Consider the following 55,301-nt stretch of genomic DNA (forward strand, 5'->3'; position numbering starts at 1 on the left):
CGCCAGGTCTCGCCGTCGTGTCCGCAGCACTCATGGTCCTAAGCGTTATCATCCTGGCGCTGTCCGGCAATTGGCTTCCGGGTGCGGTTGCCTTCTCGATTTGCCTCGGTCTGGGATCGGGCATCAACAGCATCGCCCAAGGCAGTTTGCCTCTCTATCTGTTCGGCTCGGATGGGTACGGCGCTCTCACCGGCAAGATGGCGGCAGCGAGACTGGTTGCAGGCGCCGCAGCACCCTTCGCCTTTGCGGCGACGATGGAGCAATTCGGCATAGGCGCGTCACTCGTTCTAAGCGCGGCCCTCGGCTCAATCGGCATTGCCGCGTTCGTCGCGGTCGCGATGGCGACGAAGCAGAGCTCCGTCGCCAAATCCTAGAAGGTCAAACTGAACGAAGCGGCGCACGAACGCATCAACAAGTCGATCGTCTCGCCGCGTGAGCACCTCATTGTTTATGTTTAGCTTTGCTCCTCTTGTCGACTTCAGACGCTGATTTCCGGGTAAGCCCGATATCATCAAGTTGATGCTCGTCGAGCATAGATAGTGGTTGGGATCGTCCCGAGATGCCGCTGCGTGCTGCTGGATTGGCAACACGCTCCTGGGTATCTTGCCGCAGAACCCTTATGGCCGCGCCGACAATCAGAGCCGCTCCCAACCACTGTAGCGGGGCGAGACGCTCCCCAAGAAGATGAGTGATCCGACCACCCCAAAGACTGGGATGAGATTGAAGAAGCTTCCGGCTACGCTTGCAGGCATCGACCGGAGTGCGTGCAGGTAGAGCCAATAGGCGAGCGCGTAGTAGAGAAGCCCTGAAAGAACGATCGTCGTCACATCCTGGAGAGGAACAGCGTTCACGTCCGGTAGGCTTAAGGACCGCAATTCGAAGGGCCAGATCGCAAGAACCCATCCAAGCGCCACAGTCTGCTGAACAGCGACCGTGAATAACGGATCAGCTGCAAGATTGCGCGCGAGGATAGTATAGATCGCACAGCAGAGCACGCCGGCCAGGATCAGGGCTGAACCAGGGTTCACCATCGAGGACGAAGCGCCACTCGCTATTCCGTTCACAAGCATAACACCACAGGTCGCGACGGCAACGAGGCTGATAAGCTGACGATCGATCCTCTCCCTAAGGAATGCCCAGGCAAGACCAACGATGAGGATCGGTTCAAATGCCCAAAGCAAGGTGGCGACGCTCGCACTGGTCTCTGCAAGGCCAAACATGCTGAACGTGTATGCCCATCCGGGATTTAGGAGGCCAAGCAGCGCTATGGACGGCAGCATGCGAGTAGGTGGAATTCTTGACCGGCTGAAAACGACTGCCAACCAGAGAGCGATCACGCTCGGGGCAAGTTGAAAAACGAGAATTGTGATAGGCGGAAACGACGAAAGGAGTGTCTTGCTGAGGATGGTACCGATCGCCCAGCACAGGCACGCCCCCACGATCGCTGAACGCGATGAGAGCGAGAACATAGGAATCTCCAAGAAAGGTTCAAACGACGGTAGCGAGACGCTAATAACTAGGCGTCGTCGTCACACCGATCGTAAGAGGGCCTTCTCTGGGGACGTTTGCTCATCTCACCATGGACATCTGTGGTCGTTACGTGTCCCGCAAATTCGAGTGAACCAATCTGCGGGTTCCTTATATCATGCTGCGTGGGGATCGAACAAATCGCTTTGCAGAAGCAATTCGACCGTTTCTGCGCATGCTATGCGCGTCGTATGGAGCGGTTCGACCCAGGCACAATGGCTCTTTGCGAGCGAAGTCCCGGCGCCGCTCCTTTCATGTCAAATTGACCGCAGTGACACGCGCTTCTCCAACTCCGACGCCTGTTCCTTGCGCTCGCTGTAGCGATCAGTCAGGTAGGCGGATGCGTCACGCGTCAGCAGGGTGAACTTCACCAGTTCCTCGCAGACGTCGACGACCCTGTCATAGTAGGACGAGGGCTTCATCCGACCGTCGGCGTCGAACTCCTGATAAGCTCTGGCGACCGAGGACTGGTTGGGAATGGTGATCATCCGCATCCAGCGACCGAGAATACGCATCTGGTTGACAGCATTGAAGGACTGGCTGCCGCCGGAGACTTCCATAACGGCAAGTGTCCTGCCCTGCGTGGGGCGAACCGATCCGACCGAAAGCGGAATCCAGTCGATCTGCGACTTCATGATGCCGGTCATCGCGCCGTGGCGTTCCGGGCTCACCCAGACCTGGCCTTCCGACCATTGGGAGAGATCGCGCAGTTCCTGCACCTTCGGATGGCTTGTGGGCGCTTCGTCGGGTAGCGGCAGACCCTTAGGGTCGAACATGCGAACCTCGCATCCGAGCCGCTCGAGCAGCCGACGGGCTTCGAACGCGAGAAGGCGACTATACGAGACTTCGCGTAGCGAGCCGTAGAGGATCAGAATACGCGGCTTGTGCGTCGAGAATGCCGGGCGCAGGGCATCGATATCTGTCGAATGCAGATGATCGCCCTGCAGTGCTGGGAATGTGTCAGGCAATGCGCTTTCCTTCCTGGTCGAGGACCTGCTCTCCATCTTCCTTGAAGAACGGTCCGTCGAATGTCTCCGGCAGGATGTCGAGCGCAGCTTCGGAAGGGCGGGCGAGCCTGGTGCCGAGCGGTGTCACAACGAACGGGCGGTTGATAAGGATCGGCATCTCGATCATTGCGTCGAGCAGTTGGTCGTCGGTCAGGACCGGATTGTCGAGCCCGAGTTCGGCATAGGGCGTGCCCTTCTCGCGAATGGCTTTCCGGACCGTCAGGCCAGCATCCGCGATCATCGTCGCGAGCTGCTCGCGCGTCGGCGGGGCCTGAAGATACTCGACGACGGTTGGTTCGATCCCAGCGGCGCGGATCAGCGCCAGCGTATTGCGGGACGTCCCGCAGGACGGATTGTGGTAGATCGTGGCGTCCATGGTCAATGCCTTTCGGTGATGGTGGTTCGGGATACGGACGGCGCGGCCTCGTACCAGTCCTTCGAGCGGTTCACGATCCAGACGACCGAGAGCATGACCGGAACCTCGATGAGAACGCCGACGACAGTGGCTAGTGCTGCACCAGACTGGAAGCCGAACAGGCTGATGGCGCTCGCGACGGCTAGCTCGAAGAAGTTGGAGGCGCCGATAAGCGCCGACGGCCCAGCGACGCAATGGCGCTCGCCGGACATGCGGTTCAGGATGTAGGCGAGACCCGAATTGAAGTAGACCTGGATCAGGATCGGCACGGCGAGCAAGCCGATGATGGCCGGCTGGGCGATGATCTGCTCACCCTGGAACGCGAAGAGAAGAACCAGCGTCGCGAGGAGCGCCAACAGCGAGATCGGTTGGAGTTTTGCGAGCGTGCGGTCCAGCGCCCCTGTCGTCCCGTCGGCGGTGAGGCGGTGCCTGATGATCTGCGCGATGACAACGGGCACGACGATGTAAAGGGCGACCGAGAGAACAAGCGTGTCCCAGGGCACTGTGATGGCGGAGAGACCGAGCAGCAGTCCGACGATCGGCGCGAAGGCCACGACCATGATCGCATCGTTAAGCGCAACCTGGGAGAGGGTGAACAGCGGCTCGCCACGCGTCAAGTTGCTCCAGACGAACACCATTGCCGTGCAGGGGGCGGCGGCCAGGATAATCAGTCCGGCGATGTAGGAGTCGATCTGGTCCGTGGGAAGATAGGGGCGGAACAACCAACCGATGAAGAGCCAACCGAGCAGCGCCATGGAGAATGGCTTGACAGCCCAGTTGATGAACAATGTCACGCCGATGCCGCGCCAGTAGGTGCCGACCTGCGCTAGTGAGCGGAAATCGATCTTCAGCAGCATCGGAATGATCATCAACCAGATCAGGATCGCGACGGGGATGTTCACCTTGGCGACCTCGGCCGCGCCGATGATCTGAAAGAGACCGGGCATGACATGGCCGAGGGCAACACCGACGATAATGCACAGGAATACCCAGATGGTCAGATAGCGTTCGAACGTGGACATCAGGCGGACTTTCCCTGCGGCGACGTCGAACCTTCCATCGCACCGATCTGGCGAAGTTTCGTTTCGAGCGCCATTTGATCGATGGATGCCAGCGGCAGGCTGACAAAAGCTGCGATCCGGTTCTTGAGGAAACGCGCGGCTTGAGCGAAGGCACGCTGGATCTCGACGTCCGAGCCCGTGACGGCGGCAGGGTCCTCGACACCCCAATGAGCGGTCATCGGATGGCCGATCCAGACCGGGCAGGCTTCGCCGGCGGCGCTGTCGCAGACGGTGAAGATGAAATCCATCTGCGGCGCGCCGGGTTCTGCGAACACGTCCCAGCTCTTCGATGAGAAGCCCGTCGATGGATAGCCTAACGCTTCCAGCTCCTTCAGCGCATGCGGATTGACTTCGCCCTTCGGCTGGCTGCCGGCGGAGAAGGCTTTAAACCGTCCGCCGCCCTCCTTGTTGAGGATGGATTCGGCGAGAATAGAACGAGCGGAATTGCCCGTGCAGAGGAACAGCACGTTGTAGGTCTTATCGGTCATGGTCGTGGTCCGTGGTTAGGTCGGCGGCTTGATAAGCTTCATGATCGTCGCCGATGATGGACAGATGGAGGAAAGCTGACGCGTCGCCAGCACGGCTGCGGGAATGCTGTCCGGCTGGACTTCAGAAAATCCGATGCGCATGAAGAACGGTGCTGCACTCGTCGTGGCAAGGAAGACGTCGCCGGCTTGATCGAGACCCGCCACCGCCCGCTCGACCAAAACGCTGCCCAGTCCTTGCCCTCGATGATCGGGAAGCACGACGACCGAACGGAGGAGAAAGTCATCACCGCAGCGCTCGACACCGAGGAAACCGATAGCCCGGCCATCCGATGACCGCGCCCTGAAGAAGGTCCGGCCGTGATCCTCGATGTCATCCGTTGGCAGATGCGCCGCCGTCAAGGCTGCCTTGAGGCCAGCGTCGTTGCCCTCAATCTGCTCCAACCTGATCGCGCTCATGACAACTTCGCCTCCGGGGCGCAGCAGGGCGTCAACTCGGCGATGAGCGGGGCGCAAAGCTCCGTCGATCCGCCGCAGCAGTCCTTCAGCAGGAATAGCGTCAGCTCACGCAGGCCGTTGAGGTCTGCCCGGTAGATGATCGACCGGCTTTGCCGCTCGCTCGTGACCAGGCCGGCCCGCGACAGCGTCGCGAGATGCGCCGACATGGTGTTCTGCGGCACGTCGATGAGGCGCGCGAGTTCGCCCGCTGGGATGCCATCGGGCTCGTGCCGCACGAGCAGTCGGAAGGTCTCGAGCCGCGTGCTCTGGGCGAGCGCACCAAGCGCCGCTATTGCTAGATTATTATCCATAAATCCAGAATAAAGGATATGTTTCCGATGTCAATCCATGCGATGAATTGATGCCGCGGTTGGCGCCACGGCATCATGGGGCGCAATGCTCAAAGCTGGACGAGGGACAACAGCGAAGCGTCATCCGCCCTGTACCTGTGGTATGCTACTCCTTCGAAGGGTTTAAGCTTCGCGCGCGCCGCTTCCTTGTTGGCAAGATGGGCATGAAGACGTAGCTGGGGTCGACTGTGTAGAAACGGTTCCAATCCATAGATGTTTCCCCTCGAGGCGGCGGCGGACCGGCGCTGTCGGCACCATGTCCCTGTCCTGCGACGGCGATCGCGGCTCCTGAAACGAAGAAGGGCGCTCGACCCTTTCGGCGAGCGCCCTTTTTGACCCGGACGACCATGAACGCGCGACGGAACACCATCGAGCAGGCAGTCATCGATTACGCGCAGTGCCCGTGAAATGGGGGGAGGGCGTCGAGAATTCAAGACTGCCTAGATCGTGCGACCCAACTGATAAACCCAGGCAGTCATCGCAGATTCCGCAGCCATCGTCGCCCATGGGCTGGTCGGCTCGCTCGCAGTATAGGCACACGGTCTTACATAGGGTGCGATTCGTGGTTCGCGTCGGAGCCAAGATTTCCAACGCATCGTCCAACGCGGACTTGATGGCGACGTTCTTCATCGTCGGGTTCTCCGTTGACCTCCGTTGAAAGAGATAGGAACTCGGATGCGCCGTGCAATGGCGAGCGCTCGCGATAAAGACCGCTTCGTGCGCCGCGGAGCTGGGCGTCCCTCATGCCTTTTCTCGCGCCCGGAGGGACAGGTATGGCGTATGCGCGCTGCCATCGGAAAACTCGACGACGCATATCCCTTCGATAGCTTCGGCGTCTTCGACCGCCGCCGGGAAATGCGTGACTGTGCGTGAAGGAGAAGCGCATTCGACCGAACCTCGTGACCATGTGCTGCGAAGACAATACATAGCGCCGGCCTGGAATCCGTGAGAGAGTTCAGTAAGTCTCAGAGGTGGCCAATGGCGTCCGGGAGATTAGGCCTATGCCAACTGGCCGAAAGACAAGTTGTTGAAGCATGGTCCGGACCTTCCCATGGAAGAGCGCATCCGCCGATATCAGCACAACTTCCGCACGATCCGGGAGGCTGGTTGCGCAGTGCCCACGACGGCCATGGCCGACACGCTCGATCCAGCCGAGATCGAGATATGGTTTGCGGATAACGCGTTCAACATCGAGCGCATCAAGCAGGTCATGAAGGCAGTCGCGGAATTGCCGGATGACACGTTGCTGCCGTCGCCGCTTACCAAGCGGTAAAATAGTTCCTTCGACGTGATGTTGCCATTATATTTCAATAGGTTAGTTCCATAATAGAACTTATGCGATATGTTATAACATAACATTTGGCGCTCGATTCTCACTCCACCCAAGGTGGCATGCTAGTTCGCCTAAACGCCTGTTTCGGTAGTAATCTCCAGCGGACCAGAGCGCAATCCTGATGAATTTCGGTTTGCACTCTCTCGAATTCGGCAGGGTCAGTCACCTGGTTCTCTGCCCTGCTCCAAAGCTTCACGTATCTCCGCGATATTCGAGACCATGCTGTCGCTTATCTTTTCCTTCTCAAGCCGGTCTAACCGTGCCAGCGTTTGATCCCAATCGAGGAAGTAGGACACCGACGTCTTGCGTAGCGGATAATAGACCCGATCGCTCATACTCCAGCTGCGTATCTGGAGCAGGTACTTCACGAAGTTCGCATCATCCACCGTGTATTCCGCCACCCATTGCATGGGAGCGTCTTTCCCGGACATATCGAGCCAGCCGAATAGCAAATAAGCGAGATGGGGTGCATCCCGTAACTCAAGTCGTGTCGCCGGATCAGCCAAGCGGCGTTCCAATATCAGCTTGGCAGCATCGAGCTGTTCATCGGTCAAAGCATGCATCTGTTGAGGCTGGGCGCGATCCCCGACGCGGCCATGGTATTGCAGCTCCGTTCGATACAGTTCCCCGATGAGCCACCCCAAAGACCGGGTTTCTGTCCATAGCCTTTCGAGCGTCGTGGATGCGATTTCGGGGTTTAGGGAGCGGAGCTGTTTTATCGCCTCGCGAATGTTGTTCTGGGCCGTCTGGCCAATCCCGAACATTGAGGGACGGATATGATCGGCCGTGTTGAGCATGTCCAGCATCACGTCGCTGATCCCGAGAATATAGCCCTGGATCTGCTTGGCCGACAGGCGTCTCCATTGATGGTAGTCGAATTGGTCGATGATGTATTCAAACCAGCTTTTCCCAAGTGGCCGGCGTTCGTCGATATATTGGCGAAGGCGGACTTTCAGGCCGTTAATGTCTTTCTCTGCAAGGGCCAAAAGCGCACGATACTGCTCATCGGGGAGCACGGTTTTCGGGCCGGTCAATGCGAAATAAAACCTGTAGTGCTGCGGGCTCGCGAGCCGTTTCAGTTCCCATATCGAGCTTCGTTCCTTATCGGATTCCGTGCTGAAGACGGTGTCCTTCGCCGTCTCGGCCGCGCGAACGCTCGGGATGAAACGTCGCAGCCCCCATATCGAGCGGGCTGAGGTAGCATCCTCGGAAGGAAGCAGGCTTTTCAACTCTGTTCCAAGTGTTGTTCTCTCGTCTTCTTCAATCAGCGCATCACCCGTGGTGAGGACTGATCGAAGCGACAGATATTTCTCCAACCATGCATATAGTGGTGGATTGAGTATCTTAATGAGATTTATGCGGCAGATGTCCGGAAAATACACCTGTTCGGTCAGATTAGCGTATGCGAACCGGATACCGTTGAGAACCAGTTTTACTTCGCGAGGTGTCCGGAGAGCCTGCCCCTCACGGTCGATCGCTAGCCGCAACTCGTCCAGTTCGTCCAGCGACAGTGACCGCTTATTGATCTCCTCGTAGATCGCCAATGCCTTCTGACGGAGCGACAATCGAAGATCGAACGGCTCAGGGAGGGGGATAGCAAAGGTCAGTTGCACGACCTTCTGGAGAAAGAGATCGCCATTCGTCACATCAAGGCCGACCTGAAGTGCATGGGCGAGGACGGCGCGGTCGTAGCACATGACATAAGCGACTTTCGGGAAGTCAGCGACAGATCGGACGAGACGGACGACCTCCACGGCTTGTGCCGGCTCAAGGCGGTCGAGGTCGTCGATCAGCACGAGGAAGCGGATATTTAGGGATTTCAGACGATCGGAGATCGCTTTCTTCAGATCTGCATCGGTCGGTGCTTTTCCAAATTTTTCTAGAAAACCTGCGCCAAGATCGAGACCCTCGCCAGCCGCGGTGGCGAATGGCAGCACCAACCCGGCAATCTTGGCAAGTGGCGAGATTCCGCGCCCTGTCTTCGCAGCATACTCACGAAGCAAGTTGCCGTACTTTATCGCCCTCTTCTTGTTCCAGCCCCAGCCAGAGCTTCGTGCATCTTCTAATGTATCGAGCACAGCGGCCATAGCTTCGATCAAGGTGCGGACAAGGCTGGAACCGTCACCGCTCAACCATGGGGCAATGCTGATGATATGGAGGTTCTGTGTCTCGAGCCTCGCCAGTTCCTTCTGGAGTAGATTCATCATGGTGGACTTGCCCGAGCCCCACGGACCTTCGATCCCGATGACCATCCCATCGCCGCCTGTCGCGGCAACTAATGAAGGCGCGAGCTTCTTTGCAATGCCGGCGAAGCCGAATTCATCTTGCTCTTCGCTTTCGAGTGCGCGATCAGAATCCGGGTATAGCATGTTTATATCCTGGGTTGTTCTCCCGAGCATGCTTCACACAAGTGTCGGCGGCTGCCAATTCCTAATTTCAGAAAACAAACGCCACCAAACCGGAGCCGAAGCCGCGCGTTATCACGCCTATTTGGTCAGCGGGGCTTGCCGCGCCAGGCATAAGAACGCCATGGAGGGTACGCTATTTTATCGGCTTGCAGATCAACGGCCGAAGCTCCTGCGTGATCACGCCGGTCTTCGGCGCCAGCATCGCGCCGATCCAGTTGTCGGAACCCCCTCCTGTCCCGTCGGCCGGTGAAAGCCAGATCACCTCGTTCGTATCGAGTTCAATCTTCACCTCGCTCCCAATCGGGCTGCCGGCCACCGTCTGGACATAGTGGCGCTTGATCGGATGAACCGTGCCCTTCCGATCCGCCAGGCTGTTTTGGCGATAGTCCAGGTTGAGTTCACCCTCCTCCGCGGCCGTCAAGCAATCAACCGAACGCTCGCACCGGATGACAGACGAGAACGTGCAGGTCCAGGCCAGGCTCGTCGGCCACATCGGGTTCTCGCCTGCATGGGCCGTCGAAGCTATCACGAGGAAAACGGAAGCAGCAAAAGACTTCATGCCGGCAATACCCCGATATCGCGCCGGCAGCCTTTCGGCGCATCCGGCGATCAATTTCATCGGGGCGAGAAACTAAATATAGTTTATCTTTCTGGCAACCGATTTGGCGAAAAGTGGGCTTCGCCCAGGCGAGCGGGACTGCCGACAGGCATCCCCAGCGTCGCCGATCAGAGAGGCGCTGCCCCGCTCACCAGCTCCTGGAAAGGCACATCGAGGTTCACGCAGATGCGCGTAATCGTCTGGAGAGAAGGGTTTGCCGTTCCGTCAATGATTTGAAAATAAAAGGGATAGGTCACCTCGCAAAGTTGAGCCATCTCTTTCTTGTTCAGGCCGCGCGTCTCACGCTCGCGCTCTATGACCCTTGCCATGTTTCGCAGGATCCTCGTTCCAAGCTCGGTGTCTGCCTTCTTGCGCTTGCTCGTCATCGCCTTATAAACTATAATTTACTCGTTAGTGTGATTGATGAGAAGATTGCAGATGATCGCCAATGCCATGCCTCACCCTGTCGTCCTCGGAATGTTTTTGACGGTCGCGGCGCTTCCCGCTCCAGCCGCCGCCAGCGAATGGGGCTGCGAAGTCCTGCTCTGCGCCTCGTCTTCCAATCCATCCTGGCGCGGCGTGTCCGCCTGCCATCCCCCGATGAACCGGCTTATCTCCGCGATGAAGAAACCGGGCTTCGACTGGCCAACCTGCCCCGAGGCGGGCACGGGTTCGCCAGGCCACGAGCGATATGCGGATTGCCCGAAGGGCTATCAGGTCGGAAGCAGGGGGGACCGCAATGGATTCGCCCGAGAGGGCGACCTGTGTGTCAAGACAGTCAACATTTGCCAGGGCAAAACGCACGGTCTCTACAGTTCTGATCGGCAGCGGAGCTGCATACAAACGGTCTCCATATCCCGACCGCTCAGGTCAGAGCCATATTACTTCGACATCAGGAATGACACTTCCGGGCAAACCGAGCGGCATTGGTTCGGGCTCAACAGATAGACGGTTTTTCTCAGTTAAGAAAGGTTTAATCCATGCGTACGGTTAACCGGCATACCGTGCTTGGCCACGTCGGAAACATCATACCGCTGAAGGGCGTGTTGAAGGTGAATGTGGCGACCAATCGCGAATGGCAGTCGGATGGGGAGCGCAAAAGTGCCACCGACTGGGTTCAGGTCACCGTCCTGGACAAGAAGCAGGCCGAATGGATCGAGGAGAATGTTGGGCAGGGCGATCTCGTCTATATCGAGTCCCGTATCTCGAATAGCAGCTATCAGCGGGAGGGCGAGCAGGTCTATGTGACGGACGTCATCGCACAGCTGTTCAACCTCGTTTCCAAGAGCAGGGCGCATAGTCAATCATAGGCGTTGGGCGGGTGCCCGGCCCTCCTCCCCTGTATGCACCTGCCTGCCTGAATGCCGCCGCTCACTCCGGCGGCATTCTTTTTTCAAGGTGATCGTCCACGGTGTTGCAGGCCGTTATCCAGCCGCCGCGCCGTGGGACGGCGCGGCCGCGGCCGCAGCGAGCCGGCCCCGCCGGTAAGCGGAGCAGGCGAAGGAAACCCGCGCTCCGCAATTGCGCAGTAGGGCTTTCCGGAGCCTCGTAGATAGCGGCCGGTTTTCCCACGCCGATGATCTTCTTCGATATTGCCATGGGCCACCGCTCGTTTCGGGCGGCCGCGCTCTATGCAAGGGCACGGAGCCAGCCTGCGGCGGTCTCCGCCGATGCCGGTGACGATCGCTTGTCCTTCTCGGCTGCTGCGCATCCGGCACTGAGGCCCGCGCGCGAGCCGCATGTTTCCTGCCGCTCATACGACAGGCCATCGATCCGGCCAACGGGCAAGCGCGCCCAAGGGCGCTGTCGCCCGGCGAAAAAATCGGCTTTCACCGCTGCGCGCCGAACCTTCCGATTTTTGCCCCGGCCGACCCATGACCGGACCGCCGCCCTGCCGGGAGCGGTCTTCGCCCCCTCCCTTCGTTCCGAGGACGTGTGGGCACGTCCTTCGGACCAAAGGAAGAAGGCTCCGCCCACGGCGAAACCGTAAAGGAGCACGGGCATGACCATTGCAATCGTTGAAAACAGCACCCTTGTCGTGACGGTCGGCAGCTATGCAACCAGCATCACCGCCGCCAGCATCACCAGCAGCTTTGACGCCTTGAGCCATTTCCCGGAACGGCGTGCGGCCGGCGAACTGTCCGACCTTGCCATCCGCATCAACGGCTTCGGCAACTATGTGGACGAACTCGCCGCTCGGGAGGGTGTCGCGGCCAGCTTCAATGCCGTGGACGAAAAGCAGATGTTCGCGATCCAGCATGTGGCGATCACCCGCGCATTCTGGGCGGCGGAGAGCCGCTGCATGAGCTGGTTCGTCACCGGATCGGCCAACTTCCCGGTCGCACGCAACGAGAAGCGCCAGCGCTCGGCCGACGCGCGCAGCGCCGAAATCCGTGAGCATGACAGGAAGGCCCGCAAGACAGCAAAACGCCATGCCTTCCCCCATGGCGCGGAGGGCGAGGCCATTCGCTCGAATGATCCGGAGGCCCTGGACAAGATCAGGAAAAAGATTGCCGGGCTGGAGAACGATTTTGAGCAGGCGAAGACCGCAAACCGGATCATCCGAACCATGCGGGCGAAGAAAGCCGAAATGGCGGACATCATGCGCGCCGTGGTCGAGCAGACCGACATTGAAATCCACATCATCGGTCGCGCCTTGGAGCACGCCGAGACCTTCCGCATGCCGGTGAAATTCGACACGACGCTTGACCGGGCGGAAATCCGCCGCCTTCAAGATCGCCTCGCTTCCCTGGAGCAGTTGCAGGAGCGCGGCGACACTGAAACGAAGGTGGAAACCAGCCTTGGGGAAATCGAGATCATCGAGAATATCGAGGCGGCGCGCATCCAGCTTTTCTTCCCCGGTAAGCCCGACGACGCGACGCGCGGCCTCCTGAAATCCAACGGCTTCCGCTGGTCTCCCTCATATGGTGCATGGCAGCGCCATTTGAACGAGAACGGCCGGTGGGCGGCAAAGCGTGTCGTCAAGCAGCTTCAGGATGAAGGCGGGAGCGCGTAGAGCGCCTTCACCCCGCCCCTTCAAGATAATTGAGGCGATGTACCAATTGAGGCACATCGCCTCATTGCTTGAACCGTCTGCCTGCGTTTTGTCTGGTAGACGTGACGGCTAGATAGCCACGATTGCCGCCGCCCTGTCTCGAACCCGCCTAACATGTCGTCGCATTGGCGGATTGCCGCGCAGCCCCCGCATCGAGCGGACGCAGCACGGTTCGAGGGGAACCCCAAAGCCCCTCCCCTCGTGCTCCCTTCCCGCCCATAGGCATCGGCGTCACGAGGATAGATCGTCCGGCTTGCCGGTCCTGCCGAGCTGGTCGCGGATATACGTCTCGATATAGTCGAAGACTTCCACCGCGCCCGCGTCCGTTTCGATCAGATCGATCGGGCGACGCCCGCCGAGATGGACACTGTCTCGGCGCGCCCATTTCAGGATCTCGCCCTCGCTGCGCAGCACCGGACGGGCCATTTCCAGCATCTTCGCAAGATGGTGCGGCTTCGCATACCACGAATGGGGCTTCACGCTCGCACGGCGACGTCCCGGAACGACATCAGGCAATTGCGAAGCCCGCAACTCGTCTTCGGTGATATGCCGCCGCACCCAATGGGCCAGCTCCGCCAGGGAGACATTTGCCTCGCGTTCGAGATCGCCGCCGGCCCCAACCTTCCGCGTTGGGATGACGAGTCCGCGAACAATGTGCGGGCAGCGCGCCTTCAACATCTCCAGCGCCGGCGCCAGGTCGGTGTCGTTGGTGACGAGCACGATCTGGTCGATATCGCCGCTCAACGCATCGTCATAGAGCTGGAGCGCCAGGTTGACGTCCGATTGCTTTTCCTCGAGCTTCCAGACCTGAATCTTGTCGCAGTCGCGCGGCCAGCGCTTCGGATCGTCGGCGGGAACGATATGCTGGTTGGCCTTGTAGAGCGCATAATGGCCCATCACGAAGGCGAGCCGGCCGCCGCAATGTGTCATCAGCGCATTGTGATAGTGCGCTTGCGACGACACGGAATCTTCGCCCTTCGAGGCGCTTTCGATGATCTTCGCGGTAAAATACTTGATCGCGCAATCCGGATGCAGGGCCATGGTCGCCGGCGCAGTGTCTGGCGTGGGCCGGTAGAGGATCGTCGGCAGGATGTGCGTCTCGAACAGGGCAAGGACGTCGAGCCACTTGAAGGCCGTCTTGCGCAGGCACCCGTAATAGAGATTGTAGCCGTCGATATAGACGCGTGTTCGTAACGCCGGCACGCCCTGCCCCCAAGACATAAAAAAACCGGCTTGCGCCGGCTTTTTCCCCCAACCGCCCGGAGCCCATGTCTCTCAGGATGCTGGGTTAGTTGTTAGCTCTCAACATAGTGTCGAGGGACGTCCACGTCAATCAATTTCGACCGCCGCCGGCGTTACGTCGGCGAGTCCGCCGCGATCTGACGTAAAATAGGCGCCCGGACCTCGATACGCAAGTTCTCGCCCCGAACTTCGAGACTGCGGGAAATCTCGTGTTGAGCAGGACGGAACAGTCCGGGCCGTTGCCCGCTCCTGTCTGTTTCCGTACAGATCATTCCCCGGCACTGCCGGGCGTTATCCAGCCGCAGCGCCGTGGGACGGCGCGGCCGCGGCCGCAGCGAGCCGTCAGGCGAGCGGAGCAGGCGGAGGAAACCCGCGCTCCCCAATTGCGCCGTAGGGTTTTCCGGAGCCTCGTGGATAACGGCCGGTTTTTCTCCGTCGAAGATCTTCTTCGCTTGTGCCACGGGGGCCATCGCCCGTTCCGGTCGAGCGCGCTCTATGCGGAGCACGGAGCCAGCCTGCGGCCGTCTCCGCCGATGCCGGTGACGATCGCTTGTCCTTGTCGGCTGCTGCGCATCCGGCAATGAGGCCCACATGCGGGCCGCATGATTGTCTCGCCCCTGACATCGCCGGGCGTTCGGTTCAAGGGGCAGGCGCGGCAAGCCGCTTGTCGCGCCGGCAAAAAAAGGCTTTCACCGCTGCGCGCCGAACCTTCCGTTTTTTCCCCGCCACGACCCCTTGATCCGCCCGCGCGCCGCCGTGGGGCGGGCTTTCGCCCTCCCCCCTCTGTCCGGGGGAATGTCAGAGGCCATTCCCCCGGAAAGACCGGGGAGGCTTCGCCCAAGGGGGCTTCCCTGCGGGACTTCGGGAAAAAGGAGACAGAAAAATGAGCATCTACACCCAGACCGCCCGTTTCGACACCGGCCGCGCCCTGACCGAGGCCGAAATGCGCAGCATCGCGCCGTCCATCTTCGCCGTGACCGCCCATGAGAGCAGGTCCGAGCGCTTCAAGCCCATCCCCACCATCGAGGTGCTGCGCGGCCTGATGAACGAAGGCTTCATGCCGGTCGGCGCCAAGCAGTCCAGCAGCCGCATCGAGGGGAAGGCCGATTTCACCAAGCACCTTATCCGCATGCGCCGGATCGATGACGGCAAGGTCTATCATGTTGGTGACACCGTCTGCGAAATTCTCCTCAAGAACGCCAATGACGGAACCAGCGCCTACGAGCTGATGGCCGGGCTTTTCCGCGTCCGCTGCCTCAATTCCTTAGTGACACAGACCGGCACCATCGACGCCATCAAGGTCCGGCATTCCGGTGATGTGCAGCACAAGGTCATCGAAGGCACCTATCGCGTTCTTGGCGAAGCCGAACGCACCCTTGCGGCCCCGCAGGACTGGTCCGGCCTGCGGCTGAAGCATGAGGAGAGGGAAATCCTTGCCGATGCGGCGCATGTTCTCCGGTTCGGGGACAACGAGGGCGAGACCAAAACCCCGATCAAAGCGGAACAGTTGCTCGTTCCCCGCCGCCACGACGACCGCAACGACGACCTTTGGACCGTCTGGAACGTCGTTCAGGAGAACGCCATCAAGGGCGGTTTGCGTGGCGTCGGCCGCGACGATCTCGGCAGGCCGCGCCGTGCGACGTCCCGCGCCGTGAACGGCATCGATCAGGACATCAAGCTGAACAAGGCCCTTTGGCTGCTCGGCGAGCGGATGGCCGCGCTGAAATCCTGACCGAAGCCGCGAGAGCGCCGTTGGCACCCGGCGGCGCTCTCCCCATCACCACAACATCGGAGGCTTTGCACCACAGCTGTCGGGCGTCTCTTCGTGTTGGCGCGCGCTGCGACTTCCGTGCTGGTTGGCCGAGCGCCTGGTCCTCACCGCGTCTAGCGGATCGGACCAGGACGAAGGGCGCCCCGAAGCCCCGCCCCTCGAACTCCCCTGCCCGCCCATTCAAACGGCGCGCCGCAAGCGGGCGCAGTCGGTCCCGCCTCCCCTGCGGGCCGCTTTGCTGAGGCTCCTGCGGCTGCGCTTCTTCCGCCCGCAACGCAGCGAGAATGCCCGAAATCCCGGCCAGAGGCCGGCGCTATGCTGATTTCTCCGATATTCGCCTTCATATCCGGATCGTGCCGTGCTCGCTGCGCGGCGCTCGCGGCGATCTGGCGTGCCCACGACGACCGCGGCTAGAGCGGCGGCAAGCGCCGTTTCACCGACGTTCCCTTGATGACGGCCGTGCTGGTGACGGCATGTTCCGAGAGCGCTTCAAGGACATCGTCCATCTGCTCGATGGTATGGACCACGAGGCGAGCAAGGAACGGATCGTCCCCGGTGATCTTGTCGCATTCGACAAACTCCGGCCGTTCCTGAATGAGCCGTTCGACAAGGTGGAGCTTGCCGGGAAGCGGCCGGATCCGAACCATTGCCCTGATCTGATAGCCGATCGCGCGCGTATCCACGTCGAGGGTGAAGCCTCGGATAACGCCGGCGGCTTCCAGCCGGCGCACCCGCTCCGACACACTCGGCGCGGACATGCCGACCAGGCGGGCAAGCTCGCTCATCGACAGACGGGAGTCGGAATCAAGCGCGGCCAGGATTTGCGCATCCGTCGCGTCGAGCGTCGATTTTGCAGATTGAAGGTTCTGAGGTGCTTTTGCCTTCGACATGACGGGCATTCTAGGGAATTGTCTTCTGACATTCCATATAAATCAGACAGGTCGCATTGCATGATGAATCCAACAGGAGAACATTATGCTGCTTGGAATTGTCGCCGGCCTCACCACTTGCGCGCTCTGGGGGCTCACCTTCATCGCTCCGCGCGCTGTCGCGCCCTTCACGACATGGGATCTGACGATTGCCCGCTATGGCATCTTCGGCCTGGCCTGCCTGCTCCTGATGGCCGACCGGCGGTTCCGGCCGATCGGCATCGCCCCGTCGCGGCTCCTGATCGGGCTGCTGCTCGGCGGCGCCGGATATGTCGGGTATTTCCTCAGCGCGGCCTTTGCCGTTCAACTGGCCGGGGCGGCCGTTCCGCCTGTCATCATCGGCACCATGCCGGTCTTCCTGGCGATCATCGCCAATCTCCGCGACCGATCCGCACCATGGAGGGCGCTGACGCTTCCCCTGGTGCTGATCGCAACCGGCGTGGTGATCGTGAATGTTGCGACGGTGGGCGCCGCCGACGTTGCGGATACGGCGTCGATCATGCTCGGCGTTCTCGCCAGCGCGGCGGCCCTGGCGATCTGGATCGCCTACGGGCTGGCGAATGCCGCCGTCATGCGGTCCGTCGACGCGCCCGATGGTCTGCGATGGACAGGACTGCAGGGCATCGGCGCGGCGATCGGAAGCCTCCTCCTCTTGCCGCTGGCGTCCTTCGATCTCGCGACGACGGCCTCCACCTGGGAAACCTCCCGCTTTCTGGCCTGGGCGGCGGTGATGGGGCTGGCTGGCTCGTGGTTCGCAACCTGGTGCTGGGTCGTCGCATCCCGCCGCCTGCCGCTGGCGCTCGCGGCCCAGCTCATCGTTGCCGAAACCATTTTCGGACTTGCCTATGGCTTCATGTTCGAGGGGCGGTTTCCATCTACCGCCGAGGCCGTCGGTGCGCTCCTGCAGTTTGCCGGCGTCTGCACGGCCATTGCAGTGTTCGGTGAGCGGCGCGCCGAGAAGACAGCTACCTGCGCTTGACCTCGATCTCCTCGATGATCCGGTAGCTGCCGATGATCGCGCCGACGCCCTCGTTGAGCAGAGCCATGATTGCCGATCGTGTCATGGGGACGGTTTCGATCCTCTCCAGGCAGAGAGGAGGATAGTCGTTGTCAGGTTCCGCCTCCAGTTTGGCGTGAAGTCCGAGCATATCGCGCCTTGCCGCCTCCTTATCCTCGTAGAAGAAGTCCGGAACGGTGCGGTCCGCCCAGCGATCGTCGCCGAGGTCCCATTTGCCCGTGTAGGCGTACAGGATGAGGGTGGGGGCGGTTTCCATGCATTTCTCCTTCAGGCGATGCTGGTTCCTGGCACGGAGCGTAATCGCATGGTTGACGCCGGCAACTGACAGAACTGTTAGTTGGGACATCGCCCGTTCCGGCCGAGCGCGCTCTATGCGAGCACGGAGCCAGCCTGCGGCCGTCTCCGCCGATGCCGGTGACGATCGCTTGTCCTTCTCGGCTGCTGCACACCCGGCATTGAGGCCCGCATGCGGGCCGCATCGTTCGTCTCGCCCCTGACATCGCCGGGCGTTCGGATCAAGGGGCAGGCGCGGCAAGCCGCTTGTCGCGTCGGCAAAAAAAACGGCTTTCACCGCTGCGCGCCGAACCTTCCGTTTTTTCCCCGCCACGACCCCTTGATCCGCCCGCGCGCCGCCGTGGGGCGGGCTTTCGCCCTCCCCCCTCTGTCCGGGGGAATGTCAGAGGCCATTCCCCCGGAAAGACCGGGGTGGCTTCGCCCAAGGGGGCTTCCCTGCGGGAAACGCAAACTCAGGAGACAGACCATGACCGAACTCACCAACTTCATCCGCTTCAACGAAGATGGCACCCTCAGCGGCAACATCGCCTCCATCGCCTACGACATCGATATCACCGGCGAACCCTTCACCAGCACCAACAAGGACGCGCCTGTCTACCGCATCCATGCCAAGTCCCCGCGCGGCCGGCGGCTCGAACTCGGCGGCATCTGGAAGAAGAAGAACCAGAACGGCGGCGACTATCTCAGCCTCTCCGTCAGCACCGGCCACGGCAGGCTCAATGCCAATCTCGGCCGCTTCCCCGGTCAGGATGATGAAGACCTGATGGCCGTCATTCCGTGGGATTGATCGAACGACGCACCGGCTCGCCCGAGGGGAACATTCCCTTCGGGCGGCCCCGAACCATTGGAGTGAGATTTCTGAAAAGGACGAGGACCATGGACAGCCAAAGCACCGACACCCTTGGCACCGCACTGGTGGAAAGCGGTTTTGCCCCTAGTCTCGGCCTTCTCGACATCAACACTTCGCTGTCCGTCCCGCACGGTTTTGAAATGCCCGCGCCATGGAACCTCCCGTCGCGCATGTTCAGGTTTCCAATCGAGGTGTGCTGCCCGGAAGGCGAACGGCCTCGAAAGCTCGGTCTGCGCCATCCGCTCTTGGCCGATCATCCCTATGTCCGCCATGTCGAGGCCGCGCTTGGTTTCGAGATCGACCGCAACGGTGCGCCGAACCGCCACGGCTATTCCAGCGGCCCGACAGCCCGCTGGTGGCATGCCGTCGATCTGGTCAGCGCCGGAAAATGGCGTGACCTGCTGGCGACACGGGAATTCACCGAACGCGCCTGCATCATGAACGCCGTCACCTTTGGGTGCCGCTATTCGCGCTATGATGACAAAAAGGCCGCTGGCTACATCACCACCGCCGAGGCCCGCGAGATCATGCGCGAGATTGGCGCGACCGAACCGGGAGAACGCGGCAGGGCCATTCGGTCCTTCTCGGCCCCGATGGTGTGCCGTCAGGAGAAGGGCGCTGAACACTGGCCGATCAACACCGGCCGCCAATGCGCCGAGGACGCGGCATGGGGGATGATCTTCGGTATCGAGGATGGCTGGTTCCGCTATGACCGCTCCGGTTTTCTGCAATGGTCCGTACTTGGCCGGGAACGCTACGCGGCGGGCGAAAGCGCAACCTACACGCAGGCCAGCGGCCAGACCGCATTCGCATTCTAGAAATTTGGAGGCCCTGCGGCCGACCGATGCCCGAAACCGCATGGAAAGGGAACGCAAATGAACAGGCAGAATGTCACCATCATTCAAACCTCCTCCACCGTTCGCCAGATTACCGTCGAGGTTGAAGCAATCGACCACGAAAGCGCCGTGGAGGCGCTGCAAAACGGAGATATCGACGTCCCCGCTTTCGACGATCCGAGATGGACGACAAACTGGACACTCCAGTCGGAGGAATACGAATGAGCCGCTACACCATCACCCTTCACAAGGGCGAGAGAACGGACGACGAGTCCGTCATCGGTTTTGATCCACCATTGCGCACACACTTCCTGCAGGGTTTCGAGAGCGACGATGATTTCGGGACGCCGGAAATCTGGCTTGGCACGCTTTTGTAAGAGTTTCCGACATTGGAGGGCATTGTCGAGGAAGCCCGCGCCAAGGGCTACGAAATTAGCAGTCTCGATCATGCCGACATGATTGCTATGCTTCAGGAGGCAGGCCATGAATACGAGCCGTCTATCGCGGAACGCCTCGGCTTTGTCAGATAGAGATCTGCCCCTCCTCCTCTAGGAGGGGTAACCGCGACGGGACCGTTCGGCCCGCGTCGAGCGGGCGCGAAGCGGTTCGAGGGGAGCCCCAAAGCCCCTCCCCTCGCCTCCCCTGCCCGCCCGAGGAAGATCGCGGAACGGCGTTCCCGCTTGCAAAATAGTCGAATAATTCGTATTATTTGACTTAATCGAGGGAGCCCGCTGATGCAGAAGTTCACCACCGTCGACCTGCTCCGCGACATCAAGACCGTCACCATGGCGGCAGACCGTCATCCGGTCGCGATCACGCAGCACCGCAAACCGCGCTATGTCCTCATGACCTATGACGAGTTCGAGGCCATGAAGAGCCGGGGCGATCCCCGGCGGGTTTACACGCTCGGAGAAGCGCCGCAGGAGCTGATCGACATGATCATCCCCGAACTGGATCGCCTGATCGCGGAAGGGGAAGACACCAATGGCTGACATTCCGGCCAGCGGCTCCGTCTTGCGTTATCCGTATCTCTGGGCGTGGCAGCGCGACAGCGGCGAAACGGAAGGGCGCAAGTCCCGCCCTGTCTGCATGGTGTTCGCCATCCCCAAAGGCGCGCAGACCCATTTGGTGATACTGGCGATTTCCGGCACGCCGCCGCGCTCCGATCAGACGGCGCTGGAAATCCCCCAGCTCGAATGCCGGCGAGCCGGAATCCGCGACTGGAAGGATGCCTGGATCACCGTGTCGGAATTCAACCACGATATCGCGGAAGCGTCCTTCTATTTCGATCCGAACGCCGAACTGCTCGGCAGCTTCAGCAAAGGCTTCCTCGCCAAGGTCGCCGCAGCCTTCAAGCCGTTCCTCGCCGTGCCGGGCGCGCGGGTGCGCAGGGTCGAATAGGCCGAACCCTTACCCTCTTCCGCTTGGCCTTTCTCTTTTCGTACAGATTGTTTCCCGGTGTTGCAGGCCGTTATCCAGCCGCAGCGAGCCGCCAGGCGAGCGGTAGCCAAGCGGAGGAAACCCGCGCTCCCCAATAGCGCCGTAGGGTTTTCCGGAGCCTCGTGGATAACGGCCGTTTTTCTCCGTCGATGATCTTCTTTGCTGGTGCCATGGGCCATCGCCCGTTCCGGTCGAGCGCGGTCTATGCGAGCACGGAGCCAGCCTTTGGCCGTCTCCGCCGATACCGGTGACGATCGCTTGTCCTTGTCGGCTGCTGCGCATCCGGCACTGAGGCCCGCGCGCGGGTCGCATCGTTCGTCTCGCCCCTGACATCGCCGGGCGTTCGGTTCAAGGGGCAGGCGCGGCAAGCCGCTTGTCGCGTCGGCAAAAAAACGGCTTTCACCGCTGCGCGCCGAACCTTCCGTTTTTTCCCCGCCACGACCCCTTGATCCGCCCGCGCGCCGCCGTGGGGCGGGCTTTCGCCCTCCCCCCTCTGTCCGGGGGAATGTCAGAGGCCATTCCCCCGGAAAGACCGGGGAGGCTTCGCCCAAGGGGGCTTCCCTGCGGGACTTCGGGAAAAAGGAGACAGAAAATGAGCGCAGTCAAAGCCTTCCTGATCGAGCCGATGGCAGGCACCATTCGCCCGGTGACGATCAACCTCGAAGGCAGCTATGCCGAGATCAAGGGGCTCGTCAAATGCGACATGATCGATATCGTTCGGCTGAACGGCCTTGATATCATCGTCGATGACAATGGGCTGAGCGATACCGTGCCGTGCCTCACGGAAGTCACCGGCGCGCCGACGCCGATTGCGGGAAATCTTCTCGTGACGGCGTCGGACCGGCTAGGCGAACTCGCTGATGTGACCGAAACTATTGCGGCCGTCGCCGCCCGCTTCACAATCGCCCGCCCGATGCTGCGGCCCGTCATCGTCGTGTCCGAGCGGCCGGGTGTGATCGCGGCCGAGATCGTCCGCGTCGAAATCTTCCTTGACCGCAGCGCGCCGAAAGTCACGGAAGCCATCGAGGTGTGAACCGTTCGGAGCGGGGCGGCGGAGAGCCGCCCCGTTTCGCACCCTCCCCTCCCCTCAGATCGAAAAAACAGTGCGGATAGGAGCCGGCCATGGACGACCGGGACGAATTGGATCGCCTGCTCGGCGAACCCGAGCGACCATCCCTCACCCCTGACGGGCAATGGCGCGCGGACTATCGTAGGACGCAGCGTCACCGGCGGCTGGCCGGGGCGCAGCCCGATCTTTTGGGCGGCCCGACCGTCGAGCATTTCCATCGGAATCCCGCGCCACCCGCTCCGGAGGACTGGCCGCTCGACGACGAGATCACCCGGTTCCAAGACCTGTCGCCGGAAGAACAAGCGCGGCAGCTCGCCGCCGATCCCCATACGCCGTGGGCGCGCTCGACACGCAAGAAACTGACGCCAGAAGAACGCGCTGCCATGATCGCCAGCGCGGCAAACTGGCTTCGCCTCGGCCAGCGTGTTCGCATCACCGGCACATCGCCCTCCATCGATGGCACCAACGAGCGGCGCGTGGGCCGCGTCGGCGTTGTCTGGCGCGTGTGCAAAGAGCCGTTTGCCGACTACGTCCATATCAATCTCGACCTGATCGGGCAGGAGCGCACCGCGAAGGTCGTCTTTGTCGAACTGCGCGACGTCGAGCCGATAGACGGCGAGAACTGAGGGGCGGCGCCCCCTCTTCTTCGGCGGCGGCGCGAGTGCCTGGTCCTCACCGCGTCGAGCGGGTCGGACCAGGACGAGGGGCGCCCCGAAGCCCCGCCCCTCGAACTCCCCTGCCCGCCCGTCAAAACGGCGCGTCGCGCGCGGGCGCAGTCGGTCCCGCCTCCCCTGCGGCCCGCTATGCTGAGGCTCCTGCGGCTGCGCTTCTCCCGCCCGCGCCGCAGCGAGAATTCCCGAAATCCCGGCCAGAGGCCGGCGCTATGCTGATTTCTCCGATATTCGCCTTCTTCACTGGATCGTCCCGCGATCGCTGCGCTCTGCGCCGGCGCGATCGTCACGATCAATCTGCAGGGAACTCCAGAATGATCACCTGCTGATTGGCGATATAGGCTCCGATGTCGAAGGCACGAAAATCGGCAGCATGTTCAAACACCAGCACGAATCCGCGACGCCGTGACGTCGCAAGCGCTATTGAGGTCAGGACGCCCTGGCGCTCGTATGTGCTCGTATCGTCGATCGCGAACGGCGGAGGCGGCAGATCCGCCTTGGATGGTGTCGTCCCGATCTCGTTCTGGATTTCACCGGCGGCGGTAAGGGTGCTTATGAAATCGGTCTTGGAAAACCGGGGCTTGCCCAGGACGATGACGATCCCGCCGGCAATCAGGTGCCGGCGAAGCCGATCATGGTCAGCCGGCGCCATCTGCGGCGTATCCGTCGTCCAACGCTGCCAGGCGCTGAAGGGCTCGGGTTCACTCGGTCGCAACTCGCCATAGACCTTATGGACCATGTCGATGCCGTGGCCCGTCACATACCACGAAAGCCAGTCTGATTTTCCCGTCATGGGAGGCGCGTGTTTGCCGGTAGATGGCGTTTCCATTGTCCCGATCCTGAATTCTTCTGTCGGCCCGAAGCCGACGACAACGCGAGGCGGCAGGCAAGAGATCGCGGTATTCCTCCATCGGTATCATGACGAGCTGCGTCAGGCCACCCTACCCGGCCGTGGATTAAGATGCGTCTCCCCACAAATATGTTCTTGATATGTTCTTTCCCGGCTTCTCATCTTAATGATCGAATCGTCTGAATCCTGCTAGGCCACCGCCCGGTTCGGACGGCCGTCTCCGCCGATGCCGGTAACGATCGCTTGTCCTTGCGGCTGCTGGCGCAGCCGGCATCGAGGCCCTGGCGGGCCAGCTTCCTGTTTCCGCCCCGTGACATCGCCGGCCGTCCGGATCAAGGGGCAGGCGCGGCAAGCCGCTTGTCGCGTCGGCAAAAAAACGGCTTTCACCGCTGCGCGCCGAACCTTCCGTTTTTTCCCCGCCACGACCCCTTGACCCGACCGTCCGTCGCCGTGGGGCGGGCTGCGCCCTCCCCCTCTGTCCGGGGGAATGTCAGAGGCCATTCCCCCGGACAGACCGGGGAGGCTTCGCCCAAGGGGGCTTCCCCTTCGGGGAATGGAAACCAAGGAGACAGAGCAATGACCGAGACCCAGATTTCCACTGAAAGCTTTTTCGTGCCGCTGAACAAGCTGGACCGCGACCCCAAGAATGTCCGCAAGACCTACAGCAAGGAAGGCATCACGGAGATGGCCGCGACCATCCGCGCCGATGGCTACCGGCTGTTGCAGAACATCATCGTCCGTAAGGGCGACAAGCGCGGCCGTTTTTTCGTAACCGCAGGCGAGCGCCGCCGTGCCGCCCTCCTCTTTCTGGCCGACGCGGGCGAAATCGCCAAGGACTTCCCCGTCGAATGCAAGGAGCGCAGCGAGGCCGAGGCGACCGAAATCAGCATCATCGAGAACATGAGCCGGGAGGCCATGCACCCGGTCGATGAATACGAAGCCTACCGCGTCATGGCCGAGGACGGGAAATCCGTCGAGGACATCGCCGCCCGTTTCGGAACCACCGAAACCATGGTCCGCAAGCGCATGGCGCTCGGACGTGTTTCGCCGATCCTGCTCGAACTCCACCGGCAAGAGGAAATGACCTTCCAGCAGCTTTCGGCCTTCACGGTGTCCGACGACCACGACCGGCAGGTGGAAGTCTGGAATAGCCTGCCATCGTGGAATTGCGATCATCGCGCCATTCGTTCGGCCCTGCAGGGCGAAGCCGTGAAGGCGACCGACAAGCGCATGAAATTCATCGGCGGGCTCGATGCCTATGAAGCTGCTGGCGGAACCGTCAAGCGCGATCTCTTCGATGACCAGAATGGCGGCTACGCCCTCGACGTCGCTCTTGTCGAAAAGCTCGTTGCCGACCGCCTTGAAGCCGAGGCGGAAGCCGTTCGCGCCGAAGGCTGGAAATGGGTGGAGGTGGTGCCGGTCATTCCGAGCGAAGCCGTCCGCATGCACAGGGTCTATCCGTCCGACATTCCGTTGACGGAGGAAGAACAGGCCGAGGAGGAGCGTCTGGAAACCGAATATGACGAGCTGGTGGCGAAGATCGAGGCGGGCGAGGCCGACGACGAGGCCGAGCCGCGCATCGAAGCTATTCAGACAAGGCTGGCGATCCTGTCTTTGGCACAGGAAGCCTATGCCCCGGAGGACATCGCCAAGGCCGGTTGCTATGTGACGATGGACTATTACGGCAACGTCGAGATCGAGCATGGCCTTGTCCGCCCCGATGATGAAGCCGTGGAGGAGGAGGTTGAAGCCGGCGGCGACAGCGCCGAAGACGAGACGGACGAGGGCGGGGCGGCCGTGCCGCCGCAGCCCGAACAGCGCGCCGAGCCGCCGTTCAAGATGCCTGCGTTGCTGGTGCAGGAGCTTACGGCGCAGAAGACCGCCGCGATCCGGGCCGAGCTTGCCCATAACCCGGACGTCGCCCTCGCCGCCGTGGTCCATGCCATGCTGGTGAACATCTTCGGCAGCTATGGTGGCAGCGACTATACTTCCCTTGAAGTGACGGTGAAGAGCGAACGGCTCGAAACCAGCATTGCCGATCCTGCGGCATGCGCGGGCATCGTGGCCATGGACGAACTCAAGGAGAACTACGGTCACACCATTCCCGGCAAGCCGAGCGAACTTCTGGAATGGTGCCTTGAACAGCCTACGTCAACGCTTCTCGACTTGTTGGCCTATGCGGCGGCAAAGTCGGTCAATGCCGTGCAACACCCCCACTATGAGCGCAAGTCGCAGCGCGGCCACGCCGAGCGGCTGGCACAGGCCCTCAAGATCGACATGACGCAGTGGTATGTGCCCACCGGTGAAAACTACTTCGCCCGCATCAGCAAGGCCGGGATCAAGCAGGCGGTTACCGAAGCCGTTGGCGAGGACTTGGCACTTGGCGTTCCCGGCATGGAGAAGGCGAAAGCCGTGGAATATGCCGAACGGAAGATCACTGGCACCGGATGGCTTCCCGCGCCGGTACGGATCGCTCTTACTGCCGAGCAGGAGCGCGAGCGGATGGTGGAAGCCAGCGGCGATGACGACGGCGTTTGCCCGTTCGACATCGATGACGCGCCGGTGACGGACGGCGCAACCTTCCCCGAAGCAGCCGAGTAATCGGCTGCCGCAGGCCGCGCAGTCTCCGGCGCGGCCTGCACCCTTCCCGACCGCTTCCCTTGATCGATCCGCATGACGACGCCGGGCTTCGCCCCGGCGATTGGCGAAACGCGCCCACGCGGTTCCTTTTCCTCGCAGGTGATCCCATGAACTCCCCGCGCCTCAAATCGATCGTCAAGCTATTCGAAAGCTGCCGCTACAAGCACGACCTCTACACCGTCTTTGGAGACTGGTGCGAAACCTCCGCCATCGCCCTCAGCAATGCCGTGGATCTCGCCCCCGCCGACAAGCGCGAAGCCCGGTTTCAGGAGATCGCCCGCAAGTATGGCACCGAGACCATGGGCACCTTCTCGAAAATCATGGGCGAAGTCGTCATGGCGCTGGAGGAACGTCCGCACGACGTTCTCGGCGCGACCTTCCACGCACTGGAACTGCACAACAAGGCGCACGGCCAGTTCTTCACGCCCTATCCGGTTTGCCAGTTGATGGCGCGCATCGTCGCCGGAAGCCCGGACGATATGAAAAAGATGATCGCGCAACGCGGCTTCATGCTGGCGCAGGAGCCGGCCGCAGGAAGCGGGGCAATGATCATTGCGCTGGCAGAGGCAATTCTGGAAGCGGGCATCAACTACCAGCGGTGCCTTCATGTAACCGCCGTGGACATCGACCCGCGCGCCGTCCACATGGCCTACATCCAGTTGTCGCTTCTCCATATCCCGGCAACCGTCATCGTCGGGGACAGCCTGGCGATGCGGTTCAGCGATCAATGGCACACACTGGCGCACGTCATGGGCGGATGGTCCGCAAAGCTCAGGAGGGCAGGGGAAGTCGCGAACACCGACCGGCCCATGCCAGTTCCGGCCGTGGTGCCATCTGCGGAGAAAGTTGCTGTCGCATCCTCGCCGGTCGGGCGGGGATCGGCAGCACCGGATACGGAAAAAATGTATGGTCAGCTTCGATTGTTCTAGGCGCTGCTTGGGGAGAGTTGCCGACCGGTTCGACCGGCCGACAACTCTATAAGAGGGGGGCAAGGTGCCGCTTTCCATGCGCATCCCATGAAGGAACCGGCAAGTCGCCTCGTTCAAACGTTCTTTTGAGAAAGCAGAGGGATGGGTTCCTCTTTCCTTGCCAAGGCCTCCCCGCCCGGCCAATGCGATAGGGTGTGTTGATGTTCTAGCTTTGCGTTTGCTAAGGCCCGCGGCGTCCTCACAATCGTGTCGGTTTGACGACCCTGGAGAATGTCTGCATTCGCGAAGTCTCCGATGTAAAGTTCTTTTATTTTTCGGGTTTGAAATGCCTTGTTGTACATGTACAACCGCCTTACCCGAGTGTCGGGAAGAGTGCGGGATGATGATCGCGCAAGCCCTCGTGCAAGGCCATCGATCCCGATGTACGTCAGTTGTACATGTACAACGCCGACTGCAAACCCCGGGGCCCGGTCGATTGGTAGAGGCGCTGGTGTCCGGCCTCTCTCGTTCGTCGATGCCCTGTGGACGTTAACTTCTTGTTAACCAAAAAGGGTTTGCCCGACTCGGGGAATCGCATTAGCCTCATCAGCGCTTATTCAGTGATTTCCGATAAAAAAGCGCAGAATTGAACTTTGAGGCCACGATGTTGAAACAGGCAGCGACCGATGTACCCGGAAACCTACGGTCGCTGATCGCGGCGGATGCCGACGAACTCATGCGCCAGCTCCAGGCCCATCAGCAGCGGACATTTCCTCCGACGGCTAGGAAAGGCATCAGGCAGTTCTCATCTGCGGAAGCAGCCGACTTCATTGGTATTCACCAGGGCTACCTCCGGCAAATCGTAGCTGAAGGGCACGGGCCGGAACCATTGGCTAATGGTCGGCGCACCTACTCTGTCGATGATCTCGAGGCCCTTCGCAAGCTGTTGGACGAGGGGGGGAAGGGGCCAAGAAAGTACATTCGGCATCGTAGAGATGGCGAAAAGCTACAGGTCATTTCCGTCATGAACTTCAAGGGTGGGAGTGGCAAGACGACGACTGCCGCCCACATAGCGCAGTTCCTTGCCCTTCGAGGTTATCGCACCCTCGCCATAGACTTGGATCCACAGGCGTCGCTATCGGCGCTATTTGGTCACCAACCCGAATTGGACGTTGGTGAAAATGAGACGCTCTACGGTGCAATCCGGTACGACGATGCACGTCGCGACGTGACGGAGATCGTCCGCGCGACCTACACCCCCAACCTTCATATCATCCCAGGTAACCTAGAACTGATGGAGTTCGAGCACGAGACGCCCAAGGCGCTTATGGCCCGCACTGACACCAATTCGATGTTCTTCGCGAGGATCGGCGAGTGCCTTGCGGATATCGAGAGCGCTTACGACGTTGTCGTCATTGACTGCCCGCCACAACTAGGTTTTCTGACCCTCTCTGCACTGTGCGCAGCAACCGCAGTTCTCATTACTGTCCATCCTCAAATGCTCGATGTTATGTCGATGAGTCAGTTTCTGCAGATGACAGGCGACTTGCTTCAGGTCGTTGAAGATGCGGGTGGGGCGATGAACTACGACTGGATGCGCTATCTCGTCACGCGCTACGAGCCAAACGACGGTCCGCAAGCTCAGATGGCAGGGTTTATGCGCTCGATTTTTGGCAATCGCGTTTTGAACAATGCAATGCTGAAGTCGACAGCTATTTCTGACGCGGGTCTCACGAAGCAAACGCTTTACGAGGTCGACCGCAGCCAGTTTACGCGTGGCACGTATGACCGCGCTCTGGAATCCTTGACGGCGGTCAATACAGAGATTGAGGATTTGGTCAGGCAGACTTGGGGGCGAAAGTAACCAATGGCCAGAAAGAACATCTTTGGCACCGAGCCTGAAACCCATGATGCGCCCGACGGTGACGCGATTTCGATTGCGGGTGCCCGTCCTCTTGCCAACTTCGAGCGACCGCTTCGCCGCTCAGGCCCGGTCGGCGCATTCTCCCAGTCGCTGGGCGGCATATCGGAGAAGGCGCAACGTGCTGCCGATTTGGAGAAGCAACTTGCGCATGGTCAGGCCGTTGTCGAGCTGGATCCCGCGCTAATCGACAATTCGTTCGTCCCCGACAGGCTCGTCATCGATCTGGAAGATCTGAACACGCTGGTTGGTCAGATTCGGGATCATGGGCAACAAGTTCCCATACTCGTTCGCCCGCATCCAGATGCAGACGGACGCTACCAAGTCGCATACGGGCATCGGCGTCTCGCGGCGGTGAAAAGGATTGGTGGCACCATTAAAGCAGTTATCCGCCCGCTTTCTGACGAGCAGTTGGTCGTCAGCCAGGGCCAGGAGAACAATGCTAGAACCGATTTGTCCTATATCGAGCGAACCTTTTTCGCCCTCCGACTTGAACGGCGCGGTTTTGCGCGGGATGTCATCATGTCGTCCCTTGGCGTGGACAAAGCGGCCCTCTCGCGAATGATTGGACTAGCAGCAACGCTGCCCGACGAACTAATCGAAGCGATTGGTCCGGCTCCTGGGTTTGGGCGAACACGCTGGGCAGAGATGGCTGAGCTCGTGGAGAATGCCTCCAAGAAATCCAAGGCGTTGAAACTGATAAACGCCGAAGGTTTTAGGGAGATGTCGTCGGATGAACGCTTCGATTACATCATCGACAATCTGCGCGCCGTTAGACCAAAAGCGCGAACGGAGCAGTGGAAAGCGGGGGGCTCGAGAGCCGTGAAGATTACAGAAACCACGGCCAACCTCACGCTCAATTTCAACAAGGCGGCACTGCCGACCTTTGGCACTTTCGTCGAAGCGCGCCTGGATAGGCTCTACGAGGAGTTTCTAGAAAGTAACAAGGAATCGAAATCGTAAAAGAAAAAGGCCCCCAAACGTTGCCGTAGTGGAAGCCCTTCTCGATCTTAAGCAAATCAAGAATCGCATTTCCACGAATCGCAGTCAAGAGTCTTTGGCACCGTTTTGGTGAGCGGATTTCTTTTGCCCTTTGAAAGGTGAAAGAAAATGCAGATTGGACGTGTGACAACGCCCCACGGGCGGCCGATGACGCTTGCCTTGGTGAGGGGCCAGCTCGAAACCGCCGACCGCGACGCGGGCAAGGCGGTCAATAAGTGGAAGGTCTTCAATGACATCGGTGAGGCGAAGGATGTGTTCGGCCTTCAGGATCGTTCGATAACGGTGCTGCAGGCACTGCTGAGTTTCTATCCGAACGATGAACTCTCGGATGAGAGCGGCGGTCTGATTGTTTTCCCGTCGAACAACCAGCTGTCTCAGCGGGCCCACGGCATCGCCGGCACGACCTTGCGCCGGCATCTTGCCGCGCTGGTCGACGCAGGATTGATCGAGCGCCGCGACAGCCCGAATGGCAAGCGCTATGCGCATCGAGGCAGGGGAGGGGAAATCGAGGCCGCCTTCGGCTTCAGCCTTGCGCCTCTGCTCGCCCGCGCGAGCGAGTTGGCGAGTCTGGCACAGCAGGTCGCGGCCGAGCGCCGACGCTTCAAGCGCGCGAAAGAGGCGTTGTCCCTATGCCGCCGCGACGTTCGCAAGCTGATCTCGGCCGCCATGGAAGAGGGCGCCGACGGCGATTGGGCGACGATCGAGGGCATGTTCATCGCGCTCCTGGCGCGCCTTCCACGCTCTCCTCGTCGCGAGGATGTCGACGGGGTGCTCGAAGAAATGGAGCTTCTGCGCGAGGAAATCATCAACCGTCTGGAAATTCAGGTAAAAGCAGAAAAAACGGACGTCAATGATGACCATCACGGTCGTCACATACAGAATTCAAAACCCGAATCCTTCCATGAACTTGAACCTAACTCTGAAAAAGAGCAGGGCGAAAAGCCGAGCCAGAAACCGAACCGGATTGCCGAGCCGCTGAAGGCTTATCCGTTACCACTGGTGCTGAGGGCCTGCCCGCAGGTTGCCGACTACGCGGCCGGCGGCCGGATCGAGAGTTGGCGAGAGCTGATGACGGCCGCGGTCACGGTCAGATCGGCGCTCGGGGTGAGCCCCTCGGCCTATCAGGAGGCTTGCGAGGTGATGGGAGCGGAAAATGCCGCGATTGCGGTCGCCTGCATCCTGGAGCGAGCCGAGCATATCACCTCGCCCGGCGGCTATCTGCGCGACCTCACCCGAAAGGCGGAGCGCGGTGAATTTGGCCTCGGGCCGATGTTGATGGCGGCGCTCAGGGCGAACGGGGAGGCCGCGAAGCGAAGTGCGTGATGACCTCTCCCTTTTCCCGCTCAGGAAATATCGGGAATCCGCTCGGCGATTTTTTCGAGATAGTCGTCGATCGCCTCCTCGATGTAGGAGTTGAACTTCCGCCGCTCGATCGCGGCGAGGATCTTCAGCTTCTTGTGGACCTCGGCGCGGATATGGATGCCGGTCGTGACTTTCTCGGTGTCGCGAAAGCGTTTGCCGGCGACCGGGTCGCGGCTTTCGCCCCTGGCCACCATGTCGCGGAGCTGTCCGCGCGCCAATGGCGGCTTCGCTGATGGTGCCGGCGCCTGGTCTTCCGCAGCGGATTTTGCAGCGGGCGCTACCTTCTCGCGAACCGCGGGGCGGTCGCGGCCCGTCGAGATCAATCCGAGGACGAGGTTCTTGCTGTCTGTGCCCTCGCTCATTGCTTTGCCTCGCTGGTCTTCAACCGGTAGAGGGAAAGCAGCTCGCCAAGGAGGGTTTCCATTTCCGCGATCGCCTTCGGATCCGGCTTCGCTGATGTCTGGAGCGTGCCGGCGGCGCCGATCGATTGATAGGACGCGCGGCGCGCGATCGGAAGGCTGGCAAGAGCGACACCGCTCTCGCGCAAAATTTCTCGGAGCGGTTCATGCGCCTTGGCGCGGCCGGTGACCAGATCGTGCTGGTTGATGACGATCATCGTCGGGAGCTTGCGTTTCTGATCCTCTTCGACCACCGGAACATGGTTCAGCGCCAGCTGCATGCCGGCAACGACGTCGTCCTGGGTCGTCTGCAACGGGATCAGAACGATGTCGGCACAGTAGAGACCGGCGAACAGGTTTTCGTTGGTCGTGCCCTCGACATCGACGAAGACAATTTTGCCCTCCTGCTGATGTTGGAGGGCGAGCTTGAAGATCTGGTTGGGGTCGAGGCAGCTTTCGGCCTCCAGCCGGTCGGGCCAGACGTCCATCTGTTTCGACAGCGTGACCCAGCGCATCGTGTTGGCGCGGCTGTCGGCATCGATCAGGAAGACGTCGTTACCGGCATGGGCGGCCGTGCCGGAGAGCGCGCGGACGAGGGTGGTCTTGCCGGTTCCGCCCTTCGGATTGGCGATGGTGACGATCATGATGGCTCCTTCATTCTGAGAATAAACTATAGTTATTTCCCCATCCCTCTTTCCGCAATGCGTTCGTTGCCCATTGTTCGTTCACCGTTGATGATTGTCGATTGATGATTGACCGCCGACAACGGGCAATGACCAACGGGCAATTGGCAATTGCCCGTTGACAATGAGCAACCAAGGCGCGGTTAACTGTCAGTGGTTAATGGGTAATTGGCAATTGCCAGTGATGCCGCTGGCAATGATCGCACGAACAACGGGCAATTGTTAACGGGGCCGGGGGGCGTCGGAGGCGAGTGGTTGCGGTGGGAGCTTGGGCGAGGGTGTCTGTGTTGTGATGATGAACTTGGAATAAAATATAGTTTAGTTTTAGGTGGCAGGATAGTCAAGTTTGTGGTACAAACTCGACGTCGCCCCGCCCCCTAGCAGGGCTCAGGTTCGCGCCGGTGGCGCTCTGGGGTCGCCTCCGGCAACCTGGCAAGAGGAAGGAAAGCGATGCGCAGCGAGGTGGTCAGGGTCCGTCTAAGGCCGGAGGAGCGGCAAGCTCTGGCGGATCTTTGCGGCGACGATCGCACCGCCAGCGACGTGATCCGGCTGCTGTTTCGCGACCAGGCCGGTCTGCCGCTCCCGGTCGGACCGGCCGAAGCTCTGGCCTTGCGCGGCACCAATGAGGAGCTTCGGCGCATCGGCATCAATCTTAACCAGGCTGTCCGCGCGATGAATGAAGGGCGCGTCGGCTACGAACCGCATCTCGACGCCGCGCTGCGCCGCCTCCTTGAGGGTGTCTTCCGCTTGCGGGCGGACGTCGACCTGATGCTGCGGATCAGCCGGCAGGAGCGCAGGAGGGGCAGTCATGGCCTATGACTGGTCCAGCCTGCTCGGGGATATCGAGAGCTTTACCGTGCTGCGGGCAAAATCCCTTCTCGAGGAGGAAGACGAGCGTCGCCGCCGAGCAGGAGCTTTGCAGATTGCCGTGGCCACCGAGCCGTTACAGCAGCGGTTCATGCCGTCCGGTATCGTCAGGAAGAGCCGAATGACGGCTGTCTCTGCCCATGAGACAACCATCGGCGCCATCCTGCAGCCAGCTCAAGCAGCGCCGCAGGAGATCATCGCTCTGGTCGCCGCTCTCGGCGCAGGTTCGAACTCCGAGATGGATGACGAGCACCGCAGGTCGGGCGGCGGGGGAGGGGGATCGACCAAGGGGGCTGGTATCGTGCCATCGCGTGGTGTTCGGCCGTCCGCCGCGAAACAGGCATCGGCCGAGAGCACAAGCCGCGCGGCGATCGCGGGCGGGGCGCAGCCCGTGGTGATCAAGGTGACGTCGACGGTATCGAGCAGGGCGTCGGCCGCCGGCCTGATGACCTATCTGGGAACGCGCGAGGTTGAGAAGGAAAACGGTGAGGAGGGCAAAGCGGATATTCCGATCTTCGACCAGGACGGGGTCGCAATTGCGAGCCGCGAGGAACGGGCCGCTGTCCTTCAGGGCTGGATATCGGAGTTCCGCGAACCCTACGCCCTTGATGCTGTTGCCACTATGTCGATCAAACTGGGGGATGCGCTCAGTGACGAGGAGCTGCACGACGCATTGAATGCAGCCTTCGGCGCCAAGCCGTTCCTCTATTCTCGTCGCCAGGATGGAAACGTCTCCGTCTATGCTGTCACAAACCTGCCTGCGAAGAAGCTCGCCGGCGCGCTCAGGGCGCGCGAAAAGGATGATGGGCCGGCCCGCACGCTCGATAAGGCCGAGGCGGATATCGCAGGCAAGATGTCGGACGCTGGTGTTATGGCCGAGGTGCGGATTGTCGGCGCTGCGGTCTCCGACAAATCGGGCCGGTATTTTTTGGAGAAGTTTCTCCGAAACGAGAAGCACGTCGTCACCAGTGCCAGCGAGGCGGTCAAGCATAGCGCAGCGGTGAAGGATGTCGCCGACGGGATCTGGCGGGGTTGGTCGGCCGATATCCGGACGGTCGAACCGCGCAACGCCTTTCATGTGATTTTCTCCGCCCGAGCCGGCACGGATGCTGATGCGATGAAGCGTGCCGTGCGTGACTTCCTCAGCGAGCAGGTGGCGGGCCATCGCTGGATCACGGCCCATCACCCCGATACCGGTCATGTGCATGTCCACGCGATGATCTCGGCGCGAGACGATGTCGGCAAGGCACTGCGGCTCACGAAGCCGGAACTTTATGCATGGCGGGAGCGGTTCGCTGCGAAGGCGCGGGAGCACGGCATTGCCATGGTCGCCACCCGCCGCGCGGATGTGGCAGCCACGCGGCCTTATAGCCAGGCACAGGCTGGCGCCTTTGAGCGCGGCCGCGCCGATCCGCGCTATCTGAAATCCGCTGCGGTCAATCAGCGGGTGGAGCGCAAGCGGGCAAGCGTCGCCGATCATGCAACGCTTGCCAACGGCAATCTTGCGCTCGCCTCGAAATGGCAGGCGACGGCCGCCGTGCTGAAGCAGGCCGGGGCGAAGCCATCGGTCATCGCAGCAGCGGATCGTTTCGCAGCCGCGGCCGCAGGCTATGCCCAGAAGTCCGCGGCCCAACCTGCCTCGGGGTTCGTTCTCTTGCGGGTCGCGGTCGAGCAGCCGGCGGATCAGGCGAGGGTGGTCGCAGCCATCCAGAGCGCTATCGGGGCCTGGCGTGAATCCGTCTTGGTGGATGGAAGCGAGATAACCGTTCTGATGCCAACATCGGTGAGCGCCAGCAAGATCGAGCGGGAGCTGGCGCGACAGAACGATGAATTCGGCCCCGGCGCCGAGATGCAGGCGGTCTCCCGTGACGTCGAAGCACGCCTGCTCCAGGCGGGATTAAAGACCTCCGTGACCGTGGAAGCCGCAGGCTCGGCAAAAGACGGCGGGCCGACGGCCTGGCTGCAGAACCGCTTCGACGCGGCTCAACGAAATACTGATACCGAACCAGCGGCGCCTTTGACGGGCCTGATGACGCTCATAGCAGACCTCAAACAGCAGAAGGAAAGTGCCATGCCCCTATCACTCGAACAGTTCGACGAGCGCGTTGCGCGCGCCAACAAGTCGATGGATCGCCTCGAGGGGATGGTCGACAGCGGCGCCGAGCGCCAGGCTGTCGAGGAAATGCGCAAGGAAATCGCGGCTCTGTTCGAGGAGCAACGCCGTGATATTCAAATGCAGCAGATGCCATTGACCATGCCGGCCGGCGGAGGAGGGGGCACGCCGACGACGGCTCGCGTCGAAGACGGCCAAACCCTGGATCGGCCGACGCCTTCGAATGTCGATCCTGCCATTGCCGCTCAGCAGCAGGCGATCGCCGCCGGCCGCGCCGCGCGCGCTGCCCGTGAACAGGCCGGTGCTGCCAAAAATGCACAGGACGAACAGCGTCAGCAGATCCTCCGGCAAGCCGAGCAGGAGCGCCAGCGCAGCAATGACCGGGATGGCGCTGAGCGATAGCCCCTATTCCTCCATCAGGCCGTCATACACTTCCAACAAGGCGTTTACGATGGCCTGGCCAAGGGCGTTGGCCGTTGCGGCAACTTCGTCGTCGCCGTGGTCACGCGTGGCGATGGCGAGATTGCCACCTTCGTTTGCAACAATAGTTTTTGCTCGTTCGATTGCCCAAAGGGCAAAATCGCTGCGGCTTGAAATCGTCATCGTCTCGGTCTGCTCGTCCATGGCGTTTACCTTCGGTCCGATCGGCACAACTGGCCGTCAGTTTCGCTGATGCTGAAACCCAGCCATATCGCTCGGCGGGTATTGAGGGAACCATCTTCAGCTTTTTTAGCAGCTAGAAATCATTCGGCATTTTCGGTCGGAACGTTTGCACCGCGCCGCGTGATCGCCTAGACTCTCGGGTGAAGCAGTGACGCGCTGCTTTAGGGCGTGGAAACCCTTGTACACGGGTACGAGTGCCGACCTGTAACGGCACTATCTCCTTGACCTTATGGTCGGGGAGCCTGCGGCGTATGCAACAGGTTCTCCGAACTAAAGGCCGTGGGGATCGTGTGTACACGGTTTTCCAACTCCCCGATCACCAGGGGTCAAAGAGCAGAAGCGGGGGCGTACCGCGAGTTGCTCTTGGGAGGAAACCGAGTGTCAGCAGCACCCTCATTCACTTTCTTCACCTACTCGCTCGTTTTTCCGTGCGAGGAACCGCGCTGGCGGGACGATGGCATTGGAGATGTATTTTTCGCCAGTGCAGAGAAGGCTCGTGCGGCCGTAGACGAGCTACGCGATGCCATTGCTGACGAACCTGATCATGACCTGCCGCCGATGCGCCTTGAGCGGATCGAGACGGTTCCGGTCACGAAGGAGGCGATGCTCGCGCTGCTCAACAAAGGGGTGGGTGCGATTGTCGGGGCGTACGAGATAGTCGAGACGATCGAGGGAGGCGCATATGGCGAAGGTGCCTGAGCCCATCGATGTTGAAGTTGGTGCGAAGATTAAGGCGCGGCGCCGGCTCTTGGGCATGAGCCAGGACAGGCTGGCCGAGGCGCTCGGTATTACCTTTCAACAGGTGCAGAAGTACGAGAAAGGAACCAACCGCGTCAGCGCAAGCCGGATGGTGGCTATCGCGGACGCGTTCGGGCTGACGCCCTCATATTTCTTCCCCGTGGAAACTGCCGACCGCAGGCCCGATCCGCCATCGGCGGCGCCGGAACTGGTGAGCTTCATCGAGACCAATGAGGGGAGGGATCTCAATGTGGCGTTCGCCAAAATTGCCTCGACCACCACACGACGGAAAATCGTTGGCCTGGTGACCGCGCTGGCAGCCGCCCTTCACGCAAACCCCGGCGATCCCGGCATTTAGATGCGGTGCACCTCCCTCCCGCGCCGGGCTCTTTTAGTGTCTTCGTGCGGCGAAAGGCGGACCCGGCAATGCCGGCAGATTGGGGCAAACTGATTGCCGCACCAACCCAAGACAGCGAAGACAGCGGTATGACGCTGCCGCTGGTCCGGTCAATTCCTGAAGACGATGCAAGCGCTACCGCTCTTGCGGACTTCAACGCACACGGCCTCGGCTTCCTGCCGGGTCGGCCGTCCGATGCGGGCCGTATAGCGCAACCTTGTTCCGAAGGCTCGGTTGCGTTCCTTCTGGATCAGCGGTTTTTCCTTGTTCAGCGGTGCTGGCAGGGACCGGACGGTCGACAGAAACAGCCTGATTGCCACCGGCTTCTGGAAATGTCCCGCCAGTTGCGCGCCCCATGGCGCCCAGACGCCTTCCACTTCGAATTCCAGGGCCTTGAGGCGCCGCGTGTCGGCAAGCGCGACACAGGCGTCCTCGAAGGGTTTTTGTCCGTCGAGGCGCAGATCCACGGCTGCAGGCGGGTTGTCGCGCCAGTCCTCGGCCGCATGAGCCGTGATATCAAGGACGTAGTTGCGGGTCTCCTGGGGCAGGCTTCCGGTTTTCAGGAACGTCCGCAGTCCACTTTCGCCGGCATTGTAGGCGGCGGCCGCCAGACCGAGATTGCCGAACCGGTCCCGCAGGTCATCGAGATACTCGGCAGACTTCTGCAATGCCTCCAAAGCGTCGAAACTGTTCGACAGGCCGCGCAGTCTAGCGGTGGAGGGAATGAACTGCGCTATTCCTTCCGCACCCTTCGGGCTGACAGCATCGGGGCGGAACCGGCTTTCCTTCCAGATCAGCCGCGCAAAGAAATCGGGCGGCAGATCATTCTCGCCGGCGAAGTGGGCAAGCGCCGTGCAGATGTCGCGATTGAAGCTTGCGGCGCGGACGCAGAGCGCTCCGGTGCTGGTGGCGATTGAGTACGTACAGGGCGGCGCGCGCCATTCAATCTGGGCGATCGCGGCATTCGTTGACATGCTGGAGGCCAGCCCCGCTGCAGCCAGCAAGGCAAGTCTTCCCCTGTCCCATCGCCGTCGCGCGTGCCACATCGTTTCCTCATATCACCGATGCGAAAGACGACACGACTCTACCTCATTTTGCCGTGGGAGTTTTAATCCCAATAGATCTCAGATTCAGACCCAAGAGGGGAGGGGCGCCTACAGGCCGGCGGCCTTGGTCAGATTAATCCTGAACCGGTCACGCCGGCGCTGGTAGCGGCGGGTCATTTCGGCGGAGACATGGCCAAGCTGCTTCTGCACATGGCGCTCGTCGACTTCGGCCGAGGAGGCGAGACCGGCGCGCAGTGAATGGCCGGCAAACATCTGGCCGCGCTCAGCCTCGGAGAGATCGCCGCGCACGCCGGCAGCGAGCGCGGTCTTCTTGACGAGGCGCGCCACCTCCTGGTCGTTCAAGCGGTCTGGCCCGACATCCTTGCCTTTCCCGGTCACGCGACGGAAGAGGGGGCCTTTGGCGAGCCTCGCGAACTTGATCCAGGCCTCCAGCGCGGCGACGGGGCAGGTGGCATCGGCGGAACCGCGGCCGATCTCGACCTCGCGCCAGCCCGTCTTGCCACGCAGCGTCAGCAGCGCGCCCTTGTCGAAGATCTCGACCCAGCCGCGCCCATCGTCTGTCTGATCCCGTCCCAGGTCGAGGCCGGTGATCTCCGAGCGGCGCAGGCCGCCGGCAAAGCCGAGGAGCAGCATAGCCCGGTCGCGCATGCCGCGCAGCGACCCTCGATCGAGGGTTTCGAGCATGGCAATCAGGTCTTCCGGCAGGATCGCTTCCTTCTGGCGGGGCGGGGCGGCGTGCTTGTTGCGAATGCCCGCCATGACCGTGGCGATCGCTCGGTCCTTGCGATCGAGTTTTTGCGCGCCGCGCTGGGTATAGTTCCAGCTGAGGGCGGCGAGGCGCCGCTCAATGGTTGAGACTGTGTTCGCTTTCATCCCACGCTCAGCCGTCCCCGATGCACAGGCGGTGATGTAGAGGCCGACGACTTGCGGATCAGCGGGCAGGGGCGAAAAATTCTGGCGGCGGCACCAGGCTGCAAAATGCTTCCAGTCGGAGGCGTAGGCCTTGCGGGTATTGGCCGAACTGGCCGCCTCGACATAGCCGCGGGCGCGCTCGGTGAGATCCTGCAACTGGGCGGGCAGGCCGGTGTTGGGCACGGCAAGAGGGGAGGGGAGGTCGGCCGAAACCCCGGCAGCGGAAACATCAGCGGAATCCGTTGTGCTGTGCGGCGGCGCAGCGTGCTCCGGAGGGGGATTTTGGCTGTTTTCGTCGATGATTTGGGCCATCTCCTCTATAAAGACCATAATGAACGATAATGCAACCTTATCCATCATTCTTTGGGTAAGACAAGCTGTGCGGTTTTGGCGCATAGCACTGGCATAATCCGCACAATTGGCCTAGGATGCCGGTCATGGATTCGCCCGTCGCCTCGTCTGTTGCCGCCCCGACGTTCACGGCCGCCTTGCCCGGCTGGACCCTGTCGCGCGGCCGCGAGCCGGATGCGCTGGGCGCGGCCTTCGCCGCCGGCATCGCCTTGAAATCACTCGACGATCTTGTCCGCTCCGCGCCCGTCTGGGCCGGTTGCTGGCGGTCCCGCCAGGCCCTGAAATGTGCCGCCGCCGCGGTCCGGCTGATGGGGCGCAGCGAGGACGAGGCGGCGTTGCGCGACGCCGTCCTGCTCACCGCCGTCGGCGACGATCCCGGTCCAGGAGGAAAGGTGTTTTTGGCCACCAAAAGGCTTTCCACCCGAAAACCCGCCTTTTCCTCGAAAGCGGTGGCGGAGCTTGCCGATCTGTTGGGGCTGGCCTGGGACGATCGGCTTACCGCGGCGGTCGATCATGCCGACGACGCGCTGCAATCCGGCCGCCCGGCGCCGATCGCCGCGGCGGGCCTGGTCACGGCCCTGAATGCGGCGCGTCCGGATGCCGAGCCGCTCGCCTGGATGCTGGCCGATCTGCTGATCGGCGCGCTGCTGAAATGGGATTCTGCCGTGCCGCTGCTCATGGCCGAGCGCTATGGACCGGCCTTCAAGACGCTTGGGGGCAGGGGCCGCGTCCGTCCGGGGGAACCCGCCTTCGCCCGGGCCGTCTGTCTTGCCCTCACCGAGGCAACGGGTGCGGCCCTGCGCACCGCCGGCGAGATCGCGCGGCGCGCCGAGACGCTGCGTGCGGCAGCACCAAAGGTCCGCACCAAGGGCGCCGGCGCCGTCATCCAGGCCCTGCTCGACACGGATGCCGTGGCGGCCTCGGCGCCCGGAACCTCCCTGTCGCGCTGGGCGGCGACCCGGCTGTTCGACAGGCTAGAAGGCTTTGGTGCGGTGCGCGAACTATCCGGTCGCAGTGCGTTCCGGATCTATGGTTTGTGACATGAATGAACCGAATGCAGGCAAAGCACCGCGTGGCAAAGGGCGCACTGGGCAAGCGAACGCTGGAGATGAACATCTCTTTGATCGGGAACTGGCGGACCTGCCGCCGGAGCTGCGCTGGCGCGAATGGATGCTGCGCGTCGAGGCGGTGATCTTTGCGGCGGCCGAACCGGTCGGTCGCGAGACGCTGGCCCGTATCGTCGGCAAGGACTGCAGCATCGATCTCTTGATCGACGATCTTCGCGCGGAATTGCGGGATCGGCCCTACGAGATCGTCTTCGTCGCCGGCGGCTGGCAGCACCGAAGCCGTTCGGCTTACGCGTCCGCGATCCGGGCGTCGCAAGCCTCGACGCGGAGTGCGGCGCCGGCGCTGTCCGATTTCGAGGCGATGGTGCTGATGGCGATTGCGTATTTCCAGCCGATCACCCGCGGCGACCTCTCGAAGATTTTTGGCAAGGAGGTCAGCCGCGACACGATCGCTAGCCTGCGAGGCGCCAACTTCCTCGCCTCAGGGCCGCGCAGTCCGACGCCGGGCGCGCCCTATACCTATGTCACGACGAAACACTTCCTATCAGCGTTCGGGATGGCGACGCTGCGCGACCTGCCGGATATCGAGGCGCTGGAGGATGCGGGGCTGCTCAGCCGGGACGCGGCTCAGAACGAAGTCGTCGCCTCGGAAGGCGTTGAAAGCGAAACGGACGTGGAGACATTGCCTATCGAATGAAGCGGCGGTCAGGCAATTGACATCGGCATTGGGCTGACGAGTGTAGTTGAACGCCGTGAGTGATCGTAGCCGGTTGCAATGCACAGCCAGCTGTCGCCGCCGGCGACAGTTTGTTAAAGAGTTATATCGTAGAGCCTTTAGGCGAGAGTCGGAGTCAGGTTAGGCGTGGTATTCGAACGGGTCATCCATATCTCCAGCAGGCTGAGCGCGCCGTGATGAATTTTGTGAACGTCCATTCCGCTATGGACACGCAGGCGGGCGAGCCAGTCGCCTTCGATGAGACCAATGTAGTACGGGGGTTGGAAGAACGTCGCCAACTCGGGGCATTCTACACGCCGCAACGGCTTAGCGGGATGCTATCGGATTGGGCAATCCGGCGTGCTAGCGATCTCGTCCTCGAGCCCAGCTTCGGCGGTTGCGGATTCCTTGCTTCCGCTTTATCGACGTTGGCGCGCAAGGGGGCAGCTGAACCTGCGAAAAGAGTGTTTGGCTGCGATATCGACTCTTTGGCGTTTACCCACCTCTCCAAACTGTTCGACGGCCATCGCGACCTGGATGGATTCGTGCAGGGCGATTTCCTCGACTGTTTTGAAGTTGACTCTTGGCCGAGCAAATTCACGGCGGTGATTGGGAACCCTCCATATATCCCCCATCAACGCATTGGGAAGGAAAGGGTACGAGAGCTCTCCTCGCGCGTATGGCCAGGGACAGGCGTTGGTGGTCGGAGTAGCCTTTGGGCCTATTTCATTTGGCATAGTCTAAGATTTATCCAAGTTGGCGGACGCATGGCTTGGGTTCTGCCCGGTGCGTTCATGCAGGCCGACTACGCAAAAGCGCTGAGGGATTATTTGCCGCGGCGCTTCGAGCGCGTCGCTGCATTCGTGGTCCGTGATCGCCTCTTTATTTCGGAAGGAACCGACGAGGAAACGGTGGTCTTGCTTGCCGATGGATTCCGGGAGTCTGAGGCAGATGGAAGGATGGCCGTCGGGATAGCTGCAGATCTTGAGGAACTCGAGAAGACGATCGCGCGATGGACTGAAGGCCTCTGGACTGGCGACTTAAGCGGCCCCAGCGCTGCGATCCTCAGCCTGACGTCAGCTGAGACATCGCTGTTTTCGGCGGTGGCTGCTCACGAGAGCGTCTTGATGTTTGGCAAGCTCGCCAAAGTTCAGATCGGGGTTGTTACCGGCGCAAACCACTTTTTTGTCTTAAGTCGCTCGGACTTGGAAGCAGCGGGGATTCCCGAGTCGGCTTGCATCAAAGTTCTTTCGAAATTCAAGGCATCAGCGAGTATCGCCCTTGTTGACGAGGATTTCCAGAGCTACGCTGCGGAAGGGGGTAAAACGTTTTTGATTTCCCTTGGAAAAGAAGACCAGTCTGCGCCGATCGAGAGATACCTATCGACCTTCGATACCAAGCGGCGCGAGGACAACAGCACTTTTCGCAAACGCGCTCATTGGTCTGAGACATATGATGGCAGGCGTCCAGACGCTTTCTTTCCGGTGATGCATCATGATGGCCCCCGACTTGTGCTCAACGAGACCAATGGGACGTCGACGAACACGATCCATCGCGTGTTCTTTCATGCTGCGGCAGCATCGGCCAGAACGCGCAAGTTGGCCGCTGTCAGCATTTTGACGTCGTTCAGTCAGATGTCGGCCGAGATCGTGGGGCGAAGATACGGATCTGGCGTTTTGAAACATGAGCCACGTGATGCCGAGCGGCTGCAGCTACTGATGCCTAAAGTTGGTACAGCTGAGTTGAATTCGGTGTTCAAAGAACTCGACCAATTACTTCGGCGCGGAAGCCGAGTCGAAGCAGCCATGCGAGCTGATACCTTCATATATGAGGCTGCCGGCCTGACGTCGGCGAAGAAAATTTCCAGTGATCTTATTCAGGCACTTGCAGTGGTGCGCCAGCGCCGCCGCCCTTGATCTCTATTTTTTCGGCTTTCGCACCCAACGATCGCCCCACATTGAGCCCAGCGCCGTCGACTGACCGACGCGTAGGCAATCCGCGAGTATTTTTGCGTAGGCTTCAAAGCAAAGCTGTTGGAACAGCTGGATCGATTTGCACCATGCGGGATCGTCGCGAAGGTGTTTTTTCCAAAGCGCCTCGAAGAAATTTGCCGATATAACTTCGCAGAGGAGGGCGATTTCCATTGGTGGATGACACCAACGTGGTTCCTGGACGGGAAAATCCGTTGAGCGATGTCCCCGCGCATGTCCGCCGAACTGCAAGTGATAAGTCGGACCACTCTGCCCTGCATTCGCCCGGTCTACATGCCATCTTCCAATTGGGTCACCGGCGCGATCGAACATCTCCAGTGCGATATCGAGAGATTCAAATGGCGCATGTAGTTCGTCAATTTGATCGACCTTGATTTTCGAAATGAGGTTGAGCTGTATGTCGTTGCCATGTTTGTCCTTAGCGCGAGAAAAGGAAATTGGCCGCGCTGGCTTAATTTCCAGAGACCAAGATTTTGATCTCTTCTGCTTGATAATATTCTTGCTCTCATCGGAAAGCGCCGAACGGCCTTCTTGAGTAAGTATACCAGCCAAGTGCAATTTTTCCGCAATAACACCAAGAGCTTTTCCAGCTTCCTCCGCCCTGAAGTCAGTCATATGCCACCTTCGGCACGGCGCGTTCCATTCCCTGTACGTCGCCAATAAGATCTTCGTCTGTTTCATCCACTTCTAAAGGTGAGTTTAGATGCTTATAGGTGTCTTTCTGAATGCAGTCCCAGCAGATCCGCCTACGTGTTGCGTATCGTGGGGCGCGAGGATCATAAGCAGCAAGCGAATGGCGAAGTTCCGCCGGACGACCGCATGAAGCGCAGGAGAATACTGGATATTCGTCGACACTATCGTTCCAGGGAGATGCATTCGGCCTGATCACCTTCCCTAGCGCATGGCTCAGTTTCGTCGCACGCTCGGCGGAGGTAAGGCCCGATAACCGGTCCTCGAAGATTCTTTCGCTGAAGTCCTCGAGCCTCCCTGACCACCATCTGCGCCATCCATCTCCTAGAAGTCCAGTGTATGCGACGCCCTCGTCTTGCAGCACGGGCGCTATCAAGTGAAAGTCTTCCGGATTAATACCGAGCATGGCACATGCCCAATGGTCGTCGATCAGAATGGCGGGCCTTTCGATCATGTTCCGAAGTAATTGGCGAACGATAAGATGCGGGGCTGCCGCGCTCTCGAAAGAACGACGGAGTTCCTGGCTGTCGAGCTGCTGAGTATCGAGGTCGTTCGAGGCGAGGATCGTCGAGATGTCGAACTTGCCGTCCATCTTTCGAAGGGTCTCGTATGCACGGGCAAGAGCGTTCAGTTCTTTTCTGACGAGGTCCCGGTTCTCATTGACCTCTTCTTTCGAGTACACCTTGTCGAATAGGTCGTGGGCTGTTTTATCCGGATCGTATGCCGCCTTGAGCTTGGTTTCGTTGGAGACCAGCACGAGACTGAAATCGCCGGCGGGATTCGAGATAGCCACATCCCGGAGAAGCTGGGCTAATCCGCTGCCTTTGTACGTGTGCCCAGCCTCAATACCCGCGTCGACTTCGTCAAGCCTATAGTCAAGGGCAACGACATCCGGGCTACGTTCGCGGATAGCCAGTGCCTGGGCGGTCAAAGGACATACCTTGAGGAATTCGAATTCCAGTTCGCCCGGCGTGCTCATGACACCAGCATAAGCCTCGTCTGCGTCGTCTACAAAAACGCCCTTAAACATTGATTGCTGTGGTCCTATTTTGAGAGAATGCGAAATTCGATTTTGAAATTGTATCCCTGGCTTGGCGTGGCGACCGTGACGGATCCACCGTAACTCTCGGCGATATCTGATACGATTTTGAGCCCTAAGCCCGTGCCGGGTCCCGCGATTCCGTCCTCTTCCATGCTGGCGCTGGTCGTAAAGAATGGATCAAATATGCGATCCTCGATTCCTGGTTCCAACCCTGTGCCGTTGTCTTCGAATGCGAGCACTATGTCTCGGTCGATTTTCCGCGCAGATATCTTGATTTTCTTAGGGTGGGCCTTGGCGCGTTTCATCGATTTTACGGCGTTAGTCAAGAAGTTAAGCAGCACAGCGTCGAACTCGGCCGAGTGCATCGCGGTAGTGCGGAGAGAGGGCGGCGAAATGTCGAGAAGGAATTCGACACCCTGCTTGGTCATGTAGTTCTTGAATTGCGCCACGAAACGTTGGACGGCCCCCCCTACCGATAGCTCATGCAATTCTCGGCTCTCCGTCTGCGAAAGCAATCCGGCGATGTATCCCCCGATATCGAAGACGCGACCTACTGCCTTCTGCAGCTCTGCGTGCTGATCCAAAAGCTTAGGCTTCAAAATAGGATCTTTAGCCTCGGCAACGAGATCGTTCAGTAGGTGCAGGTTTGACACCAGCGCACCCTGTGAACCTTTGATCTCGTGCCCAAATACGCCAATCGAGATTCCTAGCGAGGCAAGTATCCGTAGCATCTCCTCATATTCAATAGAGGCCGCTCGCTGTTGCTCAACGACGCGCTCGTATTCGACGATGAGCTGTTCAGCCTCGGCAAAGCTTTCGTTAACGTCTTCATCGACGTTTTTGTCTGGCTGCCCGGTAATAAGGCGCTCTCGGAAATCTCTAAGGACCTCTGAAGGCTTTTTCTGCTCGGGTACGAAGTTGCGCTCGCTCGCCTTCGTTTTTCGCTTGCGGACCGAGGCGATCCTCAGAGCGGCCCACTCCACCGCCCAGCGAGTGAATTCTCGTAGTTCGAGAAATGCTTCGTTTTCAATCAAACCTTCTCGGCTGCTCGTCTCTTCGAAGAGCGATTCTGCCAAAGGTGGTATGCTAACCTGACCAAAAAAGTTTGAATTGTTGGCTGGGACAAGAATGTTTCTGCGTGAGGTGTCGCCCGCCAGTTGGAGCCAGTCGTCGGCCGGATCGCCATACGGCTGCACGCGAAAACCATTTCTGTAGATTCTAATTCCACCAAATTCACGGCCCATGCGAGTCGCCTGCGGCGCGGACATCCCAGATAAGCTCGCGGAATTATAAATGAAATAACGTGCTTCTAGCTTCACCGGGCCCGTTAAGAGAAGTTTTTCGTGATACTCAGCCGTCTCGTCTAGCTGCAGTTTTTCCGATGTAACTCGCAGTGCCGCGAGTCCAGTCTCGTCAATCCTAGCCCGAATTGTCGCGAGTGCTTGGGAGAGAAAAGACTTCTCGATCGAAAACAGCTCTCGTTGGGCTTCCTGGGTAACGTCATTTATCTCCACCTTGAAACCGGGATCTGCTCTGTAGTCACCGATTAGGAGAGCGTGGGTATCGTCGGTTCCAACGGGAAAAGGAGGCTGGAGCAGCACTACTGCCCGCCATACCTTTTCGATATCCGCGGCTGACCACCGCTCGCGTAGATCGTCGATTTGTAGTCGCGTGCCTTGATCTTCAGTGGGCTTTGCAAAGCGCTCGATCGAACTGAAGACGTCCTGGAGCGAGGCACCCGCAATGAAGTCGCGGTCCCAGTCGAACTGAACCCGATAGCCAAACCCTTCACCGGCTGGCTTGGACACGAAAGTGAGGCGCTTTCCTAAGCGCTGCACAGAGAAGCGTCCAATACCCTTTTTACCAGCGCGAGCACGACCGAACACTGGGGAAGTGGGCTGGGTGTCTTTCGCGTTCGTTGATATCCGCATCCACGAGGACCGGATGACTTCCTCGGTCATCCCCACGCCATCGTCTTCGATGACGAGACTGCCGCCTATTTTGTCCTGATTGCTGAATGTAAGAGTGACCTTTGTTGCGTCTGCATCGTAGGCGTTCTTGATGAGTTCGGAGAGCGCGGTTTCCTGCTTGCTGACAAGCTGCTCGCCGAGCCTTTGGATATGGGCCGCATCGACAGAGAATCGCACTCTGTCGGGATCGTCATCAACAAACTCCCGGCTGGCCGCTTCTATAAGCCGCCAATTCGGGATTTTCTTACTGACCTCAGCTTCGACGATCTTTCTCGGGTCGATATTGATCCCGTGATCTAGATCGGCGTCGTATTCTGTGGGGTGCTCAGCATGCGAGACTTGAAAGCTCAGGACGCCTTCCCGGTTTGTATAGACGTAGACGCCGTGAACGACGGTAAGCATGCCCGTGGATATTTCAGCGAAGACGCTAGCTGTTGTGATCAACTCGACCAGTTCGTCTCCATTCCTAGCCTTTCGCATGTACCAAGTACCGCCCAAGCGAAAAGGGTAGCCAATGATCTCGTCTTCGGTCATTTTATTCACGTGAGCGTCGATCCTTGTTAGACCGTGTGCTTGAAGGCGGAGGCAGAAGGCCACGGTGATAAGTGCGTCGAAACGGGCGTCCTATAGCAGGCTGTCCTTTCGAAATTGCGATGCAGCTATTACTCCCCTCTGCGTTGCAATCACGTTAAGGCTGTTGCCTCGGTATTTCAACCTTGGGCATCCAGTAAACGCCAACCTGAGTAGAGAAAATACTGAAATGGCTAAACTGTATCGCCTCGCCAAGTCCAACGAGTGATGTGGAAAATCGCCCTTTTCGCCGAGGAGGAAGGGTTCCGGAAGAATTGAATTCGAGGTGGCCGCAACTGAACGCTATGGTTGCTTAAGCTCTTCCACCGCGCGCGTATCGTGAGGCAGCGCACCAGGACGTTGAGGCTGCGCGATAAGCAGGGTGACCAGTACTACTCCCAGCATAGCTAAACCAGCCGCATAGAATATCGTAAGCCGTCGTTCGGAATTTGTTTTCCAGCAGAGGATTTTTACATCGCCACTCATTTGCGAGATCGTTGTACCGAGGCCTATTCCCGGAATTCGGTCGGCGAACTCTTTTTCGATCGTGCTGGCGTGTTTAACCGCTCCTCGGAGGAAAATGTGGTACCAATATCGATCCATAAAAAAGAAGGCTAGCCAAGCGAAGCCGGCCGCGAGCACAAGCCCGACGCCCGCTGAGATCCTAACACCAAAAACATCCGCCTGAAGGCCCTGCTGATAGGTGAAACCCACCGAAGCGATTAGCGCGCCTACTACCGTTATCGCGAAATTCCTTATGCGCATTTCGAGATCATTGAAATGCTGCTGGACGTCGACGGTCTTCTTCCAGGTTTCAAGGGCAAATTGGGTTGCGGTTTTGTCATCAACGATCGCACTTGGCTTGAGATCGAAGGACTCGAAGTCGCAGTGAATAAAGATCTCAGCGAATGAATCTTTCAGTACCGCGCTGGGCTCGAAGTCGTGGCCCTTTTCAACGATAGCCTTTTCGCGCTGCACATCTGCCTCGGTCCAATGGGAAACCTGCCTTAAAAGGTCGTATTCAGGTCGGCGCTGACTCTCGCCGTATTTTGCGTGAATGTCGAAGACACCGACATCGCGCGCCATCGCGACATCTTTGAAAAGGCTGTCTCCGACGTAGGCGCAGCGATCGGTCGTTGCGCCTACCGCCTTGATGATATCAAGCAACACGCGGGGATTTGGCTTGAGTTCACCCGGCGGGGTGTGGCGTGATTCAGTCACTTGTAATTCATAGAATTCCTCTGGAAGTCGTCGCATGCTGTCGACCGACACGCCGCTTGGCATATCGTGGTCCTCAGGACTGAACATTACATCTATTACACCGTCCAAGCCGAAACGCTTCAGACGGTACGCGCTATAAAACGCCATCGACTCGGTGTAAGCGACGATCTTGGTACCTTGGTCTTTGATCCGCCACAGGGATCTGAAAACACTCGGGTAGAGTTTGAGATTGATATCCCGACCTTGCCGCGACAGTTCGATCGACTCTCGAAACTCTGCTCGGATGTCCCCGCGTTGACGCAAATCGGTAAGTGCTTCGATTTCCTCAAGAAGGAATGTGTATTCCGAGGTGCGACGTGTCCGATGCACGTTTCGAATGTCAGCCTGGATTTCTGCTTCAGCGCGGTTGGTCTTCTTTAGTATCTCACTATAGACCGGCGCAAAGGACGCGTACCAAACCGCGAACCAATCAAAAAGAGTGTTGTCCAGATCAAGGATCAGGGTATCGACGACTTTGCGCGGCACGAGATGCCTTTCAAAATTTATGGTTGCGCGGTTAGGAGCCAGAGCTAAGCAAATGTAAGTGTGCCGGGGCGCAGCGCAACACTTCACGACAATAACGTTGTCTGTCTGTTGATCATAGACCTACGTCGAACGAGCCGCTACGGAAGTAGGCCAACTGCCATGCGCGACACAAAATGAAGGTAAAGGCGGCGACGAACTAGCCGCAAACGATTTCTTCCACGCCCGGCGTAACGTCGGAGGTCGGGCTCCGTTCGGCACGCATGCTCAGAATCTTGATTTACCAACGATGCTTGCAGAGCGGCCGATCCGCTTACGATCCTCGTTTGGATGTTCATCTAGGCTAAGCTCCTACTTTATCTCACGATTCCTGGAAGCTGATCACGGGCCGCGTGTTCGAATCCCTTCAAGAGCTTCGGAGAAGCGATGTTGCTAGCATTCTTGCCTATGTTGGCGTTTCAGCATGACTTCCCAGACTCAGTTGGCGACTAAAGTCGCCTGCGCCTCAACTTGCAGGGCGCTTGAGATAGGTCCTGAAGACCGCTCTCAAGTCTCGGAAGCCTGAGAATCCGAGAACGCGCGCGGTTCGCGTCACCGTTGTCATCGAAACCGAGCACTTGCACGCGACTGAGGCCACGGTTCCAAAGGCGATTGCAGCGGGATCGTCAAGGGCGGCTTTTACAAGCCGCTTGCCATCTTCGGAAAAAGTGCCGTGTCCAGAGACAATGCGCCGCTTGATTTCCAAGAAATTCTCTGGCGGATTTTTCTGGTCCGATTGATGTACACGCGTGATGGTGCTTTTCGGCGCCATGGCTTTCAAATCGCCTGTAGTTTGAAATCGCTTGCCGCGACCGGCATAACGGTCTTCAGGAGCGCGACCGATTTTTCCAGCCCCTCAAGACTGTTGAGCAGCACGTCCTCGTGCTCGATCGAGAGCCAGCCATCATAGCCGGCCATTGTCAGGCGGTAGCAGAACTGGCGCCACCAGGCCTCGCCATGGCCGAAACCGAGCGTGACATAGGACCAGCTTCGGGCGGGAATGTTCATCAGCGAGCCGTTCTCCAGAAGCGAGGCCGTCGCCTGAACCGGCGCGTTCAGCATCGTGTCCTTGGCGTGCACATGAAAGATGGCATCTCCCAGCGCTTCCGCCGCGACCAGTGGATCGGCGCCCATCCAGAAGAGGTGCGATGGGTCGAGATTTGCGCCCACGACCGGGCCGATGGCGGCCCGCAGCTTCAGGAGCGAGGGTACGTTGTAGACGTATTGATTGCCGTGAAGCTCAAGCGCGATGCGCTCCACGCCACATTCCTTTGCAAGGGCGGCGATCTCCGTCCAGAACGGCAGAAGCCTTTCCTCCCATTGATAGTGCAGGATCTGCTGCGTTTCCGGCGGCCAGGACGAGACCACCCAGTTAGGCATGAGGTCGCCCGCACGCCCCTCCGGAAGGCCGGACATGGTACAGACAGTCTTGATGCCCAGGTCTCCGGCGAGACGGATCGTGTCCCTCAGGCACGCGCCTTGCTCGGGCTGGGTCGGGTGCAGCGGATTGCCGTTGGCGTTGAGCGCGATGATCTCCAGGCCGCGGTCCTGGAAGGCTCTGGTGAAGTGCCGACGCGCATCGGCGCTGTTCTTCATCGCCTCGAGGTCGAAATGTGGAGCGGTGGACCAGCCGCCGGTGTTCACTTCGACGCCCGAGACGCCGAGGCGCACGGCACTGTCGAGGAGAGCGTCGAAAGACAGGCCGCCTAGGCTGTCGGAAACAAAACCGAGTTTCATTGCAGATTTCCTATCGTGCGTTGTAGAGTGAGGGCCTGACCGTCGTGTCGAGGCGGACGCGCTTGCCTGTCCGAAGCGCCTCGACGCCTGCTTCGGCGACGAGCGTGGCGCAGTAGCCGTCCCAGCTGTCGGAGGCGATTGCGGGGAACGTGCCGGTTCGAACGAAATTCAAAAAGGCCTTGTTCTGCAGGCGATAGGCTTCCGCAAAGCGCGGCCGCCAATCGGCTGGATAGTGTTCGAACGCCATGAGCTGGCCGTTGCGGCGCGTGTGAACCGGGGCGTTGAGCAGGATAGAGCCTTTTTCGCCGACAAGCTCGCCGCGCACGTCATAGCCATAGGCAGCGCTGTTGTTGACCTCGATGTTGACGAGTTGACCCTGATCGGTTTCGAGAACCATAAACACCGGAGCGCCGGTTTTCGATGCATCGACACCGGTCGGCTGAAAGACGGATATCGCGGTATAGTCGGCGTCAAGCATGAAGCGTGCGACGTCGAATTCGTGCGGGGCCGAGTTGGTGATTGCCATCTGGCCGGTGAAGTTCGCCGGCGCTTCGACATTCCGGTGCATGTTGTGCATCATGATCGCCCGGCCGAGCGAGCCGTCCGCAAGCGCGGCCTTCATGTCGCGATAGGAGGGGTCGAAACGGCGCATGAAGCCGAGTTGAACGAACCGGCGACCGCGCGCGACCTCCGCATCGATGACCGTGCGGCATTCGCTTGCATTTTGCGAAAGGGGTTTTTCGCAGAGCACGGGTTTTCCGACCTCGATTGCGGAAAGCGACAGCTGCGCATGGGTTTCGTCGGGGCTTGCGATGATCACGGCGTCGATGTCGTCGCGCCGGATCGTCTGGAAGGCATCGGTGGAGATGTCGGCTGCGCCGCAATCCTCCGCAATCGCGCGGGCACGCGCCTCGAAGGCATCGCAGACGACCTGCAGTACCGCTCCGGGCAAATCCTGCGAGACGATCCGTGCATGGTCCGCACCCATGATGCCTGCGCCGATGATTGCAACTCTGACGGACATTCCCTGTTCCTTGTTTTCGAAGCGCGGTTTGCGCAGCGATGGCGCGTGCGAATTCCCGGCAGATGATGAAAGTATGGATAGTCGCTGTGGGGTTCTTGGGCGGTAGCAGCCTCGACCGGTTGGATTATCCGGATCGAATTGCCATCATTCAACGAGCATGGCGGACCATTTCCGATGTGTTTTGCATCAAAAATTCCGTATCGCACCAATTCACGGCAATGGCTTCAGCCGCTAGGAATCAGTCACGCAGTCGTTCGACTTCATGATTTGAATCGCATCAACAAGTGAGGGGAAAATGCCAAAACCCATGAAGTCTGGAACATGGAAAGGGCCGTCGGTTCATGCGATCGCCAAGATCGCGGCAGTGGGTTCCGCGACGGTCGACCGGGTGCTCAACAATCGCAGTGGTGTGCGGGAAAAGACCCGGGCGCGCGTTCTCGCGGCGTTGGAAAAACTTCGCCATGAGAGCGCCGACAGCGATGTTCCCGTCCTCATTCGCCTGTTCTGTGAATCCGGCGAGACATTCAATGCGGCCATGGCGGCGGCCGTGTCGGAGGTGAACCGCACGCAGCCCGGCATCGACGTGCAGGGGGTGTACGTAACGACAAGCGATGCCGAACCGCTCGCCTTCGCGCGGCGGATCGAGCAGGAAGGCGGGGAGGCGGATGGCGTCGTGGTCATTGGCCGGGAGCATCCTGCAACCAACCGGGCCATTCGAAAGCTCCGGACGATCGGCCGGCCGGTGGTCTGCCTCACGACAGACCTGCCGAGTTCGCGACGAAGCACCTATGTCGGGAACGACCAGTACGCCGCCGGAAGCGTTGCGGCGCTGTTGATCGGCAATGCCCTGCCGAAGGAAAACAGCAGCATTCTGGTTGTCATGAGCGTGCCGTTCCGTTGCCAGCAGGAGCGCGAGATGGGTTTCCGGCGCGTTCTGCGGTCGGATTTTCCATACCTTAAGATCGAGGAACGTATGATCTCGGACGAAAGGCCAGAGAGCACATGCGAACAACTGACGCGATACTTCGAGGCGAACGGGCACCCTGCGGCAATCTACAATGTGGCCGGCGCCAATCGCGGTATCGGCAAGGCGTTGGAAAATGCCGGAAAGGCGGACGAAACGGTGTTTGTCGGCCATGAACTGTCCGTCCATTCCCGCGCGCTGCTGGAGTCCGGGGTGATGGACTATGTCATCTCGCACGATTTCGCAGCCGAGCTTACCTCGGCAACAAGATGGATAAAGAGCAATCTGAATGGCGTGACGAGCGAGCCGGGCTATTCGCAGGTTCTCGTTCACACGCGGTACAATTGCGGTCTGTAGGAGCGCTCGGAGCGCATGCCTTTGGTGCGGGCGAAAGATGCCCTGCCCACCCGCCGGCGATGGCTACCCTATGCAATCATTGCGCCCTTGATGTGTGGTTGCATTTCAAAAGCCGCAATATTCGATGTGATTTACATCATTATTGCGTGTCGGCGTGGCGTGGTCATAGTGATTTCAGTGGCTTGAATGGTATTCAGCTAATACTACGATTTGATGGGTAAAAAATCAGAAATTGGCCCATGAAAACCTTGTGAACCGACGTCTTCATCAATGAAAATGCCTCCAAGCGATCTCGTTGTCGGGTCGCTTGAGATGGGCCCAAACAGTGACCGCAGTGCCGATCTCGTTCCTGTTTTAGAATAAATGTTGACCAAATATAATTGATGCAATAAATGTTGCATCTAGGAGTTTGGCAGGCAGCGTGGAGGTTGCCTGTGATGCCGTCCGAAACGACTGAGCAATCCGCTCGCATCGAAAACTCCATTCGTTTCCATTCAAGGAGGAGGAACCTTATGAAAACTGGAAAAAGCATCCTGTGCACTGTTCTTTTGGCATCTGCTGCGCTTGGGGTTGCCCATGCCCAGGACGCCGAAAAACAGTATCGCTTCGTCATGGTGTCGCATATCGGCTCCAACGACCCGAACATGAACTGGTTGACGACGTCCCTGAAGGAGTTCGAGGCGAAGTATCCGGACGTGAAGACCGAATACATTTCTACCAACAACTACTCCGTTCAGGAACATGTGCGCCTGCTTGAACAGGCGATCGCAACCCGGCCGGACGGCATTGCGGTGCCGATCGTCAGTTCCGATGCATTTGAAGGCCCACTGCGCAAGGCGATCGAGGCCGGCATTCCGGTGGTCGCCTTCAATATTCCCGACGGCCGGCCGGATGGCGAGCGCATTCCCTATCTGACCTATGTCGGCGGCGACGAGTTCCTGACGGGCAAGAAGCTCGGCGAATATGCACTGACGAAGGTCGAGGCCGGCGAAATCCCGAAGCCGACGCATGTCGTCTGCGCAAGCCATGACTCGGCACATCAAGGTCTCAAGGCGCGCTGCGCCGGCATGAAAGAGGTGATGGAGAAGGCGGGTGCGAAGTTCGACGAGCTCTTCATAGGCGCAGAGCCCGCAACGGCGCGCAACACGCTGCAATCGTTCCTGCAGGCCAATCCAGATACCAACTATATCTTCACGGTCGCCGGCTGGTCGTCGCCCTGGGCTTGGGGCGTGGCGAACGAAATGAAGCTCGATCCGGATGTCGACGACAAGGGTGTCACCGTTCTGACCGTCGATGAGGGACCGGTATCGATCGAGGGCGTGCGCGCGGGGCATATTCTCGCGACGAACAGCCAGGGCTTCTGGCTACAGGGCTATGCGCCCATGGAGTGGCTGTATTGGAACAAGAAGTTCGGATACGCGCCCCAGCAGAGTATCCTCACGGGCCCGCTCGTGATTAACAAGGAAAATGCGGATCAGTGGGCCGAGCAGGTCCGCGGCGTGTTCGGCGACAAGGCCTACGACGAACAGAACACCTGGTAACCGGTACCCTCCCGGGCGAGGGCGGCTGGCCTTTCTGACAGGCCGGCTGCCCTCCTTTGCGCATCCCGCAGCGCATATCAACGAGCAGGACCAAGAACCATGCAATACCTTGTCCGCAGCCA

57 protein-coding genes (2 of these 57 cut by a window edge) are annotated in these 55,301 nt (G+C 60.1%); 30 read left to right on the forward strand and 27 right to left on the reverse strand.

All coding sequences use genetic code 11. The features are described from left to right. A protein-coding gene (gene arsK, locus J2Y63_RS27495) for an arsenite efflux MFS transporter ArsK (RefSeq protein ID WP_435268779.1) crosses the window boundary here: on the forward strand, positions 1 to 374 show its 3' portion. 856 nt of this gene lie to the left of the window's left edge; the window shows 374 of its 1,230 coding nt (coding positions 857–1,230); its start codon lies off the left edge, out of view; the stop codon is at positions 372 to 374. Positions 375 to 635: 261 nt separating this feature from the next. On the opposite strand, the gene J2Y63_RS27500 is transcribed toward arsK, so the two are convergent. From J2Y63_RS27500 to J2Y63_RS27530, 7 genes are all read right to left on the reverse strand, one after another. Then, positions 636 to 1,469 (reverse strand): DMT family transporter, encoded by an 834-nt coding sequence (locus tag J2Y63_RS27500; protein WP_435268697.1) that lies wholly within the window; start codon positions 1,467 to 1,469, stop codon positions 636 to 638. 315 nt (positions 1,470 to 1,784) lie between these two features. After that, entirely contained in the window at positions 1,785 to 2,531 is a 747-nt protein-coding gene (arsH, locus tag J2Y63_RS27505; RefSeq protein ID WP_435268698.1) for an arsenical resistance protein ArsH, read from the reverse strand. Continuing rightward, positions 2,488 to 2,910 carry an arsenate reductase (glutaredoxin) gene (arsC, locus tag J2Y63_RS27510; RefSeq protein WP_435268699.1) on the reverse strand — a complete coding sequence of 141 codons (423 nt, stop codon included), beginning with the start codon at positions 2,908 to 2,910 and terminating at the stop codon, positions 2,488 to 2,490. Before arsC ends, arsH begins: the two co-directional genes overlap by 44 nt. A 2-nt stretch (positions 2,911 to 2,912) precedes the next feature. Then, positions 2,913 to 3,971: an ACR3 family arsenite efflux transporter gene (arsB, locus tag J2Y63_RS27515; protein WP_435268700.1), complete on the reverse strand. Its 1,059-nt coding sequence runs from the start codon at positions 3,969 to 3,971 to the stop codon at positions 2,913 to 2,915. Continuing rightward, positions 3,971 to 4,498, reverse strand: a complete 528-nt coding sequence (locus tag J2Y63_RS27520) for an arsenate reductase ArsC (protein ID WP_435268701.1) — start codon at positions 4,496 to 4,498, stop codon at positions 3,971 to 3,973. Before J2Y63_RS27520 ends, arsB begins: the two co-directional genes overlap by 1 nt. A gap of 15 nt (positions 4,499 to 4,513) precedes the next feature. Further along, positions 4,514 to 4,954, reverse strand: a complete 441-nt coding sequence (arsN2, locus tag J2Y63_RS27525; RefSeq protein ID WP_435268702.1) for an arsenic resistance N-acetyltransferase ArsN2 — start codon at positions 4,952 to 4,954, stop codon at positions 4,514 to 4,516. Next, positions 4,951 to 5,304 carry an ArsR/SmtB family transcription factor gene (locus J2Y63_RS27530; protein WP_435268703.1) on the reverse strand — a complete coding sequence of 118 codons (354 nt, stop codon included), beginning with the start codon at positions 5,302 to 5,304 and terminating at the stop codon, positions 4,951 to 4,953. The genes arsN2 and J2Y63_RS27530 overlap by 4 nt, the downstream gene beginning before the upstream one ends. 1,090 nt (positions 5,305 to 6,394) lie before the next feature. Between J2Y63_RS27530 and J2Y63_RS27535 the strand changes: the two genes are divergently transcribed. Beyond that, entirely contained in the window at positions 6,395 to 6,616 is a 222-nt protein-coding gene (locus tag J2Y63_RS27535; RefSeq protein WP_435268704.1) for a hypothetical protein, read from the forward strand. A 218-nt stretch (positions 6,617 to 6,834) separates the two neighbouring features. Here J2Y63_RS27535 and J2Y63_RS27540 read toward each other — a convergent pair whose 3' ends face one another. From J2Y63_RS27540 to J2Y63_RS27550, 3 genes are all read right to left on the reverse strand, one after another. After that, the gene (locus J2Y63_RS27540; protein ID WP_435268705.1) at positions 6,835 to 9,045 is read right to left on the reverse strand and encodes a KAP family P-loop NTPase fold protein; all 2,211 of its coding nucleotides are present in this window, start codon (positions 9,043 to 9,045) and stop codon (positions 6,835 to 6,837) included. A 172-nt stretch (positions 9,046 to 9,217) separates the two neighbouring features. After that, the gene (locus J2Y63_RS27545) at positions 9,218 to 9,703 is read right to left on the reverse strand and encodes a hypothetical protein (RefSeq protein WP_435268706.1); all 486 of its coding nucleotides are present in this window, start codon (positions 9,701 to 9,703) and stop codon (positions 9,218 to 9,220) included. A 107-nt stretch (positions 9,704 to 9,810) separates the two neighbouring features. Continuing rightward, a complete protein-coding gene (locus tag J2Y63_RS27550; RefSeq protein WP_435268707.1) occupies positions 9,811 to 10,011 on the reverse strand; it encodes a helix-turn-helix domain-containing protein in 201 nt (66 codons plus the stop codon). A 109-nt stretch (positions 10,012 to 10,120) separates the two neighbouring features. Between J2Y63_RS27550 and J2Y63_RS27555 the strand changes: the two genes are divergently transcribed. From J2Y63_RS27555 to J2Y63_RS27565, 3 genes are all read left to right on the forward strand, one after another. Further along, the gene (locus tag J2Y63_RS27555; protein ID WP_435268708.1) at positions 10,121 to 10,630 is read left to right on the forward strand and encodes a hypothetical protein; all 510 of its coding nucleotides are present in this window, start codon (positions 10,121 to 10,123) and stop codon (positions 10,628 to 10,630) included. A gap of 32 nt (positions 10,631 to 10,662) precedes the next feature. After that, positions 10,663 to 10,992, forward strand: coding sequence for a single-stranded DNA-binding protein (locus J2Y63_RS27560; protein ID WP_435268709.1), 330 nt, complete (start codon positions 10,663 to 10,665; stop codon positions 10,990 to 10,992). 692 nt (positions 10,993 to 11,684) lie between these two features. Continuing rightward, positions 11,685 to 12,698 carry a hypothetical protein gene (locus tag J2Y63_RS27565; RefSeq protein ID WP_435268710.1) on the forward strand — a complete coding sequence of 338 codons (1,014 nt, stop codon included), beginning with the start codon at positions 11,685 to 11,687 and terminating at the stop codon, positions 12,696 to 12,698. Between the two features lie 270 nt (positions 12,699 to 12,968). Here J2Y63_RS27565 and J2Y63_RS27570 read toward each other — a convergent pair whose 3' ends face one another. Together J2Y63_RS27570 and J2Y63_RS27575 are read right to left on the reverse strand one after the other, a co-directional pair. Beyond that, entirely contained in the window at positions 12,969 to 13,940 is a 972-nt protein-coding gene (locus J2Y63_RS27570; RefSeq protein WP_435268711.1) for an antitoxin Xre/MbcA/ParS toxin-binding domain-containing protein, read from the reverse strand. A 152-nt stretch (positions 13,941 to 14,092) separates the two neighbouring features. Further along, positions 14,093 to 14,440, reverse strand: a complete 348-nt coding sequence (locus tag J2Y63_RS27575; RefSeq protein ID WP_435268712.1) for a hypothetical protein — start codon at positions 14,438 to 14,440, stop codon at positions 14,093 to 14,095. A 422-nt stretch (positions 14,441 to 14,862) separates the two neighbouring features. Here J2Y63_RS27575 and J2Y63_RS27580 point away from each other — a divergent pair, with 422 nt between their 5' ends. Then, on the forward strand, positions 14,863 to 15,711 hold the full coding sequence (locus J2Y63_RS27580; protein WP_435268713.1) for a DUF932 domain-containing protein: 849 nt from the start codon (positions 14,863 to 14,865) through the stop codon (positions 15,709 to 15,711). Positions 15,712 to 16,160: 449 nt separating this feature from the next. Here the strand turns inward: J2Y63_RS27580 and J2Y63_RS27585 are convergent, their stop codons facing one another. Further along, a complete protein-coding gene (locus J2Y63_RS27585) occupies positions 16,161 to 16,640 on the reverse strand; it encodes an Lrp/AsnC family transcriptional regulator (RefSeq protein WP_435268780.1) in 480 nt (159 codons plus the stop codon). A gap of 85 nt (positions 16,641 to 16,725) precedes the next feature. Here J2Y63_RS27585 and J2Y63_RS27590 point away from each other — a divergent pair, with 85 nt between their 5' ends. Continuing rightward, positions 16,726 to 17,658 (forward strand): DMT family transporter, encoded by a 933-nt coding sequence (locus J2Y63_RS27590; protein ID WP_435268714.1) that lies wholly within the window; start codon positions 16,726 to 16,728, stop codon positions 17,656 to 17,658. Here J2Y63_RS27590 and J2Y63_RS27595 read toward each other — a convergent pair. Continuing rightward, entirely contained in the window at positions 17,645 to 17,953 is a 309-nt protein-coding gene (locus J2Y63_RS27595; RefSeq protein WP_435268715.1) for a hypothetical protein, read from the reverse strand. The genes J2Y63_RS27590 and J2Y63_RS27595 overlap by 14 nt on opposite strands. A gap of 504 nt (positions 17,954 to 18,457) precedes the next feature. Between J2Y63_RS27595 and J2Y63_RS27600 the strand changes: the two genes are divergently transcribed. The 8 genes from J2Y63_RS27600 (at position 18,458) to J2Y63_RS27635 (ending at position 22,812) form a co-directional block, all read left to right on the forward strand. Beyond that, complete coding sequence (locus tag J2Y63_RS27600) at positions 18,458 to 18,778, forward strand: DUF736 domain-containing protein (protein WP_435268716.1); 321 nt, start codon at positions 18,458 to 18,460, stop codon at positions 18,776 to 18,778. Positions 18,779 to 18,867: 89 nt separating this feature from the next. After that, positions 18,868 to 19,659 (forward strand): hypothetical protein, encoded by a 792-nt coding sequence (locus J2Y63_RS27605; RefSeq protein ID WP_435268717.1) that lies wholly within the window; start codon positions 18,868 to 18,870, stop codon positions 19,657 to 19,659. 57 nt (positions 19,660 to 19,716) lie between these two features. Beyond that, a complete protein-coding gene (locus J2Y63_RS27610) occupies positions 19,717 to 19,902 on the forward strand; it encodes a hypothetical protein (RefSeq protein WP_435268718.1) in 186 nt (61 codons plus the stop codon). Continuing rightward, positions 19,899 to 20,054, forward strand: coding sequence for a hypothetical protein (locus J2Y63_RS27615; protein ID WP_435268719.1), 156 nt, complete (start codon positions 19,899 to 19,901; stop codon positions 20,052 to 20,054). The genes J2Y63_RS27610 and J2Y63_RS27615 overlap by 4 nt, the downstream gene beginning before the upstream one ends. Before the next feature lie 357 nt (positions 20,055 to 20,411). Continuing rightward, positions 20,412 to 20,669: a type II toxin-antitoxin system Phd/YefM family antitoxin gene (locus J2Y63_RS27620; RefSeq protein ID WP_435268720.1), complete on the forward strand. Its 258-nt coding sequence runs from the start codon at positions 20,412 to 20,414 to the stop codon at positions 20,667 to 20,669. Then, the gene (locus J2Y63_RS27625) at positions 20,662 to 21,078 is read left to right on the forward strand and encodes a hypothetical protein (protein WP_435268721.1); all 417 of its coding nucleotides are present in this window, start codon (positions 20,662 to 20,664) and stop codon (positions 21,076 to 21,078) included. The genes J2Y63_RS27620 and J2Y63_RS27625 overlap by 8 nt, the downstream gene beginning before the upstream one ends. A 631-nt stretch (positions 21,079 to 21,709) precedes the next feature. Next, positions 21,710 to 22,150 carry a DUF3846 domain-containing protein gene (locus J2Y63_RS27630; RefSeq protein ID WP_435268722.1) on the forward strand — a complete coding sequence of 147 codons (441 nt, stop codon included), beginning with the start codon at positions 21,710 to 21,712 and terminating at the stop codon, positions 22,148 to 22,150. An 89-nt stretch (positions 22,151 to 22,239) separates the two neighbouring features. Beyond that, positions 22,240 to 22,812: a hypothetical protein gene (locus tag J2Y63_RS27635; RefSeq protein ID WP_435268723.1), complete on the forward strand. Its 573-nt coding sequence runs from the start codon at positions 22,240 to 22,242 to the stop codon at positions 22,810 to 22,812. 337 nt (positions 22,813 to 23,149) lie between these two features. Here the strand turns inward: J2Y63_RS27635 and J2Y63_RS27640 are convergent, their stop codons facing one another. Next, positions 23,150 to 23,686 carry a hypothetical protein gene (locus J2Y63_RS27640; RefSeq protein WP_435268724.1) on the reverse strand — a complete coding sequence of 179 codons (537 nt, stop codon included), beginning with the start codon at positions 23,684 to 23,686 and terminating at the stop codon, positions 23,150 to 23,152. Positions 23,687 to 23,950: 264 nt separating this feature from the next. On the opposite strand from J2Y63_RS27640, the gene J2Y63_RS27645 reads away from it, so the two are divergent. From J2Y63_RS27645 to repC, 5 genes are all read left to right on the forward strand, one after another. Further along, positions 23,951 to 26,308: a ParB/RepB/Spo0J family partition protein gene (locus J2Y63_RS27645; RefSeq protein WP_435268725.1), complete on the forward strand. Its 2,358-nt coding sequence runs from the start codon at positions 23,951 to 23,953 to the stop codon at positions 26,306 to 26,308. 146 nt (positions 26,309 to 26,454) lie between these two features. After that, positions 26,455 to 27,276, forward strand: a complete 822-nt coding sequence (locus J2Y63_RS27650; RefSeq protein WP_435268726.1) for an N-6 DNA methylase — start codon at positions 26,455 to 26,457, stop codon at positions 27,274 to 27,276. Positions 27,277 to 27,919: 643 nt separating this feature from the next. Next, complete coding sequence (repA, locus tag J2Y63_RS27655; RefSeq protein WP_435268727.1) at positions 27,920 to 29,119, forward strand: plasmid partitioning protein RepA; 1,200 nt, start codon at positions 27,920 to 27,922, stop codon at positions 29,117 to 29,119. 3 nt (positions 29,120 to 29,122) lie between these two features. Then, positions 29,123 to 30,139, forward strand: coding sequence for a plasmid partitioning protein RepB (gene repB, locus J2Y63_RS27660; protein ID WP_435268728.1), 1,017 nt, complete (start codon positions 29,123 to 29,125; stop codon positions 30,137 to 30,139). 147 nt (positions 30,140 to 30,286) lie between these two features. Then, positions 30,287 to 31,501 carry a plasmid replication protein RepC gene (gene repC / locus J2Y63_RS27665; protein ID WP_435268729.1) on the forward strand — a complete coding sequence of 405 codons (1,215 nt, stop codon included), beginning with the start codon at positions 30,287 to 30,289 and terminating at the stop codon, positions 31,499 to 31,501. A gap of 20 nt (positions 31,502 to 31,521) precedes the next feature. Here repC and J2Y63_RS27670 read toward each other — a convergent pair whose 3' ends face one another. After that, positions 31,522 to 31,902 carry a hypothetical protein gene (locus tag J2Y63_RS27670; RefSeq protein WP_272809571.1) on the reverse strand — a complete coding sequence of 127 codons (381 nt, stop codon included), beginning with the start codon at positions 31,900 to 31,902 and terminating at the stop codon, positions 31,522 to 31,524. Further along, positions 31,899 to 32,582, reverse strand: coding sequence for a ParA family protein (locus tag J2Y63_RS27675; RefSeq protein ID WP_435268730.1), 684 nt, complete (start codon positions 32,580 to 32,582; stop codon positions 31,899 to 31,901). Before J2Y63_RS27675 ends, J2Y63_RS27670 begins: the two co-directional genes overlap by 4 nt. 489 nt (positions 32,583 to 33,071) lie before the next feature. Between J2Y63_RS27675 and mobC the strand changes: the two genes are divergently transcribed. Further along, positions 33,072 to 33,440, forward strand: coding sequence for a plasmid mobilization relaxosome protein MobC (gene mobC / locus J2Y63_RS27680; RefSeq protein WP_163906375.1), 369 nt, complete (start codon positions 33,072 to 33,074; stop codon positions 33,438 to 33,440). Beyond that, entirely contained in the window at positions 33,430 to 36,003 is a 2,574-nt protein-coding gene (locus tag J2Y63_RS27685) for a relaxase/mobilization nuclease domain-containing protein (RefSeq protein ID WP_435268731.1), read from the forward strand. Before mobC ends, J2Y63_RS27685 begins: the two co-directional genes overlap by 11 nt. Positions 36,004 to 36,006: 3 nt before the next feature. Here the strand turns inward: J2Y63_RS27685 and J2Y63_RS27690 are convergent, their stop codons facing one another. Then, the gene (locus tag J2Y63_RS27690) at positions 36,007 to 36,225 is read right to left on the reverse strand and encodes a hypothetical protein (RefSeq protein ID WP_435268732.1); all 219 of its coding nucleotides are present in this window, start codon (positions 36,223 to 36,225) and stop codon (positions 36,007 to 36,009) included. A gap of 417 nt (positions 36,226 to 36,642) precedes the next feature. On the opposite strand from J2Y63_RS27690, the gene J2Y63_RS27695 reads away from it, so the two are divergent. Further along, positions 36,643 to 36,963, forward strand: coding sequence for a hypothetical protein (locus J2Y63_RS27695; RefSeq protein ID WP_435268733.1), 321 nt, complete (start codon positions 36,643 to 36,645; stop codon positions 36,961 to 36,963). Beyond that, positions 36,947 to 37,360, forward strand: a complete 414-nt coding sequence (locus J2Y63_RS27700) for a helix-turn-helix domain-containing protein (RefSeq protein WP_435268734.1) — start codon at positions 36,947 to 36,949, stop codon at positions 37,358 to 37,360. The genes J2Y63_RS27695 and J2Y63_RS27700 overlap by 17 nt, the downstream gene beginning before the upstream one ends. Before the next feature lie 149 nt (positions 37,361 to 37,509). Here J2Y63_RS27700 and J2Y63_RS27705 read toward each other — a convergent pair whose 3' ends face one another. Both J2Y63_RS27705 and J2Y63_RS27710 read right to left on the reverse strand, forming a co-directional pair. Further along, on the reverse strand, positions 37,510 to 38,445 hold the full coding sequence (locus J2Y63_RS27705; protein ID WP_435268735.1) for a lytic transglycosylase domain-containing protein: 936 nt from the start codon (positions 38,443 to 38,445) through the stop codon (positions 37,510 to 37,512). A 108-nt stretch (positions 38,446 to 38,553) separates the two neighbouring features. Continuing rightward, entirely contained in the window at positions 38,554 to 39,690 is a 1,137-nt protein-coding gene (locus J2Y63_RS27710) for a tyrosine-type recombinase/integrase (protein WP_435268736.1), read from the reverse strand. 125 nt (positions 39,691 to 39,815) lie between these two features. Here J2Y63_RS27710 and J2Y63_RS27715 point away from each other — a divergent pair, with 125 nt between their 5' ends. The 3 genes from J2Y63_RS27715 to J2Y63_RS27725 all read left to right on the forward strand — a co-directional run bounded on the left by J2Y63_RS27715 (position 39,816) and on the right by J2Y63_RS27725 (position 43,427). Next, positions 39,816 to 40,769: a DUF1403 family protein gene (locus J2Y63_RS27715; RefSeq protein ID WP_435268737.1), complete on the forward strand. Its 954-nt coding sequence runs from the start codon at positions 39,816 to 39,818 to the stop codon at positions 40,767 to 40,769. 1 nt (position 40,770) lies between these two features. After that, positions 40,771 to 41,493 carry an SMC-Scp complex subunit ScpB gene (gene scpB / locus J2Y63_RS27720; protein ID WP_435268738.1) on the forward strand — a complete coding sequence of 241 codons (723 nt, stop codon included), beginning with the start codon at positions 40,771 to 40,773 and terminating at the stop codon, positions 41,491 to 41,493. 215 nt (positions 41,494 to 41,708) lie between these two features. Further along, positions 41,709 to 43,427: an Eco57I restriction-modification methylase domain-containing protein gene (locus J2Y63_RS27725; protein ID WP_435268781.1), complete on the forward strand. Its 1,719-nt coding sequence runs from the start codon at positions 41,709 to 41,711 to the stop codon at positions 43,425 to 43,427. A 3-nt stretch (positions 43,428 to 43,430) separates the two neighbouring features. Here J2Y63_RS27725 and J2Y63_RS27730 read toward each other — a convergent pair whose 3' ends face one another. The 7 genes from J2Y63_RS27730 to J2Y63_RS27760 form a co-directional block, all read right to left on the reverse strand. Next, entirely contained in the window at positions 43,431 to 44,117 is a 687-nt protein-coding gene (locus J2Y63_RS27730; protein ID WP_435268739.1) for a hypothetical protein, read from the reverse strand. Continuing rightward, the gene (locus J2Y63_RS27735) at positions 44,110 to 45,222 is read right to left on the reverse strand and encodes a hypothetical protein (RefSeq protein WP_435268740.1); all 1,113 of its coding nucleotides are present in this window, start codon (positions 45,220 to 45,222) and stop codon (positions 44,110 to 44,112) included. The genes J2Y63_RS27730 and J2Y63_RS27735 overlap by 8 nt, the downstream gene beginning before the upstream one ends. A gap of 14 nt (positions 45,223 to 45,236) precedes the next feature. After that, positions 45,237 to 47,738 (reverse strand): ATP-binding protein, encoded by a 2,502-nt coding sequence (locus tag J2Y63_RS27740; RefSeq protein WP_435268782.1) that lies wholly within the window; start codon positions 47,736 to 47,738, stop codon positions 45,237 to 45,239. Between the two features lie 339 nt (positions 47,739 to 48,077). After that, positions 48,078 to 49,520 (reverse strand): HAD family hydrolase, encoded by a 1,443-nt coding sequence (locus tag J2Y63_RS27745; RefSeq protein WP_435268741.1) that lies wholly within the window; start codon positions 49,518 to 49,520, stop codon positions 48,078 to 48,080. A gap of 502 nt (positions 49,521 to 50,022) precedes the next feature. Continuing rightward, positions 50,023 to 50,328: a MurR/RpiR family transcriptional regulator gene (locus tag J2Y63_RS27750; protein WP_435268742.1), complete on the reverse strand. Its 306-nt coding sequence runs from the start codon at positions 50,326 to 50,328 to the stop codon at positions 50,023 to 50,025. A gap of 5 nt (positions 50,329 to 50,333) precedes the next feature. Beyond that, complete coding sequence (locus J2Y63_RS27755) at positions 50,334 to 51,293, reverse strand: sugar phosphate isomerase/epimerase family protein (protein WP_435268743.1); 960 nt, start codon at positions 51,291 to 51,293, stop codon at positions 50,334 to 50,336. Positions 51,294 to 51,303: 10 nt separating this feature from the next. Next, on the reverse strand, positions 51,304 to 52,317 hold the full coding sequence (locus J2Y63_RS27760; protein ID WP_435268744.1) for a Gfo/Idh/MocA family oxidoreductase: 1,014 nt from the start codon (positions 52,315 to 52,317) through the stop codon (positions 51,304 to 51,306). Positions 52,318 to 52,612: 295 nt separating this feature from the next. Between J2Y63_RS27760 and J2Y63_RS27765 the strand changes: the two genes are divergently transcribed. The 3 genes from J2Y63_RS27765 to J2Y63_RS27775 all read left to right on the forward strand — a co-directional run. Next, the gene (locus J2Y63_RS27765) at positions 52,613 to 53,638 is read left to right on the forward strand and encodes a LacI family DNA-binding transcriptional regulator (protein ID WP_435268745.1); all 1,026 of its coding nucleotides are present in this window, start codon (positions 52,613 to 52,615) and stop codon (positions 53,636 to 53,638) included. 437 nt (positions 53,639 to 54,075) lie between these two features. After that, on the forward strand, positions 54,076 to 55,179 hold the full coding sequence (locus J2Y63_RS27770) for a sugar ABC transporter substrate-binding protein (protein ID WP_435268746.1): 1,104 nt from the start codon (positions 54,076 to 54,078) through the stop codon (positions 55,177 to 55,179). Positions 55,180 to 55,278: 99 nt separating this feature from the next. After that, a protein-coding gene (locus tag J2Y63_RS27775; RefSeq protein WP_435268747.1) for an ABC transporter permease crosses the window boundary here: on the forward strand, positions 55,279 to 55,301 show its beginning. The gene runs 934 nt beyond the window's last position; 23 of the gene's 957 nt are visible here — the first part of the coding sequence; the start codon lies at positions 55,279 to 55,281; its stop codon lies off the right edge, out of view.

Origin of the sequence: Shinella sp. BE166, from assembly GCF_051201095.1 — a bacterium.
Classification (GTDB): Bacteria; Pseudomonadota; Alphaproteobacteria; order Rhizobiales; family Rhizobiaceae; genus Shinella; species Shinella lacus.

Bases quoted from the DNA above. Each gene is read 5' to 3' on its own strand.
- J2Y63_RS27705 (WP_435268735.1), bottom strand. From the start codon at position 38,445: ATGTGGCACGCGCGACGGCGATGGGACAGGGGAAGACTTGCCTTGCTG.
- arsN2 (WP_435268702.1), bottom strand. From the start codon at position 4,954: ATGAGCGCGATCAGGTTGGAGCAGATTGAGGGCAACGACGCTGGCCTC.
- J2Y63_RS27715 (WP_435268737.1), top strand. From the start codon at position 39,816: ATGGATTCGCCCGTCGCCTCGTCTGTTGCCGCCCCGACGTTCACGGCC.
- J2Y63_RS27585 (WP_435268780.1), bottom strand. From the start codon at position 16,640: ATGTCGAAGGCAAAAGCACCTCAGAACCTTCAATCTGCAAAATCGACG.
- scpB (WP_435268738.1), top strand. From the start codon at position 40,771: ATGAATGAACCGAATGCAGGCAAAGCACCGCGTGGCAAAGGGCGCACT.
- J2Y63_RS27630 (WP_435268722.1), top strand. From the start codon at position 21,710: ATGAGCGCAGTCAAAGCCTTCCTGATCGAGCCGATGGCAGGCACCATT.
- J2Y63_RS27770 (WP_435268746.1), top strand. From the start codon at position 54,076: ATGCCGTCCGAAACGACTGAGCAATCCGCTCGCATCGAAAACTCCATT.
- J2Y63_RS27620 (WP_435268720.1), top strand. From the start codon at position 20,412: ATGCAGAAGTTCACCACCGTCGACCTGCTCCGCGACATCAAGACCGTC.
- J2Y63_RS27760 (WP_435268744.1), bottom strand. From the start codon at position 52,317: ATGTCCGTCAGAGTTGCAATCATCGGCGCAGGCATCATGGGTGCGGAC.
- J2Y63_RS27550 (WP_435268707.1), bottom strand. From the start codon at position 10,011: ATGGCAAGGGTCATAGAGCGCGAGCGTGAGACGCGCGGCCTGAACAAG.
- arsB (WP_435268700.1), bottom strand. From the start codon at position 3,971: ATGTCCACGTTCGAACGCTATCTGACCATCTGGGTATTCCTGTGCATT.
- J2Y63_RS27765 (WP_435268745.1), top strand. From the start codon at position 52,613: ATGCCAAAACCCATGAAGTCTGGAACATGGAAAGGGCCGTCGGTTCAT.
- J2Y63_RS27710 (WP_435268736.1), bottom strand. From the start codon at position 39,690: ATGGCCCAAATCATCGACGAAAACAGCCAAAATCCCCCTCCGGAGCAC.
- J2Y63_RS27590 (WP_435268714.1), top strand. From the start codon at position 16,726: ATGCTGCTTGGAATTGTCGCCGGCCTCACCACTTGCGCGCTCTGGGGG.
- J2Y63_RS27580 (WP_435268713.1), top strand. From the start codon at position 14,863: ATGAGCATCTACACCCAGACCGCCCGTTTCGACACCGGCCGCGCCCTG.
- J2Y63_RS27700 (WP_435268734.1), top strand. From the start codon at position 36,947: ATGGCGAAGGTGCCTGAGCCCATCGATGTTGAAGTTGGTGCGAAGATT.
- J2Y63_RS27565 (WP_435268710.1), top strand. From the start codon at position 11,685: ATGACCATTGCAATCGTTGAAAACAGCACCCTTGTCGTGACGGTCGGC.
- J2Y63_RS27595 (WP_435268715.1), bottom strand. From the start codon at position 17,953: ATGGAAACCGCCCCCACCCTCATCCTGTACGCCTACACGGGCAAATGG.
- J2Y63_RS27530 (WP_435268703.1), bottom strand. From the start codon at position 5,304: ATGGATAATAATCTAGCAATAGCGGCGCTTGGTGCGCTCGCCCAGAGC.
- J2Y63_RS27685 (WP_435268731.1), top strand. From the start codon at position 33,430: ATGGCCTATGACTGGTCCAGCCTGCTCGGGGATATCGAGAGCTTTACC.
- repA (WP_435268727.1), top strand. From the start codon at position 27,920: ATGTTGAAACAGGCAGCGACCGATGTACCCGGAAACCTACGGTCGCTG.
- J2Y63_RS27555 (WP_435268708.1), top strand. From the start codon at position 10,121: ATGATCGCCAATGCCATGCCTCACCCTGTCGTCCTCGGAATGTTTTTG.
- J2Y63_RS27675 (WP_435268730.1), bottom strand. From the start codon at position 32,582: ATGATCGTCACCATCGCCAATCCGAAGGGCGGAACCGGCAAGACCACC.
- arsC (WP_435268699.1), bottom strand. From the start codon at position 2,910: ATGGACGCCACGATCTACCACAATCCGTCCTGCGGGACGTCCCGCAAT.
- J2Y63_RS27730 (WP_435268739.1), bottom strand. From the start codon at position 44,117: ATGACTGACTTCAGGGCGGAGGAAGCTGGAAAAGCTCTTGGTGTTATT.
- repC (WP_435268729.1), top strand. From the start codon at position 30,287: ATGCAGATTGGACGTGTGACAACGCCCCACGGGCGGCCGATGACGCTT.
- J2Y63_RS27650 (WP_435268726.1), top strand. From the start codon at position 26,455: ATGAACTCCCCGCGCCTCAAATCGATCGTCAAGCTATTCGAAAGCTGC.
- J2Y63_RS27755 (WP_435268743.1), bottom strand. From the start codon at position 51,293: ATGAAACTCGGTTTTGTTTCCGACAGCCTAGGCGGCCTGTCTTTCGAC.
- J2Y63_RS27740 (WP_435268782.1), bottom strand. From the start codon at position 47,738: ATGACCGAAGACGAGATCATTGGCTACCCTTTTCGCTTGGGCGGTACT.
- repB (WP_435268728.1), top strand. From the start codon at position 29,123: ATGGCCAGAAAGAACATCTTTGGCACCGAGCCTGAAACCCATGATGCG.
- J2Y63_RS27605 (WP_435268717.1), top strand. From the start codon at position 18,868: ATGGACAGCCAAAGCACCGACACCCTTGGCACCGCACTGGTGGAAAGC.
- J2Y63_RS27500 (WP_435268697.1), bottom strand. From the start codon at position 1,469: ATGTTCTCGCTCTCATCGCGTTCAGCGATCGTGGGGGCGTGCCTGTGC.
- J2Y63_RS27520 (WP_435268701.1), bottom strand. From the start codon at position 4,498: ATGACCGATAAGACCTACAACGTGCTGTTCCTCTGCACGGGCAATTCC.
- J2Y63_RS27670 (WP_272809571.1), bottom strand. From the start codon at position 31,902: ATGAGCGAGGGCACAGACAGCAAGAACCTCGTCCTCGGATTGATCTCG.
- J2Y63_RS27735 (WP_435268740.1), bottom strand. From the start codon at position 45,222: ATGTTTAAGGGCGTTTTTGTAGACGACGCAGACGAGGCTTATGCTGGT.
- J2Y63_RS27545 (WP_435268706.1), bottom strand. From the start codon at position 9,703: ATGAAATTGATCGCCGGATGCGCCGAAAGGCTGCCGGCGCGATATCGG.
- J2Y63_RS27625 (WP_435268721.1), top strand. From the start codon at position 20,662: ATGGCTGACATTCCGGCCAGCGGCTCCGTCTTGCGTTATCCGTATCTC.
- J2Y63_RS27540 (WP_435268705.1), bottom strand. From the start codon at position 9,045: ATGCTATACCCGGATTCTGATCGCGCACTCGAAAGCGAAGAGCAAGAT.
- J2Y63_RS27610 (WP_435268718.1), top strand. From the start codon at position 19,717: ATGAACAGGCAGAATGTCACCATCATTCAAACCTCCTCCACCGTTCGC.
- J2Y63_RS27690 (WP_435268732.1), bottom strand. From the start codon at position 36,225: ATGGACGAGCAGACCGAGACGATGACGATTTCAAGCCGCAGCGATTTT.
- J2Y63_RS27640 (WP_435268724.1), bottom strand. From the start codon at position 23,686: ATGGAAACGCCATCTACCGGCAAACACGCGCCTCCCATGACGGGAAAA.
- J2Y63_RS27635 (WP_435268723.1), top strand. From the start codon at position 22,240: ATGGACGACCGGGACGAATTGGATCGCCTGCTCGGCGAACCCGAGCGA.
- J2Y63_RS27560 (WP_435268709.1), top strand. From the start codon at position 10,663: ATGCGTACGGTTAACCGGCATACCGTGCTTGGCCACGTCGGAAACATC.
- J2Y63_RS27750 (WP_435268742.1), bottom strand. From the start codon at position 50,328: ATGGCGCCGAAAAGCACCATCACGCGTGTACATCAATCGGACCAGAAA.
- J2Y63_RS27725 (WP_435268781.1), top strand. From the start codon at position 41,709: ATGAATTTTGTGAACGTCCATTCCGCTATGGACACGCAGGCGGGCGAG.
- J2Y63_RS27535 (WP_435268704.1), top strand. From the start codon at position 6,395: ATGGAAGAGCGCATCCGCCGATATCAGCACAACTTCCGCACGATCCGG.
- J2Y63_RS27600 (WP_435268716.1), top strand. From the start codon at position 18,458: ATGACCGAACTCACCAACTTCATCCGCTTCAACGAAGATGGCACCCTC.
- arsH (WP_435268698.1), bottom strand. From the start codon at position 2,531: ATGGAGAGCAGGTCCTCGACCAGGAAGGAAAGCGCATTGCCTGACACA.
- mobC (WP_163906375.1), top strand. From the start codon at position 33,072: ATGCGCAGCGAGGTGGTCAGGGTCCGTCTAAGGCCGGAGGAGCGGCAA.
- J2Y63_RS27615 (WP_435268719.1), top strand. From the start codon at position 19,899: ATGAGCCGCTACACCATCACCCTTCACAAGGGCGAGAGAACGGACGAC.